This is a genomic window from Parashewanella sp. 2210YD4-3, assembly GCF_056591735.1.
Genome location: NZ_JBWQOG010000008.1, coordinates 115,344 through 173,014 on the forward strand (window position 1 = coordinate 115,344; position 57,671 = coordinate 173,014).

General features: G+C 38.9%; 51 protein-coding genes (2 of these 51 cut by a window edge). 24 read left to right on the plus strand and 27 right to left on the minus strand.

Annotation, left to right across the window (positions count from 1 at the left end):
* Together AC1EU0_RS13220 and AC1EU0_RS13225 are read left to right on the plus strand one after the other, a co-directional pair.
* Window positions 1-1,498, plus strand: partial view of an ankyrin repeat domain-containing protein gene (locus AC1EU0_RS13220; RefSeq protein WP_480302935.1) — the 3' portion only. The gene continues 185 nt to the left of window position 1, outside the view; 1,498 of the gene's 1,683 nt are visible here — the last part of the coding sequence; the start codon falls outside the window, past its left edge; the stop codon is at window positions 1,496-1,498.
* The gene (locus tag AC1EU0_RS13225) at window positions 1,491-2,117 is read left to right on the plus strand and encodes a hypothetical protein (protein WP_480302936.1); all 627 of its coding nucleotides are present in this window, start codon (window positions 1,491-1,493) and stop codon (window positions 2,115-2,117) included. The genes AC1EU0_RS13220 and AC1EU0_RS13225 overlap by 8 nt, the downstream gene beginning before the upstream one ends.
* 47 nt (window positions 2,118-2,164) lie before the next feature.
* On the opposite strand, the gene pyk is transcribed toward AC1EU0_RS13225, so the two are convergent.
* Window positions 2,165-3,604, minus strand: coding sequence for a pyruvate kinase (gene pyk, locus AC1EU0_RS13230; protein WP_480302937.1), 1,440 nt, complete (start codon window positions 3,602-3,604; stop codon window positions 2,165-2,167).
* Window positions 3,605-3,875: 271 nt separating this feature from the next.
* Window positions 3,876-4,730 (minus strand): MurR/RpiR family transcriptional regulator, encoded by an 855-nt coding sequence (locus tag AC1EU0_RS13235; RefSeq protein WP_480302938.1) that lies wholly within the window; start codon window positions 4,728-4,730, stop codon window positions 3,876-3,878.
* Window positions 4,731-5,079: 349 nt separating this feature from the next.
* Between AC1EU0_RS13235 and zwf the strand changes: the two genes are divergently transcribed.
* From zwf to AC1EU0_RS13255, 4 genes are all read left to right on the plus strand, one after another.
* Window positions 5,080-6,552: a glucose-6-phosphate dehydrogenase gene (gene zwf / locus AC1EU0_RS13240; RefSeq protein WP_480302999.1), complete on the plus strand. Its 1,473-nt coding sequence runs from the start codon at window positions 5,080-5,082 to the stop codon at window positions 6,550-6,552.
* Window positions 6,553-6,611: 59 nt separating this feature from the next.
* Window positions 6,612-7,313, plus strand: coding sequence for a 6-phosphogluconolactonase (pgl, locus tag AC1EU0_RS13245; protein WP_480302939.1), 702 nt, complete (start codon window positions 6,612-6,614; stop codon window positions 7,311-7,313).
* A gap of 127 nt (window positions 7,314-7,440) precedes the next feature.
* A complete protein-coding gene (edd, locus tag AC1EU0_RS13250; protein WP_480302940.1) occupies window positions 7,441-9,267 on the plus strand; it encodes a phosphogluconate dehydratase in 1,827 nt (608 codons plus the stop codon).
* Between the two features lie 15 nt (window positions 9,268-9,282).
* Window positions 9,283-9,927, plus strand: a complete 645-nt coding sequence (locus AC1EU0_RS13255; RefSeq protein ID WP_480302941.1) for a bifunctional 4-hydroxy-2-oxoglutarate aldolase/2-dehydro-3-deoxy-phosphogluconate aldolase — start codon at window positions 9,283-9,285, stop codon at window positions 9,925-9,927.
* Window positions 9,928-9,996: 69 nt separating this feature from the next.
* Here AC1EU0_RS13255 and AC1EU0_RS13260 read toward each other — a convergent pair whose 3' ends face one another.
* Together AC1EU0_RS13260 and AC1EU0_RS13265 are read right to left on the minus strand one after the other, a co-directional pair.
* A complete protein-coding gene (locus tag AC1EU0_RS13260) occupies window positions 9,997-11,676 on the minus strand; it encodes an acyl-CoA dehydrogenase family protein (RefSeq protein ID WP_480302942.1) in 1,680 nt (559 codons plus the stop codon).
* Between the two features lie 134 nt (window positions 11,677-11,810).
* On the minus strand, window positions 11,811-12,719 hold the full coding sequence (locus tag AC1EU0_RS13265) for a permease (RefSeq protein WP_480302943.1): 909 nt from the start codon (window positions 12,717-12,719) through the stop codon (window positions 11,811-11,813).
* A 107-nt stretch (window positions 12,720-12,826) separates the two neighbouring features.
* On the opposite strand from AC1EU0_RS13265, the gene AC1EU0_RS13270 reads away from it, so the two are divergent.
* Complete coding sequence (locus tag AC1EU0_RS13270) at window positions 12,827-13,117, plus strand: ArsR/SmtB family transcription factor (protein WP_480302944.1); 291 nt, start codon at window positions 12,827-12,829, stop codon at window positions 13,115-13,117.
* A gap of 5 nt (window positions 13,118-13,122) precedes the next feature.
* Here the strand turns inward: AC1EU0_RS13270 and pheA are convergent, their stop codons facing one another.
* Window positions 13,123-14,298 carry a prephenate dehydratase gene (gene pheA, locus AC1EU0_RS13275; protein ID WP_480302945.1) on the minus strand — a complete coding sequence of 392 codons (1,176 nt, stop codon included), beginning with the start codon at window positions 14,296-14,298 and terminating at the stop codon, window positions 13,123-13,125.
* 99 nt (window positions 14,299-14,397) lie between these two features.
* Here pheA and AC1EU0_RS13280 point away from each other — a divergent pair, with 99 nt between their 5' ends.
* The 3 genes from AC1EU0_RS13280 (at window position 14,398) to AC1EU0_RS13290 (ending at window position 16,966) form a co-directional block, all read left to right on the plus strand.
* On the plus strand, window positions 14,398-14,994 hold the full coding sequence (locus tag AC1EU0_RS13280; RefSeq protein ID WP_480302946.1) for a class I SAM-dependent methyltransferase: 597 nt from the start codon (window positions 14,398-14,400) through the stop codon (window positions 14,992-14,994).
* A gap of 234 nt (window positions 14,995-15,228) precedes the next feature.
* Entirely contained in the window at window positions 15,229-16,167 is a 939-nt protein-coding gene (locus AC1EU0_RS13285; protein ID WP_480302947.1) for a chemotaxis protein CheV, read from the plus strand.
* Window positions 16,168-16,279: 112 nt separating this feature from the next.
* Window positions 16,280-16,966, plus strand: coding sequence for a hypothetical protein (locus AC1EU0_RS13290; protein ID WP_480302948.1), 687 nt, complete (start codon window positions 16,280-16,282; stop codon window positions 16,964-16,966).
* Between the two features lie 52 nt (window positions 16,967-17,018).
* On the opposite strand, the gene AC1EU0_RS13295 is transcribed toward AC1EU0_RS13290, so the two are convergent.
* Window positions 17,019-17,525: a hypothetical protein gene (locus tag AC1EU0_RS13295; protein WP_480302949.1), complete on the minus strand. Its 507-nt coding sequence runs from the start codon at window positions 17,523-17,525 to the stop codon at window positions 17,019-17,021.
* A gap of 125 nt (window positions 17,526-17,650) precedes the next feature.
* Entirely contained in the window at window positions 17,651-18,016 is a 366-nt protein-coding gene (locus tag AC1EU0_RS13300) for a DUF2750 domain-containing protein (protein WP_480302950.1), read from the minus strand.
* Window positions 18,017-18,216: 200 nt separating this feature from the next.
* On the opposite strand from AC1EU0_RS13300, the gene AC1EU0_RS13305 reads away from it, so the two are divergent.
* Entirely contained in the window at window positions 18,217-19,419 is a 1,203-nt protein-coding gene (locus AC1EU0_RS13305; RefSeq protein WP_480302951.1) for a lytic murein transglycosylase, read from the plus strand.
* Window positions 19,420-19,467: 48 nt separating this feature from the next.
* Here the strand turns inward: AC1EU0_RS13305 and AC1EU0_RS13310 are convergent, their stop codons facing one another.
* The 3 genes from AC1EU0_RS13310 to AC1EU0_RS13320 form a co-directional block, all read right to left on the minus strand.
* Complete coding sequence (locus AC1EU0_RS13310; protein WP_480302952.1) at window positions 19,468-19,887, minus strand: secondary thiamine-phosphate synthase enzyme YjbQ; 420 nt, start codon at window positions 19,885-19,887, stop codon at window positions 19,468-19,470.
* Between the two features lie 12 nt (window positions 19,888-19,899).
* Window positions 19,900-21,684: a DUF3413 domain-containing protein gene (locus AC1EU0_RS13315; protein WP_480303000.1), complete on the minus strand. Its 1,785-nt coding sequence runs from the start codon at window positions 21,682-21,684 to the stop codon at window positions 19,900-19,902.
* Between the two features lie 103 nt (window positions 21,685-21,787).
* Window positions 21,788-22,000 carry a YejL family protein gene (locus AC1EU0_RS13320; protein WP_121838085.1) on the minus strand — a complete coding sequence of 71 codons (213 nt, stop codon included), beginning with the start codon at window positions 21,998-22,000 and terminating at the stop codon, window positions 21,788-21,790.
* A gap of 74 nt (window positions 22,001-22,074) precedes the next feature.
* Between AC1EU0_RS13320 and yejK the strand changes: the two genes are divergently transcribed.
* Window positions 22,075-23,106, plus strand: coding sequence for a nucleoid-associated protein YejK (yejK, locus tag AC1EU0_RS13325; RefSeq protein WP_480302953.1), 1,032 nt, complete (start codon window positions 22,075-22,077; stop codon window positions 23,104-23,106).
* A 46-nt stretch (window positions 23,107-23,152) separates the two neighbouring features.
* Here the strand turns inward: yejK and AC1EU0_RS13330 are convergent, their stop codons facing one another.
* Window positions 23,153-23,626 (minus strand): hypothetical protein, encoded by a 474-nt coding sequence (locus tag AC1EU0_RS13330; RefSeq protein WP_480302954.1) that lies wholly within the window; start codon window positions 23,624-23,626, stop codon window positions 23,153-23,155.
* A gap of 640 nt (window positions 23,627-24,266) precedes the next feature.
* Here AC1EU0_RS13330 and AC1EU0_RS13335 point away from each other — a divergent pair.
* The gene (locus AC1EU0_RS13335) at window positions 24,267-24,821 is read left to right on the plus strand and encodes a hypothetical protein (protein WP_480302955.1); all 555 of its coding nucleotides are present in this window, start codon (window positions 24,267-24,269) and stop codon (window positions 24,819-24,821) included.
* Window positions 24,822-24,904: 83 nt separating this feature from the next.
* On the opposite strand, the gene AC1EU0_RS13340 is transcribed toward AC1EU0_RS13335, so the two are convergent.
* Window positions 24,905-26,251 carry a dihydroorotase gene (locus AC1EU0_RS13340; RefSeq protein WP_480302956.1) on the minus strand — a complete coding sequence of 449 codons (1,347 nt, stop codon included), beginning with the start codon at window positions 26,249-26,251 and terminating at the stop codon, window positions 24,905-24,907.
* Window positions 26,252-26,479: 228 nt separating this feature from the next.
* Here AC1EU0_RS13340 and AC1EU0_RS13345 point away from each other — a divergent pair, with 228 nt between their 5' ends.
* Window positions 26,480-27,349 (plus strand): 6-carboxytetrahydropterin synthase, encoded by an 870-nt coding sequence (locus AC1EU0_RS13345; RefSeq protein ID WP_480302957.1) that lies wholly within the window; start codon window positions 26,480-26,482, stop codon window positions 27,347-27,349.
* Between the two features lie 66 nt (window positions 27,350-27,415).
* Complete coding sequence (locus AC1EU0_RS13350; RefSeq protein WP_480302958.1) at window positions 27,416-28,255, plus strand: M23 family metallopeptidase; 840 nt, start codon at window positions 27,416-27,418, stop codon at window positions 28,253-28,255.
* A gap of 2 nt (window positions 28,256-28,257) precedes the next feature.
* On the opposite strand, the gene AC1EU0_RS13355 is transcribed toward AC1EU0_RS13350, so the two are convergent.
* A complete protein-coding gene (locus tag AC1EU0_RS13355; RefSeq protein ID WP_480302959.1) occupies window positions 28,258-28,755 on the minus strand; it encodes a hypothetical protein in 498 nt (165 codons plus the stop codon).
* A 193-nt stretch (window positions 28,756-28,948) separates the two neighbouring features.
* Window positions 28,949-29,359 carry a YccF domain-containing protein gene (locus AC1EU0_RS13360; RefSeq protein ID WP_480302960.1) on the minus strand — a complete coding sequence of 137 codons (411 nt, stop codon included), beginning with the start codon at window positions 29,357-29,359 and terminating at the stop codon, window positions 28,949-28,951.
* A 143-nt stretch (window positions 29,360-29,502) separates the two neighbouring features.
* Between AC1EU0_RS13360 and AC1EU0_RS13365 the strand changes: the two genes are divergently transcribed.
* Window positions 29,503-30,417, plus strand: a complete 915-nt coding sequence (locus AC1EU0_RS13365; RefSeq protein ID WP_480302961.1) for a 1-aminocyclopropane-1-carboxylate deaminase/D-cysteine desulfhydrase — start codon at window positions 29,503-29,505, stop codon at window positions 30,415-30,417.
* 272 nt (window positions 30,418-30,689) lie between these two features.
* On the opposite strand, the gene AC1EU0_RS13370 is transcribed toward AC1EU0_RS13365, so the two are convergent.
* Complete coding sequence (locus tag AC1EU0_RS13370) at window positions 30,690-31,202, minus strand: hypothetical protein (RefSeq protein ID WP_480302962.1); 513 nt, start codon at window positions 31,200-31,202, stop codon at window positions 30,690-30,692.
* Window positions 31,195-33,900 carry an Ig-like domain-containing protein gene (locus tag AC1EU0_RS13375; RefSeq protein ID WP_480302963.1) on the minus strand — a complete coding sequence of 902 codons (2,706 nt, stop codon included), beginning with the start codon at window positions 33,898-33,900 and terminating at the stop codon, window positions 31,195-31,197. The genes AC1EU0_RS13370 and AC1EU0_RS13375 overlap by 8 nt, the downstream gene beginning before the upstream one ends.
* A gap of 216 nt (window positions 33,901-34,116) precedes the next feature.
* Here AC1EU0_RS13375 and AC1EU0_RS13380 point away from each other — a divergent pair, with 216 nt between their 5' ends.
* The 3 genes from AC1EU0_RS13380 to ushA (AC1EU0_RS13390) all read left to right on the plus strand — a co-directional run bounded on the left by AC1EU0_RS13380 (window position 34,117) and on the right by ushA (AC1EU0_RS13390) (window position 37,803).
* Window positions 34,117-34,989, plus strand: coding sequence for a prohibitin family protein (locus AC1EU0_RS13380; RefSeq protein ID WP_480302964.1), 873 nt, complete (start codon window positions 34,117-34,119; stop codon window positions 34,987-34,989).
* Between the two features lie 9 nt (window positions 34,990-34,998).
* On the plus strand, window positions 34,999-35,673 hold the full coding sequence (locus AC1EU0_RS13385) for an alpha/beta hydrolase (protein ID WP_480302965.1): 675 nt from the start codon (window positions 34,999-35,001) through the stop codon (window positions 35,671-35,673).
* 339 nt (window positions 35,674-36,012) lie between these two features.
* Window positions 36,013-37,803 (plus strand): bifunctional UDP-sugar hydrolase/5'-nucleotidase UshA, encoded by a 1,791-nt coding sequence (ushA, locus tag AC1EU0_RS13390; protein ID WP_480302966.1) that lies wholly within the window; start codon window positions 36,013-36,015, stop codon window positions 37,801-37,803.
* A 73-nt stretch (window positions 37,804-37,876) separates the two neighbouring features.
* Here ushA (AC1EU0_RS13390) and AC1EU0_RS13395 read toward each other — a convergent pair whose 3' ends face one another.
* Both AC1EU0_RS13395 and AC1EU0_RS13400 read right to left on the minus strand, forming a co-directional pair.
* Window positions 37,877-38,356 carry a type II secretion system protein gene (locus AC1EU0_RS13395; protein ID WP_480302967.1) on the minus strand — a complete coding sequence of 160 codons (480 nt, stop codon included), beginning with the start codon at window positions 38,354-38,356 and terminating at the stop codon, window positions 37,877-37,879.
* 153 nt (window positions 38,357-38,509) lie between these two features.
* Window positions 38,510-40,918: a TonB-dependent receptor gene (locus tag AC1EU0_RS13400; protein WP_480302968.1), complete on the minus strand. Its 2,409-nt coding sequence runs from the start codon at window positions 40,916-40,918 to the stop codon at window positions 38,510-38,512.
* Window positions 40,919-41,473: 555 nt separating this feature from the next.
* Between AC1EU0_RS13400 and AC1EU0_RS13405 the strand changes: the two genes are divergently transcribed.
* Window positions 41,474-42,721: an APC family permease gene (locus AC1EU0_RS13405; RefSeq protein ID WP_480302969.1), complete on the plus strand. Its 1,248-nt coding sequence runs from the start codon at window positions 41,474-41,476 to the stop codon at window positions 42,719-42,721.
* 318 nt (window positions 42,722-43,039) lie between these two features.
* Window positions 43,040-44,815: a bifunctional UDP-sugar hydrolase/5'-nucleotidase UshA gene (gene ushA / locus AC1EU0_RS13410; protein ID WP_480302970.1), complete on the plus strand. Its 1,776-nt coding sequence runs from the start codon at window positions 43,040-43,042 to the stop codon at window positions 44,813-44,815.
* A 34-nt stretch (window positions 44,816-44,849) separates the two neighbouring features.
* Here ushA (AC1EU0_RS13410) and AC1EU0_RS13415 read toward each other — a convergent pair whose 3' ends face one another.
* From AC1EU0_RS13415 to ppk1, 5 genes are all read right to left on the minus strand, one after another.
* Complete coding sequence (locus tag AC1EU0_RS13415; RefSeq protein ID WP_480302971.1) at window positions 44,850-46,052, minus strand: multidrug effflux MFS transporter; 1,203 nt, start codon at window positions 46,050-46,052, stop codon at window positions 44,850-44,852.
* Between the two features lie 63 nt (window positions 46,053-46,115).
* Complete coding sequence (locus tag AC1EU0_RS13420; RefSeq protein WP_480302972.1) at window positions 46,116-46,328, minus strand: hypothetical protein; 213 nt, start codon at window positions 46,326-46,328, stop codon at window positions 46,116-46,118.
* A gap of 10 nt (window positions 46,329-46,338) precedes the next feature.
* Window positions 46,339-46,995, minus strand: a complete 657-nt coding sequence (locus tag AC1EU0_RS13425) for a glutathione S-transferase (protein WP_480302973.1) — start codon at window positions 46,993-46,995, stop codon at window positions 46,339-46,341.
* Between the two features lie 20 nt (window positions 46,996-47,015).
* Window positions 47,016-48,497, minus strand: a complete 1,482-nt coding sequence (ppx, locus tag AC1EU0_RS13430) for an exopolyphosphatase (protein WP_480302974.1) — start codon at window positions 48,495-48,497, stop codon at window positions 47,016-47,018.
* 1 nt (window position 48,498) lies between these two features.
* Window positions 48,499-50,583 (minus strand): polyphosphate kinase 1, encoded by a 2,085-nt coding sequence (gene ppk1, locus AC1EU0_RS13435; protein ID WP_480303001.1) that lies wholly within the window; start codon window positions 50,581-50,583, stop codon window positions 48,499-48,501.
* Between the two features lie 611 nt (window positions 50,584-51,194).
* On the opposite strand from ppk1, the gene AC1EU0_RS13440 reads away from it, so the two are divergent.
* A complete protein-coding gene (locus AC1EU0_RS13440; protein WP_480302975.1) occupies window positions 51,195-51,950 on the plus strand; it encodes a hypothetical protein in 756 nt (251 codons plus the stop codon).
* Here the strand turns inward: AC1EU0_RS13440 and AC1EU0_RS13445 are convergent.
* Both AC1EU0_RS13445 and pdsR read right to left on the minus strand, forming a co-directional pair.
* On the minus strand, window positions 51,848-54,013 hold the full coding sequence (locus tag AC1EU0_RS13445; protein WP_480302976.1) for an ATP-binding protein: 2,166 nt from the start codon (window positions 54,011-54,013) through the stop codon (window positions 51,848-51,850). The genes AC1EU0_RS13440 and AC1EU0_RS13445 overlap by 103 nt on opposite strands.
* Window positions 54,013-54,693, minus strand: coding sequence for a proteobacterial dedicated sortase system response regulator (gene pdsR, locus AC1EU0_RS13450; protein ID WP_480302977.1), 681 nt, complete (start codon window positions 54,691-54,693; stop codon window positions 54,013-54,015). The genes AC1EU0_RS13445 and pdsR overlap by 1 nt, the downstream gene beginning before the upstream one ends.
* 197 nt (window positions 54,694-54,890) lie before the next feature.
* Between pdsR and pdsO the strand changes: the two genes are divergently transcribed.
* Together pdsO and AC1EU0_RS13460 are read left to right on the plus strand one after the other, a co-directional pair.
* The gene (pdsO, locus tag AC1EU0_RS13455) at window positions 54,891-55,622 is read left to right on the plus strand and encodes a sortase-associated OmpA-like protein PdsO (RefSeq protein ID WP_480302978.1); all 732 of its coding nucleotides are present in this window, start codon (window positions 54,891-54,893) and stop codon (window positions 55,620-55,622) included.
* Between the two features lie 129 nt (window positions 55,623-55,751).
* Window positions 55,752-56,216 carry a low molecular weight protein-tyrosine-phosphatase gene (locus AC1EU0_RS13460; RefSeq protein ID WP_480302979.1) on the plus strand — a complete coding sequence of 155 codons (465 nt, stop codon included), beginning with the start codon at window positions 55,752-55,754 and terminating at the stop codon, window positions 56,214-56,216.
* Here AC1EU0_RS13460 and AC1EU0_RS13465 read toward each other — a convergent pair.
* Entirely contained in the window at window positions 56,204-57,139 is a 936-nt protein-coding gene (locus tag AC1EU0_RS13465) for a hypothetical protein (RefSeq protein WP_480302980.1), read from the minus strand. The two genes, AC1EU0_RS13460 and AC1EU0_RS13465, sit on opposite strands and share 13 nt — an antisense overlap.
* A 232-nt stretch (window positions 57,140-57,371) precedes the next feature.
* A protein-coding gene (gene purN, locus AC1EU0_RS13470) for a phosphoribosylglycinamide formyltransferase (protein WP_480302981.1) crosses the window boundary here: on the minus strand, window positions 57,372-57,671 show its final stretch. 354 nt of this gene lie beyond the right edge of the window; only the last 300 of its 654 coding nucleotides appear in the window; its start codon lies beyond the right edge, outside the window; it ends in the stop codon at window positions 57,372-57,374.

A 57,671-nucleotide genomic window follows, 5' to 3' on the forward strand; every position in this document is an offset into this window, starting at 1 on the left:
CCAATTTCAAAACTTTGGCTTTTTTGAAACATATTTTACTAATAAGGATGGGGTTGCTTTACAGAAGCGTGCTTATGAAGATCGAATTAGATTGATTGGTGTGCATACCCCTCCTGAGCGCCCAACCTTATATGAAGCTCAAGAATGTTCATCAATGTCAGTCTTAACATTACCAGAGACGACATCCCCAGCATTATTTGCTGTTTTTTTTAATGACAAACAAGTTCCAAATTTTGATGAATTCTATCAATGCCTTGAGGCTGATGATATTCAGAAGGCACGCGCTTTATTGGAGCAGCCAATTAACGTTGATGCACGTGTGCGCAATGGTGATACGCTCTTAATGATTGCTGTGGCATATTTCCCTGTTGATTTTGTTGAGATTCTGCTTGATTCGAAAGCGGATCCGAATCTAAGAAATGCTCAAAGAAAAACATCGCTTCATCTAGCTGCTGAGTGTAATAAGCCAGAGGCTCTTGATAAATTATTAGCAGCAGGCGCAAATTGCTTAGTGCTGGATCATAAAGGCCGACTCCCTTTACATTTGGCGGTCAGAAATGGTCATTATGAATGTGTAAAAAAACTTCTAGATAAGAGCTTACTTTATATTAACCAAGCCGATCGTTTTCAATTAACGCCTTTAAGTTATGCATTAAAAGAAGGGCATCTTGCTATTATCCGTGAATTAAACGCTGTAATTTTAGAAAATAATTTAGAACAAGTAACAAATCTAGATGTTCTACTAGCACTGAGATCGGGAGAAATAGAAGCAGCGAAGTTAGTTTATACTTTTATTAACATTGAAGAGCAGGATGATGTAAGTGTCTCTAACTTATTAAGAAGTGAGGCTGAGAATAGGGATCAGATTTTAGCCTATCAAATGTTCAGAGCGGTTGAAGAGTCCAATAATGAAGACTTACGTCAGTGTGTATCCAAAGGTGTGACCGAAAAAGTCAAATTTACGCAATTTATTGATAGTTCGGATGGTTATTCTTTATTTCATAAAGCTGCGGCATATGGCAATTCAGCATGCATTCAAGTGCTAAATCCACATTTTTCTGATAAACAAAGCACTCTTCCTGATAATGGGCGTACGCCTATTCATATCGCTGCGCTCTATGGTAATTTAGATACATTAAAAACACTTTGCAATTTAAGACCAGACTTAATAAATCAGGCCAGTGTTGACGGACATACACCGGCTAGTATTGCAGCTAGAAAAGGAAGGCTGGAGTGTTTGCAGCATTTATCAAGAATTGGAGCAGTGCTTTCAAAGCCAACTCTAGAATCAAAAAGAACACCTTTACATTTCGCTGCTTTTTATGGCCATAAAGAGTGTGTCTCATGGCTGGTGAATCAAGGGGTTAACCTTGATGTTCTCGATACAAGCAAACGAAAACCTCTGAGTCTTGCTATGGATTGTGGGCATCATGAGATTGTTGATTTTATGAATACATACTTACGTAGTTTTATGGATACTTATTTACGTGATGAGTGAAGATAAAATAATAAGTGTCGATTATTCTTTCTTCTTCCCAGTAATGAAAGAAAAGAACCTTAGTAATAGTTCTTTGCTCAAACAAAAGTGTTTTAAAACTACTCAGGGTTTAACACACATATATCAGGTTTACTTTTCAAAAGAAGAAGGAAATATATTCTATTACACTAAAGGTGATTTCCATGGAATTATGTGTAGCCAAAATATGCCCTCTAGAGAGCGACTCTTATTTTTTTTTGGTGATATGCCTGAGTCTCAAGAATTTATTGATAGAAAAGCAAAAAATCCTATTGAGCAGAAAGAAACGCATCTATTTTTTCATTATAAGTTTTATGCAGAAACTCAAAAAGGAAAACTTAAAAATGCGAAAGTGTGTTTAGAAACAAAAGGTGTTACTTCGGAAGGTGGGAAAGTTTCACTCTCACTCTTTCGAGAGGAAGGGAACTCATTGGCAACGTTTTATTATCAAGGCACTAAATACTTTGGTATGTATAGAGTCGTCGACCCCGTACCTATTAGGTATATTGCTCGGTTTGTTGGTAAGTCAGCATTTGCAGAAAAATTTTTGAAATCCTATGAAGAAAGTTCTGTTGTACCACTTACTATGGACCCATTATAAAAAAGGAAGCCATTTGGCTTCCTCAATAACGTGTGATATCTATGCTTTTAGGCAACAATGACGACTTTACAAGTATTAGTGCCGCCAACAGTTTCCATTGCGTCACCTTTAGTCATAAGAACCATGTCACCTGATTGTAAGTCACCAGTTCCAACTAACTCATCTAATGCTGTTTTAGCTAAAGCTTCTGCACTGCATTTTGTCGAGTCGAAGTAAACTGGCTTTACACCGCGGTATAGCGCCATTTTTGCTAGCGTTTTTTCGTGACGAGAAAGTGCAAAAATAGGCAATGAAGAGCTGATACGAGACATCAACTGAGGTGTTGAGCCAGACTCAGTTAACGCAACAATAGCCTTAATACCATTTAAGTGGTTCGCAGCATACATGGTTGACATCGCAATGGTTTCTTCGATTGAATCAAAAGTTTGATCTAAGCGATGTTTAGAAACACGAATGCTTGGGTGAGCTTCAGCACCAACACACACATTACCCATAGCTGTTACGGTTTCTTCTGGGAAGTCACCAGCAGCAGTTTCAGCAGAAAGCATTACCGCATCAGTACCATCAAGTACAGCGTTTGCAACGTCCATTACTTCAGCACGTGTCGGCATTGGGCTGGTGATCATAGACTCCATCATTTGAGTTGCCGTAATTACAACTTTATTCAATTGACGTGATCGGCTGATTAACTGCTTTTGTACTGCAACTAGGGCTGCGTCACCGATTTCAACACCCAAGTCACCACGAGCGACCATTACAACGTCAGAAGCTTTGATCACATCATCCATCGCTTCTTGAGTTTCAACGGCTTCTGCACGCTCAACTTTAGCGACGATCATTGGAGCGTGACCTGCTTCGTTAACTAGACGACGAGCATAGTCTAAGTCAGCACCTGTACGTGGGAAAGAAACTGCTAGGTAATCAACTTTGATTTCAGCTGCTGTAATGATGTCAGCTTTATCTTTGTCAGTAAGTGCTGCAGCTGAAAGGCCACCACCTTGCTTGTTGATACCTTTGTTATTTGAAAGAGGACCGGCAACAGTAACAGTTGTGTGTACTTTACGACCTTCTACTTTTTCAACACGTAATTGAACGCGACCATCGTCAAGCATCAAGATGTCGCCAATGTTTACGTCATCAGGAAGTTCTTTATAGTCGATACCAACTTGGTGTTCATCACCTTCACCTTTTGCTAGTTCTGCATCAAGAACGAAAGGCTGACCAAGGTCTAGTTGTACTTTTTTGTTGTCTTTAAAGGTAGAAACACGAATTTTAGGGCCTTGTAAATCACCTAAAATAGCGACGTTAACACCAAGTTCTTTAGCAATGCTTCTAACATCATTAGCACGCTTTAAGTGATCTTCTGGTGAGCCGTGAGAGAAGTTTAGACGAACAACGTTTGCACCTTTTGCAATGATTTTACGTAAATTATCATCGCGGTCAGTAGCTGGGCCAAGAGTGGTAACGATCTTAGTTCTGCGGAACATGAGATACTCCGTTAATGAATCAAAATTATGGAAGAATTCTGTTTAAAAAAATTATTCAACATGCAACTAGTCAATACCTATCTCTTGAAATACTGAAAGTCTGCATCTTGAATAATTTTGAAATATCTTACCAAAGTTCTTACTGTAATGTAGGAAAGTTACACCAAAATGATGGGTTTTATAGAATTATTTGTGAGCAATGACAAAATTTTAGAGAAAGGGTGGCAGAAGTTCAGGTTCTACTTCTGCCATTTTAGGATAAGCCTAGTTATTATTCGGTCAGATCTTTATTGATTCTTGATTCCTTCAATACTTCTTTCACACGCTTTAAGTTATCTCTAAAGCGAGGGCCGCGACGAAGCATGAAGCCTGTTGATAATACGTCTACCACAACTAATTGAGCTAAACGTGAGGCCATTGGTAAGAATACATCAGTATCTTCGCCCACTTCCATAGTAACTGCTAAGGAACACTCAAGAGATAGCGGAGAGTTTCTTGCTGTAATGCCTATTACTGCTGCACCATTTTCACGGGCAAGCTTGGCAATTTCAATAAGAGATTTGGTACGCCCTGTGTGCGAAATCAACACCACGACATCACCATCATTACAGTTGATGCAGCTCATACGTTGCATCAACACATCATCAAAACAAATTACAGGAACATTGAAACGGAAAAACTTATTTTGAGCATCGTGAGCAACAGATGAAGATGCGCCTAGACCAAAAAATGAAATGGTCTTAGCTTGTGTAAGGATATCGACAGCGCGATTAATCGCATTCATATCAAGGCTTTGACGAGCTAAATCCAAAGAAGCCATCGATGATTCAAAGATTTTAGTGGTGTAAGAATCAGCAGAGTCATCTTCTTCTACATGTCGGCTGACATAAGGTGTACCATTGGCTAGGCTCTGGGCTAAGTGCAGTTTAAAATCAGGGAAACCTTTAGTATCCAAGCGGCGACAAAAGCGGTTAACCGTAGGTTCACTTACATCGGCCATTTTGGCTAGGGTTGCAATGCTTGAGTGAATAGCTGTTTGAGGTGATGCTAGGATAACTTCAGCAACTTTACGCTCTGATTTACTAAAGTGGATTAGGCTATTTTGAACTTTTTCTAGGGTGTTCATGCTATATGTGTCCGCTCTATATAAGTTGTCATAATTCTATAGCTAAATCGACATAAATTAGGGCTCTCAGAGCAGCCAATCTATATTGATTTAACTATACGTTCTTCCCTGAAATGAACATGCGCGTAACTTTTTGTATCAAATCTGAAAAGATTTTTATAACTACAGTAATTAATGAACAAAAAGAATACCAGATTTTGATCAGAACTGGCTACATAAGAAAACTTGTATTTTTTCAATTTACAGGTGCAATTGGTCGATTCTGTTGTTATATTACAACAAAATTGTGTGATGATTTGCCAATTTTCTCTGGCAAGTGTCACAGATATTGAAAGGAGTGAGGTTGGTGATGGGTAAAAAAAACTCAGACGCTAAAGCTTGTGATTTTGTATTGTTTGGTACTAAAGGTGATTTGGCAAAAAGGAAGCTTTTGCCATCTTTATATCAGCTAGATAAAGCGAATCTACTGGCTGAAGATACAAGAATTATTGGTGTTGCCAAAGACGATTTTAGTCAAGAGGAGTATCATCAACGAGTAACGGAAGCACTGGAAAAATTTGTAAAAGAAGACCTTTGTCCAGAGACATTATCAAGGTTTGTGAAACGTTGTTTTTATATTGGTGCTGAATTTACAAACGCTGAAAGTTACGAGAAATTTCATGACATAATTGATCTTAAAAAACGCGTTATGGTCAATTATTTTGCAACGCCTCCTTTTCTATTTGGTGACATATGTCGCTGTCTGAATGAACAACAATTGATCAATTCTGAAACTCGTGTGGTTCTAGAAAAACCAATTGGTAATGATCTTGAAAGTTCAAAAGTCATCAATGATCAAGTTTCCACCTATTTTAATGAATCTCAGATTTATCGTATTGACCATTACCTAGGTAAAGAGACGGTTCAAAACCTTATTGCACTTCGTTTTGCTAATTCGTTATTTGCGTCTAAATGGGACAACCGAACCATTGATCATGTACAAATCACCGTAGCCGAAGCCGTTGGTATTGAAGGGCGCTGGGGTTATTTTGACAAAGCGGGTCAAATGCGAGACATGATCCAGAATCACTTATTACAGATTTTATCTTTAGTGGCAATGGATCCACCTGTTGACCTTGACGCTGATAGTATCCGTGATGAAAAAGTGAAAGTGCTTAAATCCTTACGTCGAATTAACCAAGATAATGTCTATGAAAATACTGTTCGTGGACAATACAGCTCAGGTTTTCTAGAAGGCCGTGCCGTTCCGGGTTACCTAGAAGAAGAAGGTGCAAATATTGACTCTAACACTGAAACCTTTGTTGCATTAAGAGTTGATATTGATAATTGGCGCTGGGCAGGTGTTCCGTTTTATTTAAGAAGCGGTAAGCGCATGCCATTAAAAAGCTCTGAAATTGTGGTTTATTTTAAAAACCCTCCACACAACTTATATCGTGACAGTTATCGCAATCTCCCACCCAATAAGTTAACGATTCGGTTACAACCACATGAAGGTGTGGAAATTCAGATGATGAATAAAGTGCCTGGGTTGGAGCAAAAACAGCGTTTACAAACCACCAAATTAGATTTGAGTTTCTCTGACACTTTCAAAAACGATCGAATTGCTGATGCCTACGAACGTTTGCTTCATGAAGCAATGAAAGGCAATCAGGCTTTGTTTGTACGCCGTGATGAAGTTGAGCAAGCATGGCAATGGGTCGATGGCATTATGGAGGCGTGGGATCATGCAGGTGAAAAACCTAAAGCATACCCAGCAGGCTCATGGGGACCCGTAGCTTCGGTTGCTTTGATCAGTAAAGATGGTCGTTCTTGGGACGAATAAACTAATTAATTGCAAAGAAGCTTAGCTTCTTTGCAATGATAAAACTTGGATTGGATACAATGAAAGAAGCTGTATTTAAGTCTTTTGATAGTGCAACACAATTGGCGGAAAAGCTTGCTGATAAAATAGCGACCTTATTACAAGAAGGCGTTGATAATCGCGGTAGTGCCAGCCTAGTGGTTTCTGGTGGCTCAACCCCAATCGAGCTGTTTAAACTATTGAGTATCAAAAATATCGATTGGCAAAGTGTGTATATCACTTTGGCTGATGAGCGCTGGGTTGATGTTGATGATTCGGCTTCGAATGAAGCTTTGGTTCGTGAGCATTTACTGAAAAATAAAGCGTCGTTTGCCAAATTTACTGGTCTAAAAAATATGTTTGCAACTGCCAGTGAAGGTGCTGCATTAGCCAGTGAAAAATTGGAGCATTTCCCAGACAAGTTTGATGTTGTCATTTTAGGTATGGGAAATGATGGTCATACATGTTCATGGTTCCCATGTGCATCATCGTTGGAGTTAGAGAATGCGCTCACAAGTGAAAAGACTTGTGTAGCTGTCACTCCAGCAAGTGCTACACATGAGCGTATTACTCTGACTAAAACAAGGATCCTTTCTAGTCGCCAAGTATTTTTACATTTAGTGGGTGAGTCTAAGCTTGATGTATATCGTCAATCTCAGCAAAGCGATGATGTGAGCGAGATGCCGATTCGTGCAGTGCTTTCTCAGTCACAAACCCCAGTAGATGTTTATTGGAGTTGTTAATTTTCTCAAACTAATCCATCCCAGCTTATAGTCGGGAGCTCCAGCCTTTGCAGTTCATTAAGGCAATAGATGCTTGCTGATACAAGCATCTAATTGAGAAATATATAAAAGCCCGTAGGAGGCAAACATGCATTCAGTTATTCAATCCGTTACTGACAGGATTATTGAGCGCAGTAAAGATACTCGCGCTAACTATCTTGCAGCTTTGAAGGATGCACAAGCAAAAGGTGTTCATCGTAGTTCGTTAAGCTGCGGTAACCTTGCACATGGTTTTGCGGCTTGTAGCTCAGAAGATAAAACCTCGCTACAGCAATTTAATAAAGCCAATATTGGTATCGTTACTGCTTATAACGACATGCTTTCGGCTCATCAGCCCTATGCTGATTATCCTGAAATACTGAAAAAAGCTTGTAACGAAGTAGGCAGTGTTGCTCAGGTTGCTGGTGGTGTACCGGCAATGTGTGATGGTGTGACTCAAGGTCAACCGGGTATGGAGTTAAGTCTTCTAAGCCGAGAAATCATTGCGATGGCATCCGCCGTGGGTCTATCTCATAATATGTTTGATGGGGCTTTATTGCTCGGGATCTGCGACAAAATTGTTCCTGGTTTATTGATTGGTGCATTAAGTTTTGGTCACTTACCAATGTTATTTGTACCTGCTGGACCAATGAAGTCTGGTATTCCAAATAAAGAAAAAGCACGTATTCGTCAAAAGTTCGCTCAAGGCCTAGTGGGTCGTGATGAGCTTCTAGAAGCCGAGTCTAAGTCATATCACAGTGCTGGTACTTGTACTTTCTACGGTACTGCAAACTCTAACCAGTTAATGCTTGAAGTAATGGGACTGCAATTACCGGGCTCTTCGTTTGTCAATCCTGATGATCCTCTACGAGCTGCTCTGAATGCAACGGCCGCACATCAAGTATGCCGTATAACCGAACACAGTGGTCAATATTCTCCTATTGGCGAAATTGTTAATGAGAAGTCTTTAGTTAACGGAATTGTTGCTTTACTTGCGACTGGTGGCTCTACTAACTTAACTATGCACATGGTTGCTGCTGCTAGAGCGGCAGGCATCATCATTAACTGGGATGATTTCTCAGAGCTATCAGATGTTGTGCCTTTATTAGCTCGTGTTTATCCAAACGGACATGCTGATATTAACCACTTCCATGCAGCCGGTGGTATGGCTTACCTGATCCATGAGTTACTTGAAGCTGGTTTATTGCATGAAGACGTCAACACTGTCGCTGGCTATGGTTTGAAAAAATATACCCTAGAGCCAAAACTGATTGATGGCAAATTAACTTGGGTTGATGGGCCAACTGAAAGTTTAGATAAAGAAGTTCTGACAGGTGTTCAGTCTCCATTCCAGCCAAACGGTGGTTTGAAGTTAATGAAAGGCAACTTGGGTCGTGCAGTACTTAAAGTATCGGCCGTACAGCCTGAAAACCGCATTGTAGAAGCTCCAGCTGTTGTTATAGACGACCAAAATAAGCTTCAAGCTATTTTTGATGCTGGTGGTTTAGATAAAGATTGTGTTGTTGTTGTCAAAGGGCAGGGGCCAAAGGCCAATGGCATGCCAGAACTCCACAAGCTCACACCTTTGTTAGGCTCTCAACAAGATAAAGGCTTCCGTGTTGCATTGCTTACTGATGGTCGTATGTCTGGGGCTTCAGGTAAAGTGCCTGCCGCCATTCACTTAACACCTGAAGCCATTGATGGTGGCTTAATCTCCAAGATCGAAGACGGTGATGTGATCAGAATCGATGCTACAACGGGTGAGTTATCTTTGTTGGTTGATGATAATGAATTATCAAATCGTAAAGCAGAAGCAATCGATTTAAGAAAGTCTCACTATGGAATGGGACGAGAGCTGTTTAGTGCATTAAGAAACAATTTAAGTAGCCCTGAAACGGGTGCTCGTTGCACACAAGCAGTTGATGAACTGTATTAATACAAGGAACACAAAATGGTAAATAATAATTGGTCTTTACAACCAGCTGAAGTATTTAAGCGCAGTCCTGTTGTTCCTGTAATGGTGATTAAAAAGCTTGAGCACGCCGTTCCTTTGGCAAAAGCTTTGGTCGCCGGTGGTATTTCTGTATTAGAAATTACTTTACGAACTGAATGTGCATTAGAAGCAATTAAGCTGATTAAGCAAGAAGTACCTGAAGCGTTAGTGGGCGCTGGTACAGTATTGAATGAAGAGCAACTTCAACAAGCTATTGATGCTGGCTCTGAGTTCATTATTACACCTGGTGCATCTGTTGATTTATTAAAAGCAGGCACACAGTCTGGCGTTCCAATGTTCCCTGGTGTTGCTACGATCTCTGAAATCATGACCGCTTTGGAGCTTGGCTATAAGCACTTAAAGTTCTTTCCAGCTGAAGCTTCGGGTGGCGTTAAGACGTTGAAAGCCTTTGCAGGACCACTTCCGAAAGACATTCATTTTTGTCCTACTGGCGGAATTTCACCTAAAAACTATAAAGATTACCTTGAGTTAGACTTTATTGATTGTATCGGTGGAAGCTGGATTGCTCCTTCTGATGCTATTGAAGCAGGTGACTGGGATAGAGTTACTGAGTTATGTAAAGAAGCCTTAGCTGGCATATAAAACGATACTTCTTGTAAGTTTTATCATAAGAGCACTCTATATAGAGTGCTCTTTTTTTGCTGTTTTGAGCTATAAAGCCCTTTCTATTAAAAAGTCAAAATCAACATGCTCAGAAAGTGTGCCTATGTTTTGAGTGCATGTAGGTGTTAACTTTTCTTCACAATAGATTTCGGCAACTTTAGATTCACCATAGATAATAAATGTATTGGCGATAAGTAACTTGGCAATTTTATCCATAATACTTCTTAATTGGGTTTCTTTTTGTATTATCGTGTCTTTATTATCAATTATCTCTGATAGCAATAAATCGTAATTTTCGTACAAACCACAAGAGCCTTTTAATAACGTCAATATACAATCTAGGTCTTTAGGTTGTTTCAGTATGACTCTGATTATGTCTAAACATTGAATGTTTCCAGAACCTTCCCAAATCGCATTGACAGGTGCTTCTCGATAGAGTCTAGGTAAAAAATTATCTTCTACGTAACCTATTCCACCAATGCACTCCATTGCCTCGTATATGAAATGTGGTGCACGTTTACAAATCCAATACTTTCCTATGGCTGTGGCAAGTCGAATAAAAACTTTCTCAATAGGGTCATCTTTTTTATCAAGTGCATGTGCGACTCGAAATGAAAGGGCTGTAGCGGCTTCAGACTCGAGCGCCAAATCGGCTAATACATTTTTCATCAATGGAGTTTGACTCAATACTGAATTAAAAACGTGTCGTTGGGAGGTGAAGTTAAGGGCATGAGATAACGCTGAACGCATTAGAGCCGAAGAGCCAATCATACAGTCAAAGCGAGTGAGAGAAACCATATTAATAATACTTCTTACACCTGCGCCTTCTTCACCTATAAGCCATGCGAATGCACCTCTAAATTCGATTTCAGATGATGCGTTAGAGTGATTGCCTAACTTATTTTTAAGCCTCTGAATTTGAAAATGATTTTTCTCACCGTCTGGCGTCCACCTTGGCAATAAAAAGCAAGATAGACCTTTATCGGTTTGAGCAAGCACAAAGAAAGCGTCTGACATCGGGGCAGAACAGAACCATTTGTGTCCAACAAGCAAGTAAGGTTCGCCATTGCCTCTATTATTTATCGGTTCGGCAAAAGTGGTATTGCGTCTAACATCCGAGCCACCTTGCTTTTCTGTCATTGCCATTCCTATCGTTACGCCTTTTTTTTCATAATAGGGTCTGTCTGAGTCATCGTAGGCGTTAGAAGTCAGTAAAGGTAGCCATTGTTCGGCTAGGTTAGGGGAATGCTTTAAAATCGCTGCAGCAGCAAAAGACATGGTTAAAGGACACCCTGAACCCGCATCAGCTTGCATGTGTAGAAATTCCATTGCGGCTCGTACCACATGAGAACCTACTTGTTCCTCAATCCAAGGTAAGGCGTGCATTTGGTGATTTATGGCATATTGCATCAATTGATGATAACTGGAGTGATACTTTACGATGTCAATTCTATTACCATTGCGATCATGAGTTTGTAATGTGGGTGGAAACTGGTTCGCTTGTTCTCCAAGTTCGATTCCTTTCAATTGATAGAATTGTCCCATCAAATTGAGCTTTTTTGCTCCCCAATTTCCGTTAAATTTATCAACCCAAAACCGTAAAATATTGTCGCTTGAAAATAAGTTGTGATTTTTCCATTGTGGCTGATTTTCTACGTTATGGGTGTTAAAAGTGGAAAGAAAGTCTATGCAGTTTGGTTTGATTACTTGGAAATTGTTCTTTGACATTTTCTATCTAGGTTTGTGATTTTTGAATATTTTCGAGCCTAGAGGCTCAACAGGAGCTTAATGAGGGAGTAAAAATGCGCTCCAGCTCAAAGCTGGAGCGATGGTAAAGATGTTATTGATTAGGTAAAGCTTGTTTAAAACAATAAGTCGTATAAGTAACCTGATACGATAGCCATCGTGATTACTACACCTAAGAAAGCTAGGAGGATTTTAATTTTAAAAATAGATTTCAATAAAATCACTTCAGTCAAACTTGCTCCAGCACTACCAATGATCAACGCCATTACAGCACCTAAGCCCATTCCTTTCGCAGCTAATGCGGCGCTCAAAGGAATTACCGCTTCAGCTCTAATGTATAAAGGTATTCCTATTACTGCCGCAACAGGAATTGCAAACGGGTTGTCTTTGCTTGCATATTGCGCAACAAAATCGGTCGGCATAAATCCGTAAATCATTGAACCAATTGCAATACCACCGAACAGATAGGGCAGTACTTTTTTAAAGTCTTTCCAAGTAGCATTCCAAATTTTTCGCCATTTTTTTATTGGTTTACTTGAAGCGCCACAGCCAGCAGAGCAGCTTGGTTCTGGCGCTAGATAAGCTTCAGCTTTGATGTATTTCTCAAACCCAAGTTTTTCAAGCAGATAGCCTGCAATAACAGAGACTCCCATTGCCATCACAAAATAAAATAGTGCTACTTTCCAACCAAAAGTTACCGTAAATAATCCGATAATGATTGGATTAAGTAATGGTGATGCAAACAAAAACACCATCATGGTTCCAAATCCAGCTTTAGCTCTCAGTAGCCCTTTTAAAAAAGGAATGGTTGAACAAGAGCAAAATGGAGTAATGGCACCAAGGAATCCTGCAACAATATAACCCTTACCATTCTTGCTACTTAAAATACTTTGTATTTTTGACGGGGGAATGTATTCCTGAAGCACACCAACGATATAACTGATCAACAGGAACAAAGCACTTAGTTCGAAAGCCAAGAATGCAAACATGTGTAGTGTTTCTTGCAGCTGAGTTTGAGTAAACATAATTTAAATCTCTATATTTCTGGAATGTTCGAAATATAAAGATTTAAATTAGATTGATCAAGTTATTTCTAGTAATATGGAAATATAAATTCCTTATTAAATTGCATATGAAAATCGAAGAAATTGCTAAGTGTTTGAAAGAGCTTGGGCATCCAACTAGATTGGCTATATATAAAAAGGTGGTTCGTGCTGGTTATGATGGCGTTGCGGTTGGAGTGATTCAGCAGGCGTTAGAAATTCCAGGCTCCACGCTTTCTCATCATATATCGAGCTTGGTTTCTGCTGGATTGATTTCACAACGACGTGAGAGTCGAACCCTGTATTGTGTCGCTCAGTACCAAGCTTTAGATACGGTTATTGGCTTTTTAAAAGATGAATGTTGTATAGATGAACGGTGAGACTGTTAAAGTCTCACCTGAGTTGGTTTTACATTTTCACTAGGGTAACAGCCTAGCACTTTTATATGAGTAGTTAGCTTAGTTAACTCTGCTAAGGCTTGTTGCATATTCTCATGGTTAAGGTGAGCCTCTAAATCAACATAAAACATTTCTTCCCAAGGATTACCCATTATTGGTCGGGATTCGAGTTTGGTCATATTAATGTCGAATTTCTGTAATACAAGCAAAGTGGAAACAAGGGAACCCGCTTGTTGCGACGTAGACATGATTAAGGTGGTTTTTGCTGGAATTTGTGATGACACTTCAACAGGTTTACGAGCCACTACAATAAATCGAGTATGATTTTCTGTCTGGTTAGCAATATTGCCTTTGATAGGTTGCAATCCATATAGCTTAGCGGTTGTTGCGTTACCTATAGCCGCAGTATCTTTTTTGTCTAGCGCTTTAACTTTACTCATAGCATCAACGGTGCTGGAGCAAGAAACCAAATTAATATTAGGTAAGTGGCTTAAAAATTCACTACATTGCTGATATGGCTGAGGGTGCGAATATAAAGTTGTCACTTCTTCGAGCTTAGTTTCTGAAGTCGCGACTAAGCAATGTTCTATCGGCAAAGTTAGCTCACCAACGATATATAACGTGGTATGTTGAAGCTGATCATAAACTTCATTGATAGAGCCTGAACTGGTATTTTCAATTGGTAAAACACCATAATCGGCATGACCTGATTCAACAGTTTTGATAATTTCTCTAAAGTGCTGGCAATTAAGTTCGATGAGGTCGGTGTTTTTGCGGCTAAAATATTCTTGGCTTGCAAGGTGGGAATATGAGCCCTTATCACCAAGAAATGCCACTCTCGCTAATGGTTTACGACAGGTTTCTGGGTTGGCCAAATTCTGTAAGTAGGCTTGCTGAAGTAATACCGAGTCTTCAATAATGGTATGAAAGAGCTTGGTAATGTATTCAGCATCGAGCTGATATTTATCTTTTCCAGCATTGATCAGTTTTACTAAAAGTTGCTGTTCCCGAGCTGCATCGCGGACTGGTTTGGCTGTTTGAACTTTACTCTTCGCTACTTCAAGGCTTAACTTACGACGTTCAGAAAGTAAACTTAGCAGTTCATCGTCAAGTTTATTAAGGCGAAGTCGTATGTCATCTAAAGAGTAAGTTGCTTCAGTCATTCCATTTTCTCTAAAAATTGCGTATTTACCTTATATTACCCCTCTGATTTTCTGTGAGCCAGTTATACTGTGAAATACCAATAAAAAATACTTTAAATCATGAAATTAAACACGTTTGAAAAACTTATTGTGAACAGTTCGGTTAGGTTTTGGGTACAAAACCGTATTGAAATGCCTACATTGATGTCGATGTTTGCTCAACCACCTCAAGCACCCACTACTGTATTAGAAATCGGTTGTGGTTATGGCAATGGCATTGAAGTGATAAAACGACATTTAAACCCTGAGCATATAACCGCAGTTGATTTTGACGATGAAATGGTAACGGCTACTCGTCAACGTTTTTTGGGTTCAAATAATATCACTATTCAACAGGCCGATGCTGCTCAATTGCCATTTGAAAATGAGCAATTTGATATGGTATTTGAGTTTGCCGTTTTTCATCACGTTCCTGACTGGCAAAAGGCGGTACAAGAAGTATATAGAGTCCTTAAACCTAATGGATATTTTGTTGTTGAAGATTTATATCGCTTATCCATTTGTAACCCAATTTCTAAACGACTCTTTGAGCATCCGCAAACAAATCGATTCGATCACTCTGAACTAGTCGTTCAGTTAGTCGATTCAGGGTTTAAGATAATTGAAGATAAGCATTTACTTAACTTGCTCGGAGCGGTTGTTGTTCAGAAGATTTAGAAAAGTCATCAGCTTTTCGACAAATGTGTTCAAATGACATTTATCAGATACTTATGCTTTTTCTACACTGTCGATATTCGTATATCCAATCTAGTTTTTCTTTCAAAAAATTTTGAATATTCGAACACTCTATCTTCATCACATCAAATTTCTGTATATATCCTTTTCTACAGCTTAAGTTTTCTCTTTATAATCCGATAACAAAAATAATATAAGCGGAAAGCAGAGATATAGATGTCGAACGTATTAAATAGTGTCGATCAACGCACCAAATTAGTTGGTAAGAACCGCCTCGAACTCTTATTGTTTAAAATTAATGCGACGCAATTGTTTGCGATTAATGTGTTTAAAGTAAGAGAAGTAGTTAAGCTTCCGAAGCTAAATGCTTTGCCTGGAAGTCACCCTCATATTGAAGGGGTTGCGACAATACGTGGTGTATCCATTCCTGTCATTGATCTGCGAAAAGCGATTGGTTTTACTCATTTGCCAGAGCATCAACAACCCAACCTTATCATCACCGAATATAACAGGACAGTACAGGGTTTCTTAGTCGGTGATGTTGAACATATTATTAATATGACTTGGGAAGACATTCTGCCACCCCCTAAATCGGTCGGAAAAAACAGTTACCTGACAGCCATCACTCGAGTTGATCACCAAGGTAGTAATCGATTGGTGTCGATTATTGATGTTGAAAAAGTGTTGGCGGAAATCATTTCGTACGATGTTTCAATTTCTCAGGATGTATTGGACACTCAATTGCTCAATGAAATGCATGGACGTAAGATTTTCGTTGTGGATGATTCATCAACAGCGAGAAACTTGATTATTGAAACATTAACGCCATTAGGTATTGAAATTATTGAAGCCTCGGATGGGCTTCAGGCTCTCAATATGCTTAAGAGTTGGAAACAGCAAGGTAAAGATGTCGTTGATGAAATTTTAATGATGATCAGTGATGCTGAAATGCCTGAAATGGACGGTTACAAGTTAGTTCATGAAATTCGTGCTGACGATGCTCTAAAAGATTTGCATGTAGTACTTAATACTTCATTAAGTGGCAGTTTTAATAATGCGTTGGCTGAGAAAGTTGGCTTTAATCGTTTTATCTCTAAGTTTCAGCCTGATGTACTAGTTGAAGCAGTACAAGAGAGATTGAAAGAAATTTTATAAGAGCTTAGACCCTATAAGTATTAAGCTTTGTTCACGAATCAACAAAATTAGTTGCTGCCATTACCTTTCTCTTTAACATGGAGTATGTCTTTTATTCTGTGAGGAATGAGTGATGGCAAACAAACTACTTAAGTTGTCATTTCTTATAATGGCATGCCTATTCTCAAACGTTACATTAGCCCAACTACCTTGCTTAGGAGACCCCGGCACTCCAGCTAAGCTTGGAGACGGTACCAAATCAAACCCTTATAAGATGGTGTTGGGTTATGACTTTTGTGATATCACTTTGGTGAATAAAAAGGACGAAGATCCACAAGCTAAAAATAAATCCTATCCACAAGACAGTATTTACCTTCAATATGATTATAAAGATGTACCTTATGGTTCTCTTGGGGGGAATGGTTTATTAATCAGTATGGTGGTCAATGAAAAAAGCAGTGCTAATTTTACGGTTGTAGAAGAAAGCACAAAAGCAAAATGTGGACTTGCTAAAGATGATAAGGCTGGAAATAATTCTGGAAATCAATTTAATTTTTATGATGGTGGTTGTGTGTATAACAAGCCTGAGAATGGCGGAAATAACTTCTCTGGTAACATCGTACTTAAAGTGAGTATCAAACAAGAGCAGCAAATAAAACGCTTTATTGATTCAAATGGTAAGTTAGAAAGAGGGCCACACGGAGGTTTGTTAGGAGCAGGCGTGATTGAATTTAAATGGGTAACACCACCTCAATATTCAAACTTTTATCTTAAGTCGAAGACTCATAATTCTCCTATGTTGACCTCTCAAGTTGAGTAAAACTCGATTCCAGCAGACTGCCTGTATTAATGAGGTCGTCTGCTGAAATATACTAGTAATGAACACTTTCCCCTACATTTAATTGATAAGGGTTTGCTTCTTCATAATACACATATGCACTAAAATCAGCGTGGTTGAGCGCCCCTGATTTATTAGTGCTTATTGTCATGAGCCATTTGCCCGCAGCCATGGGGGAAATTGAGTAATACTCGTAATCAGAAATAGTCCCTTTGTGTTTTGATGCCTGAAAGTGATCCGGTGCGGAAGATATTAGTCCTTGTCTTTCAATCTGACCATTAATGATGCCCTGACCACCATTATCATCATAGAATAATTTAAAAACTCCCATTGCCGTAGCAGGATTCTGATATACAAAATAAGTGATTGAGTCTGCAGGTAGAGTGAGGTCGCAAAACTTTGTATTGTTTTTGATCACATAAGGTGAACTTTGCGAACCAGTACCTTGAATGTTTGAAATGCAAGGAAGGGAATAAGCCAAAACTGATGCGCTAGCCATGCTACCCACAAGCATGGTGCCTAATACCATTGATTGTTTCATAGCGTTGCTCTCTATAGAAATAGAACAACCAGTATATCGCTAGATGATTAAAAAGATATGTTGCTTAGATTAATTATATTTGGGTTTAATAAGAAAGCCGACGAAGAAGTCGGCTCAACAAAGAGTTAGTGCTCTTCTGCTTCAATTTCAACTAAATTTTTGGCAAGTTCGATAGGATCAATTTCATGGCAATCACCATCTAACACCCAGTTAATGCCCATCAACACACCGTCGTTGTTAAGATCATCAACCCAAATTTCAAGATATTCACGAATGCTGATAGCAGCAGGCTTATACCCAGACCATTCTTCGATACAATGTTTGTTTGCCTCTTCTTCAGAAGACCAAACCGGCATTACATCGGTTTCTTCATATTCAGATGAATCACATACGACCCAGCCTTCGCCAGTTTCATCAAGTAATGCCCAAAATAGCTGTGATTCTTCTATGTTATTAATAAAAGCCGTTAGGGTTGGTGCGATATCTGTCATAATGTGTTCTCAAAGGTAACTGAATTAAGGCATTATACCATTCGTACCAATTAATTATGCCTTAGATGAAGCCTTAGCTCTGAAACTACATCGTTGTAATTCCTTTGCTAACGTTCTTCTTTAACCACAGTTAATTGATGTGAATAGTATTATAAGGCCAAGTTCATCACTAAGAACAGGAAATTAAGGAGCAATTTTTTATGAATAAGACGAGCCTATTAGCATTTTGCCTCTTATTTAGCTCAACAGCAGTGAACGCTCAAGATACAGAGTTTTATCAATGTCTGTCTAATTTAAAGCTGAAAGCCAAGGCAGAGGGCATAAGCTCAGCAACTATTGCTGACTCTTTAAATCGAGTAAAGCCGAGACCGAAAGTCGTTAAGCTTGATAAAAATCAACCTGAATTTAGCGCTACCTTTGAAAATTATTTTAACCGTAGGGTGAATGCTTGGCGGATCAGTAAAGGTCAAAAATTGTGGCGTAAGCATCGTAAGTTACTAAATCAACTTACGGTTAAGTATGGTATTCCTGGGCAGTATATTCTCGCATTCTGGGGCTTAGAGACCAATTTCGGTGGTTACAAAGGTAAGATGCCGGTTATAGATTCATTAGTGACCCTTGCCTGTAAACCAAGACGTGGGAAGTATTTTACCCAAGAACTGATTCAGGCATTAAAAATCAAACAAAAGAATGGCTTCAGTTACGAGAAAATGAAAGGCTCATGGGCAGGGGCAATGGGGCACACTCAATTTATGCCAACGGCTTATGCTAAATATGCAGTAGATGGTGACGGAGACGGAAAAGCAGATTTATGGAGTAGTGAAGTTGATGCATTAACGTCGGCAGCTAACTTTTTGCAACACTTAGGTTGGACTCGAGGTGAGCGTTGGGGCAGAGAAGTGAAATTACCTCAGGACTTTGACTATAGCCCTATCGGCGAACAAAAAGGCTACCAGTTGAGGAAGTGGCAACAGCTTGGTGTAACCATGGCTGATGGACGACCTTTAGCCGTAGCGAGTATGAAAGCAAAACTTTACTTACCGTCAGGGCACACAGGGCCAGCTTTTTTAGCTTACAATAACTTTAGTATCATTATGCGTTGGAATAACAGTGCTTTTTATGCCATTTCAGTCGGCCATCTTGCTGATCGAATTGCTGGTGGCACCTCTCTAGTCGTTCAACCACCTAAATTACCTAGAATTCCAAGAGGTGATTTAAAAGCCATGCAGAAGTCATTAAATGCTTTGGGATATGACACAGGAAAACCGGATGGGATTGTTGGCTCACGCACGATTCTTGCTATACAAAAATTCCAGAAAAAGAAAGGGTTAGTTGCTGATGGTTACCCGAATGAGGAAGTGTTAAATTTATTAGTGAAAAAACGTGAGAATTTAAAAAGCTAATGGATACTGTTGGTGTGAGAGTATGACAATACTCTCACACAACTGAACTTACTCTCCGTGTAAGGTTGCAACTAGAGTTCTACTGCCACCGTGATCCCTGTGTTCCCCTAGGTATATTCCTTGCCACATTCCCATGTTCAAGCGTCCGTTTGAAATTGGAATCGTCACATTATTACCTAATAGGCTGGCTTTAAGGTGAGCAGGCATATCGTCACTGCCCTCATAAGTGTGGCGGTAATAAGGCTCATTTTCAGGAACATGATGGTTAAAGTAGCTCTCAAAGTCTTGCCTAACCGTCGGATCGGCATTTTCATTAATGGTTAACGAAGCCGAAGTATGTTGAATAAAGATATTCAGCAGCCCGACTTCAAAGTGTTTTAACTCCGGTAGTTGAGCAACTACTTCTTCAGTTATTAAATGAAAACCTCGTTTTTTTGGTGAGATTGAAAAGCGCTTTTGTATCCACATAAGTTTTACTCGTTAATTGTTGTAAAGGCGACGGCCTTCACGCATCACTTGTATTAATTCTGGTGCGCTCATTTTCTTTTTTAATCGATGTTTAAACTCAGGATCATAGATACGATACTTCCCATGACGATCAATAATGGTAGTTTCATCTTTTTGGTAGATGGCAAAAATACGCTGATCACCCACATATACCCAATTATGGTCGCTTGGACTAAGTAGAGTGCTGCCACTACTGTAATCTGACACAGGGTTGGTGCAACCGAACACTTGAGTTAGCACGGTTGGTACCAAACCATAGTGACTTGTGCGGTAATTGATAACCTTACTACCAGAGTTAGGGAGGTGCATGATAAGAGGCACATTGACGTTATCAGGTGACAACAAATCCTTATAATTATTATCGTTAATCTTTAATACGTTGCCATTAATACCAGCAATTACTACAAGGGTGTTTTCAGGCAGGCTTTCTACTAGCATTTCGATTTGTTTATCCACAAAGTGGGCAGACTGGCGGTACTGATTAAACAAGACTCGTTGTGCGGGTGAGTAATCTTTAGGGGTTTTGATGGTTTTGATACCTAAAAAACCTACAGGCGTATCGTACGTTGACGTCGAATCCAGTGTTATGACTGAAAACCAAGGGTTAGATTGATGATGTTGCCACTTCTGGAAAAATTCTATTTTCTCGAGATCAGAAACCGTACTGTTAGCGTGAGGGCGAGCAAAGGTTTTGTCAAAGTCAGCAAACATGGCTTTAGGTTGTATGTAATTCAGTTGGCTTTTAGTAGAAAACAACTCTAGATTGTAACCTTTTTTCTTTAACTCCCGAGTAAAAATGGGACTGGTGTAGTTAAAGGCTGCATTATCCATATAGCTGGTTTGTAGTGAATACAAAAGCGAAAACATGCTGCTATTGAACTGTGTTCCACCGGTAAGGTGGTTGTTAAAAGAGATATTCTTTTGAGCATAATGGCTCAAAAACGGCATAGTGTCGTTATTGACAACATCACTGCGCAAACTCTTCACAGTGATCATTAAAATATTGGGTGTGCTGTTGGCTTGACACTGAAGAGGTGACATTGGGTAACTTAATACCTTTTCACCCTGCGGACGTTTTACTTGTGTAGGGCGTTCAAAGCCGTGGCTTTCCATAAAGGTCTTAGCCGTTGCAGGATAAGATACAGGGTAGGCATCATCGTAACGGGTTATATCAATATAGTTCGTGGCATCAGCCCAAATATGAATTAAATGACTGCTGACGAAAGCGGCTCCAACAACAAAGAGTACTTTGGGGCCATAATTTTTCCGTTGGATTTTTACAATACGTTTCCAAAGAAAATTAGAAAGAGTTAATTGGAAAATTAATATTGCTATCGGGATGGCAAGATACGAGGTACTTTGAACTAAGGAGCTAATATCTCCCCACGCTAACTCAAAAGCAAATGGACTTAAGTGTAAGCCATAGTCTTCAAATACTATGGTGTCGTATATTAACGTGCACAGACCCAGTGTTGCGATAACAGCTGCAAACCCTCTTAATATTCGAGAGTAGGGTAGAAAGATCGTAATCGGGAAAATAAATACCAGATAAACGATAAAAGCTAAAAAGGTAAATTGGCCTAAAGTATATAGTGAAAGATAGGCCACGCTGATAAAGGTTTCAGGCTCTCCAATGCTAGCGATGTAGCGCCAGCCAACCATCATTGCTAACAGGCCGTTTATAAATGCAAACCAGTGCCCCCAGTTGATGAGGTTTGACACCTTGTCACGTCCAAGTTGTTTTTTTCGTTCAAAAATATCTGCTTGCATTCAAGTATGGCCTGTTAAATGTTGCCCAAGTTGTTATAGCATAAACTCATAGATTATACCCGAGGTTCATATTACCACGAGTATAAAAGCTCTATTTTGTTGACTGAGTTAAGGCTTTAGCAAATTGCTCAGTAATTGATGCTCTTGCTGCTTCTGGAATTTTAGTTTGTAATAAGTGAGAAACGCAGTTTCCTAATACCATTAAGCTTAAATCGGTAGAAGATTCATGCTTTTCAAGTACTGCTAATACCTCAGCAATAAGGGATTCTACTTGCTGATTATCGTATTTTGATTTAATAGCCATAAAAATGTTTCACAAAGAAAAGAATTAGCAGCATATAATACCCAAAATTTACCTGACTATCACTACAAAGCCTTATGACAATTACCATTGACCAAGCGATTATTCACGAAATTACTCAAAACAATGAAGGTAAGCTCTCTTGCCGATTACGTCCACAGCCGCTTCTAAATGGTCAAGCGGTAGAAGTGATGCTAGAAGAGTTGCATCAGACCTATACCAGCAAAGCTGGGAAAGGCTTCGGACACTTTGGTGTGCCAGAAGGTAGTGATGCCGAGGCAAATGATGCTTTTTCTAATGCATTAGATGAATATCGTTCAGGTGATCTTGGTTTTGTTGAGTTTTCTGGTAAAGCTGGAAAGTTATTGCAAGATGAACTTGCTAAATATGACTTCAGCCAAGGTGGTTTTTTGTTAATGGCCTGTTATACCAGCTTAGCCAGTGAATTTTTATTTGTGGCTTTGCTTAATGCTAAATCTTCTATGACAGTATTAGATGACATGGAGCTGACTCAAAATAATCACCTCGATTTAAGCAATCTTCAGTTAGCGGCACGAATTGATTTAACTGAACTTCAAGCCGATCCTGAATCGAAAAAATACATATCGTTTATTCGTGGTAGAGCTGGCCGTAAGGTGGCTGACTTCTTCTTAGACTTTATGGGTTGCGTTGAAGGCGTAAACACTAAAGTCCAAAACAAGAATTTGATGAATGCCGTTGAGGACTTCGTTGCGGGCAATGAGCTAACAAAAGAAGAGCGCCAAGAAGTACGTGAAAAGGTATTCGATTTTTGTAAAGAGCGTAGCGATGAAGGTCTAGACATTGATTTAAAATCTTTGGCAGATGAAATCACCGAAGATGGCATGGATTCATTTTATGATTTCGCTAACACAGGTGATTACGATCTGGATGATGAGTTTCCCGCTGATAAAGCAACGCTTCGACAACTCAAAAAGTTCTCAGGCACAGGTGGTGGTGTGAGCTTAAGTTTTGATGGTAATCACTTAGGTGAGCGTGTGATTTACGACCCAGTGTCTAACACTGTTTTGATTAAAGGCGTACCAGCGAATTTGAAAGATCAGTTAGATAGACGCTTGAAGGGTGAATGATTTCTGTGGCTCTGGATTTTCCAGAGCCATTCTGTGATTGAAGTTATTACTTTAAATTGAAGTTATTTTGAATACCTAAAATGTATTTTAAAGCGTCTTCTGCACCTTTTTTACTATAAATAGTCGTTGTATCCGCGTTGTCAGAAAAACTGATAGAAAAATCCTTTTGGGAGTGATACAAAATCGGATCCATATCGTCCCACACAAAAGGATCTTTTACCCATTGCCCATCTTTGCACTGACTCTTTAAGTTTTCTGCGACATTGCCGGCTAATGCTGATAAATGCAAAAATCGGAAGTTTTGGGAGTTGCACGGCTTGGCTTCAGTATAAGTGAAGACACAATTTTGATGATTAATATCACAACGAAAAACCAAAGTCCGATTAGATGAATTGACTGGCACAGAAGTCGCTTTGAGGTGCTTTCCGTCGAACAAAACCTTCCAGTCACCAAAATGCTTAATAGGTATACTAGCTATAGCTGGAGCACTTAATACTGCGATAAGTAATATTAATTTCATTCTTCCTCCCTTTGCTGCGGTTTTTGCTTTTTACTGACCCTAAGGGAAATAGTATCGCCAAAATACTTAATCCAAGCTGAAGTTAAGGCGGGGTAACAAGATTTTTAGGTGGTATTGCATATTTAGTGGAGGTAAGTTCAGCTAGGCTGCAATGGGTCGATAAATTAATCTCTATCAAATACTAATCTTTCATCAAGCTGCTTGTTAAGAATACACTCACTATCAGAGATATGGTTTTTTTACTCAAGTGGCAATCAATGTTGGCTTACAAGTACAGCTATAACTGGCACACAGTTATAGTCGCTGTGAACTCTAGTCAGTATGAACAAATGATCATTTTTAAAGGAGATTAAATTAATAGTGACTTACTAAGCCCCGTTTTCAGTTTAACTCAAGAAATATTAGAGCAAGAAGAGTACTCAATTCGCCCTACACCGATTTTAGGAACGACTTCAGCTGATGATTTAGCAGAACTAAGGGCTAAGAGGATGCACCCTGTAGTGTTAACAAATGATGCGATTACTAATAATTTTAATGTTGTTCATGGTCGATTTATGTCACGTTTGTTCCCATCAATACACGATATCCAGCATTTAATATTCTTAAGTCGGATACCTGAAATTGGAAAGAGTTTTTACTATTGCTGGATTCTATAAACCAACAAGTAATAAAGACAAGAGAAAACACTGAGTGTGATAATTTAAGGCCTAAGTTAATTAAATTTCTTTCTCATATTCAACAGGTTATAGATGGCATAAATATAGAAGGGCTTGATGCTGAAAATTTAAAGGAAGTATTGCTTTCACAATTAAACTCAAAAGAATTTGGTCAATTCATTCAATCTTACCAGATAGAACGTTGTTTTCTTGATCAAGACTTGATTATAAATGATCCACAGTCAGTATCTGCCATGGCAGCAAATGATTTTGAAGATTATTTTTTTCAAGAAGAAGCCGAGATAGAACTTAACAAGCTTTTACTAGTTTGTATTTGTTTGTCATTTATTTATAAGGAAGATGAAGGAAGTTTAGAAAAATTTAAGCAGCCATTTGAATTGCATTTAAAACTAAAAAAGCACCATATTAAGCAGCAAATGAAAAGATACTTTGCTGTTGATAAACATTTAAAACAATCTGCTGAGGTTACTGAGTTTGAATTGAAACTCATGTCATATTTATTAGAAGATATTAAATGATAAGTTGTGACCAATTAAAAGTGCTGACCCTGTTTTTGCAATAAAAAGGCTGGAAGACCAGCCTTTTTATCTTGATGATACTTTTATCGATCAAACACCAATCTTTCACCGAATTGCTTATTGATGATACGTTCGCCATCAAACATATGATTACCGTTAACCCAAGTGCCAATCACGCTTGATTGGAAAGTGTAACCATTAAATGGTGACCAACCGCAGTGATAGCGAATGTTTTCTTTAGTCACTGTATGAGGCTTATTAAGGTCAAGCAGCGCCAAGTCAGCAATGTAACCTTCGCGTAAATAACCACGGTCTTTTAATTGATAACGCTCAGCCACGGCATGGCTGGTTTTTTGAACGATCTTCTCTAGGCTAAAGTTACCGTTGTGGTAATGCTCAAGTACAGAAACTAATGCATGTTGTACTAATGGAAGACCAGATGGCGCTTTAAAGTAGCTTTCGTTTTGCTTTTCATCCCATGTATGTGGTGCATGGTCGGTTGCAATAATATCAATAACATCGTCTTGAACAGCTTTAATTAGTGCAAGTTGGTCGCTGGCTCTCTTAACCGCAGGGTTACATTTAATTAAGCTGCCAAGCGTGTCGTAATCTTTGTCATTAAAGAATAAATGGTGAACACATACTTCGGCTGTGATGTTGGCGCCTTTTAGGTCGGCAAGCTGTTTATTCTTTTGGAATAAGTAAAGTTCATCAGCCGTAGTTAAGTGAAGAACATGCAAACGAGACTTATGCTTAATCGCTAATTCAGTCGCTAATTTCGATGATGCTAAACAAGCTTCGCGTGAGCGGATTTCACCGTGCAGATTCATCGGAATATTATCGCCATATTTAGCTCTATATTCTTCTTCTAACGCTGAAATCATTGGCGTATTTTCACAGTGAGTCGCGATGACGGTTGGTGCGTTGGCAAAGATAGCATTTAGGGTATCTTCGTTATCTACCAACATATTTCCTGTAGATGCACCCATAAAGATTTTGATACCACAAGCTTGGTTAGGGTCGAGACTTTTAATGACTTCTAAGTTGTCATTTGTGGCACCAAGATAGAAGCTGTAGTTAGCTAATGAACCTTTTGAGGCACGAACGTACTTATCTTCTAACGCTTCTAATGTCGTGGTTTGAGGGTTTACATTTGGCATTTCCATAAAGCTGGTGATACCGCCTGCAACCGCCGCTCTAGACTCACTCGCAATAGTACCTTTGTTTGGAAACCCTGGCTCCCTAAAGTGAACCTGATCGTCGATCATTCCTGGAATTAAGTGATTGCCGTTAGCATCAACGGTTTTTGCATCAGCAGGAGCGGTGATCTGGCGATCTATACGACTAATGCGACCATTTTCAATTAAAACATCCTGAGTGGATATTTTACCTTCATTGACCAGTTGAGCATTACAGATAAGCGTTTTCATAGGGCACCTTATTGCTTAGGTTATATGGTCGATATAATACAACATTTCAGTGAATTGTGTGCGGCAAATCACAGTATTTGATGTTTAAAATTCTTAACTCGCCACAATGGTAAAACTTGAGTAAAATACTCGGTTCTTTAATGTAGTACAGCTTATTGGCTTTCGCTGATGGAGCTAGACCCATAATAATGGGATAGAGGTGGACTGTTTATCTGCCGAGGAGTTTTGATGTTATTGTTTGTGAATGATTTAACCGTCATTGATTTTTCTTATTTGTGCGCTGAACGCGGCATGGTGGGCGAAAGCTGGATTGTTGATGTAGTGCTTGAAGGCGGGCTTGATGATCAAAATATGGTCTTAGATTTTGCCAAAGTAAAGAAAACCATTAAGCGAACCATTGATGATGTATTAGACCACCGTCTTGCTGTACCTACTTTGTCTCAAGCGACATCTTATCAAGTTCAAGGCGATGGTATTACCTTTGTCGATTTCAGCTCACAAAAAGGCAGTATTCATTTACGTTGTCCTGAACAAGCGTTTACGTTTATCGATTCTGAAATCATCGATCACGCAGCAACCATTCAATTTTTAAATAATGAATTGAAAAAGGTGTTGCCAGATAATGTACTCAATATCGAATTAGTATTGCGTGCCGAAGAATTAAACCGTCCTTACTATCACTACAGTCATGGCCTTAAGAAGCATGATGGAAATTGTCAGCGTATTGCCCATGGCCATCGTAGCCCAATTTCTGTATTTATTGATGGCGCAGAATCACTGCTATGGAATGAATATTGGGCAAACCGTTGGCAAGATATATATTTAGGTACCCAAGAAGACCTAGTCGAGCTTTCTGATTTAGCAATTAATGCTAATACGATTTCGGGCGACACTCACTATGGCTTTAAATACCAAGCTCCACAAGGTGAGTTTCAGTTAGCGATTTCAAAAGCCGTTTGTGACATTATTCCTCATGATACTACTGTAGAATTATTAGCTGATTTTGTTGCAAACCATGTCGCTAATGAATTACCCGATGCTAATGTATTAGTCAAAGCCTATGAAGGTGTTGGCAAGGGTGCTATCGCAAAACGCTGATTTTTCTTGCTTCTTAAAAAAGAGTCTGACTTAATATTGTTATTCGTTAACAATGTGGCTAATTCCATGAAAAAGCAGACTCTTTCTTATTTCCTATTTTTCCCTTTTCTATTTTTATCATCTCTGGCAATAGCCAACGACACCATCAAACTGTTTGGAAAATTTGAGCAGGGTACTTTAGTGAAAGGTCTAGCTCCAGTTGGTGCTCAACTATTTCTTAATGGCGAGCCTGTACGAGTATCTAATTCAGGTAAATTTGTAGTTGGATTTGGGCGTGAAGCTCAGTTAAAAAATACCCTTACAGCTATTTTGAGTGATGGCTCAAAGATGAGCAGAGAAGTGGTTTTATCGAAAAAGAAATATCGTATTCAGCGAGTAGATGGCATCGCTAAGCAAATAATGAAACCTGACCCAAAAGCCGTGGCTCGGGCAAAAAAAGACAGTAAGCAAGTTCGAGAAGCAAGAAATACCGACTCTGATTTAGATGGTATTTTCACTCGATTTATTTGGCCTGCGAAAGGACGTATTTCTGGCGTGTATGGTAGTCAGCGGGTTTATAACGGGATTCCCGGCCGACCGCACTATGGTGTAGATGTAGCTAAGCCAACAGGAACTCCAGTTGTTGCTCCGGCCAATGGCGTAATCACTTTAGCTGTTCCTGATATGTTCTACTCCGGTGGAACCATCATTATTGACCATGGCTATGGGGTTAGCTCTAGCATGCTTCATTTAAGCAAATTAGATGTAGTGAAAGGGCAAACAGTAAAGCAAGGGCAAAAAATTGGAGAAATTGGGTCTACAGGTCGCTCTACTGGGCCACATTTAGACTGGCGCATTAACTGGTATCAAATGCGCCTTGATCCGACTACCATAGTGCCTTCTATGAAAGAGACATTAAAGCAATAAACTTATCCTGCTGATAGATAAAAGGTTGTACCTTGTTCACTGATGTTGCAAACAGCGCCATTTATTTCGAAAACTCTTGTAATTGGGTTACCAGGACTATGAGCAGCAACATAAAACAGGCAAGTTGGTGTTGGGTGTTTATGCTCTTCACCATTTTTTGGGTGATACACCATGGAGAACAATAGCCCAGTATCAAAGTCCTCATTTTCACCGAGAAGTTGTCCAGTGTTTAACCCTTTTTCTGGAGTAATGACAGTTCCTGTTACTTCTTGCTTATCTTGACTTACATCGGTACCAGGTGCGGTTTGATCTAAAGGTGAGCATTGATCGTCTAGGTTTACAATATCCGCAATCTGATTTACATGTTCGGCTCGCACCTCCCAGTTGCCATGTTTACTGCTAAATTTCATTTGAGTATGAGCACCACATGGCAAACCATGCGCCAAAGTACTAAAAGAAAGTAAGGCTAAAGGGAATGCAAGCCAAGCTAAAGGTTTCATTGTTTTTTCCTCAGAATTATTCCTAAATATTCCTTTCTATAATCTTTATTCTGTACTGAATAAGACCTGTATGAACTGGTCGTTTTAGCACTCTAATTCTGCTAGTTAAATTTAAATATTTTTTACTGGATGATTTAATATAGAAAAACCTAGCGGTGAGGGCTAGGTTTTCATTTTGAGATTATTATTGATATTAATCCTGTTTGGTTACAACTGTTTGACCAATCGGAGCGAGTGTCAGTAAGGCCAATTTTAAGTGAGCAATACCAAATGGGATACCAATAATGGTAATAAAACAGGCTAGGGCATGAGTTAAGTGACCGATTGCTAGCCAAATACCAAAACATAAGAACCAAATAACATTACCTATAGTGCCAAATACTCCTGTGCCGATATCCTCAAAACCTTTCACATTACGACGATTGGTTTGCTCATTGCCAAATGGCCAAAATGCCATTTCACCAATGACAAAGCATGCTCTTCCAAAGGGAATACCAATAATACTAATAAAACAAATAAGCCCAGCTAACCACCAAGCTAAGCCCATTAAAAAACCACCCATAATGAACCAAGCAATGTTAAAGATAAATCGTAATACAGACATAGGAGTTTTTTCCTTTCTAAATTTAATCTAATGCTTCTGAAGCAGTTTATATGCCAAGGTGCTAATTGCTTAATTTTACGCTTTATATCGGCAATGAGGTAGAATAGCGGCTATGTTGAGTTAGTCATAATTACCACAAATTGATGAAATTAACCCAAAGCCCTGTTACTACCATTAATTTACTTGAACACGAATTACACATTAAGCGTGATGACTTATTGCACCCTGAATTCAGTGGTAATAAGGCTCGAAAATTTCATTATTTTTTAGAGAATGAATTTCCAGAAATAGACACGCTGGTGGGATATGGCTCTTGCCAAGCGAATTCTTTATGGTCACTGGCGTGTTTGGCTGAACTCAAAAGCTGGCAACTTAAATTTTATGTAGATCGCATTCCCACTCATTTGAAAGAAAACCCAGTTGGCAATTTTGCAGGCGCGATAGCAAAAGGGGCTGAGGTTATTGTATTTCCTCAAGAGTTGAATCTTACCGCAGATGAAAAGCAAATCTGGTTAGAGCAAAAATATCATCATCAAACGTCAAAGCTATTGGTCCCAGAAGGTGGGCGTTGTGAATATGCTCGTTTTGGAGTGCATAAATTAGCACAAGAGCTAGAAGCTTGGTGTACAGAAAAAGAAGTGAAATCAGCTAAGGTTTTCTTACCATCAGGCACGGGCACTACAGCATTTTATTTACATGAGTACTTAGCCAACAATGCTCCATATATTGAGGTAGTAACCTGTCCAGTAGTTGGAGATGCAGGTTATTTACAGAAACAGTTTAAAATGTTGGCAAATCAAGGTCGTTCATTCCCTTCAATCATTAGCCCTGCTAAAAAATATCATTTTGGAAAGTTATATCCAGAATGTTTTGAGATTTGGCAACAAGCCCATGCTTCAGGCATCGAATTTGAATTACTCTATGACCCTGTAGGGCTTATCGCACTTAAGGAATATCTCAATACATTGGGAAATGAAGCGATAATTTATCTTCATCAAGGCGGGCTAAAAGGTAATGAAACCATGCTTAAGCGGTATCAAAGAAAAAGCTGGTCATAATTACACTCTAGGGCGTGTTGATTTTTCGTGATTATTTTTGCAGCGATAAATTGGTTATCTTATGCAAGGCAGAGTTTGTGAAGTGTGGTTACTCCACATAAACAAACGATAACGCAGCAGAAGGGACCAATTTACGCTGTCTTCGATGCTTTTGAGCACTTCCTGTTCGGTGTTGTGACCAGCTTACTTAGATGGCTAAGCTTCACTGCTCACGCCTTGAACAGAAAAGTGCTCAAATAGCACAAAATTTAATCCTGAAAGATCAACACGCCCTAGTCCGATTTGACTATCAAATAATGAATTTGAGTTATTTCCTTTTGTTGCGGATGGTCAGAAGACTGTGAAAATGAATCAATCCAAATAGAATATTTTTTGCCATTTACGGTAAATCGTAAAACTTCTTTTAATGGCAACTCAAGCTCTTGGTTGCTTACTGCAAGTAGTAAATGTTGTGTATCTTTTTGATTTGAAAACCTGAATATCTGAGTTTCATTTTGATCGGTAACGGAAAAAAAGTTAGCTCCGGTAATGCCTTTTTGAGCAATTAACCCCAAATCGTCTTTTAACGTAAAACTGCTTTCTATTCCTTGAGGGGTATAGAATTGGTGCGATTTGACTTTACACGTTGAGCATGAAGTTGGTAGGTTTTCATCCCATGTAAATTGCTGCTTGTTTTGGAATAGTTGCCCATTGTTGATCGACCAAAGATTTTTGACTTCTTGGCTGGACGCTGAGCATCCGCCAAGAAGTGTGAAAACCATGATGAGGAATGCTGCTTTAATCATTACTGAATGCTCTTATTTGTTGTAATAATTCCTGTGGTGGTTCATTTTCTTGAATTAAAGGCTGATTATCATTATTCATGACATGCTCAGGCTTTATTGTTTTTGAATTAAAACCAAGACCACTTGCATTCCCACTCCAATAACGATTAAATCTTAGGTTGATTAAGCTCCACTCATTAACATCTCTAAGATTACCGATAATGCTGTCATTATTAACGCTTCGTGAATAAGGTAGATTATCGATATTGTCATTACAGTTAAAATCAATAGCTACTGAATTATCATAGCCAAAGCCTTGTATCTCTGTAATGGCTGCTTCATCAATATCTCTCGACGTACCAGATGAGTAGCCCATTTTAAAATCAGTAGGCGATGCTGCTGGCCCGAAATTTAATTGGTTATCTTCTAAATTACAATTTAGGTTATCCTTAAAAAATCGACGGTAATATCTGTCACCTTCACGGTTTCCTATAGTCGGCAGGCCATCAAGTTGATATAAGTAATTCATCACGCTTAAGAAGTTCGGCTTGTAATTAGTATTTTCATTACCACCGTGTAATAAGCCTAAATTGTGACCTAATTCATGCATGATGGTAGAAGCCTGCATGTTAAAAGCAATGTTTTCAGAGCGTTGATTGTTTAAGTTTAACCCCCATCCACCCATGCTAATAAAGAAGTCATTTCCATTAATTTCAGCAATTCCTGATGACCCTGCACTACCATCTTCTTTCTGGCTATTTGCCATTAGCATATAGTGAAAAATGGGACGGCGTCTTATGTCGAAATTTTGGGTTTTATGCTCAATAATACTCGGGGCGGTATCTGTAGGGACCCAGACAGTTTGCTTATAAAATGGAATTTCATTACCACCGCCCAAGTCCATACTTTCGAGTGAAATGCCATTGCCATTGTGATACAAATCTCCAACATCGAAGTGGACGCTATAACCTTTTTCTTTAAAGGTATCGACGACTTTTGTTAATGCTGTTTGGTGTGGAATAACGCCAGCATCAGTGCTTTTCATATAATCGACTTCGATGAAAATATCTTTTTGGTTCTGTCTCGCCCCCCATTGATAAAGAGGTAAGCCCGCAAACGTACTATTTTCAACTTCTGCGCAATCAGGTATACCATCAGAATCGGCATCAACATTACAAGATGTAACGTCATTCTCTCCGCCTGGAGTCATGAAACGAGATATTTTCCAGTCTTCGGCAACGTTATTGTCTTCGTCATTTAAACTTCGAACGATGCTAAAGCCTAATGTCTCCTCTACAGATGAAACGCCTACACCTGACCAGTTTTTGGGAGTGACGGGGTTTTGTGAATTATTGCCGAAGCGAACAAAATCGATAGTTTGCGTTTTTTGAGAATTGAGCAGTTCAATAAAGCCATTAGCAAACCAAGCGGGTCTGATATTGTCAGTACGATTACCGATGAGAACAAGTTGCTCTGATCCAATGTTGCTGTTTTGCCAAAGGGAATTATCAAAACGACTTTGAATGATGATGCGTTGACCTGTTTTTATAATTTGGTCTGGCAATTCGAAATAATCGCTATCTGTAATCTGATTGGAGTCTAAATTAATGCTTTGCGTATGAATAAGATAATTAGCTAGATTTATATCTTTACTAGAGCCGTTGTAAACTTCAATCCAGCGATTGTCATCGGTAAATTGGCTGGTTGAAAACTCTGTGATAAGGAGGTCGGCTTGATGAGTTATGAAATGAGAGACTATTCTGGGTTCAGCGGCTACACCTGAAAAGTTTTTGATCTTATCTCCATTAACTCTTAATCGATAGCTTGTAGCCAATTTTAATTCTACAGTAGGGGTTAATGTAAAGTTCCTCTTATTGCTGAAGTCGACATTGAGTGGAACACAAGTATTGAAATCATCACTCGATAATTGAAAGGCACTATCGCAGCTTGCTGATGGTGCTGAATTTACAAATTGAATGATGTCATCAAAAACGAGTGATATAGGTGTTGAGATACTAATTTGTTTGGCGCCAGCTTTGAGTGAAATACTAGTAACTTCAGGAGCCGTTGTATCTACTAGGTTTAAACTATAAGTTGCAGTTGAAGTGAGATCGCCATCACTGGTTTTGAATATAATACTATCAGTAAGAGTGTTATCAGCATTGTGAGTGTATTTGTAGCTGTTTGCGTTTGAATCAATGAGCTCAAGGGCACCATGTTCTGGTTGTTTTTCTATTGAAAGGCTAAGCGTATCATCGTCAGGATCAGTCGCTTCTACAGTGAAAACCTTGCTTTGATTAAATTCCACCTCAATAGAAGCATCAGTAAGTATTGGTTGGCGATTAACGTTTACAATTTTTGTTGAAATACTTTGTGAACTGCTGGCTCCGGCATCATCTGTCACTCTGATCGTGAAGGCTAAAGTCTTGTCATCTTTGACTTCAGGTGTGGTAAAGGTAACGCTAGCAGCATTATTCGCAGATAAGGTTAATTGAGGGCCTACGGTTTGTGTCCATAAGTAAGAAGCAATGCTTCCATCAGAGTCTGTGGCATTAATGGATAAGGTTACTTGAGAACGTTCTTCAATACTTGGCGGCGTCGAATGAGAAAGCTGCGGTGCTTGATTTATCTTTTGTTCGTCACTGCCTCCACCTCCACAGCCCCAAAGGGATAATAAAGAAATTGCGAGCAGAGAAAGTTTTAAAGTAGAAATGCGCAAAACGGAATTCCATTTCATGTAAAAGTTTCATTATTATCAAAGTAAGATAAAAAAACCAGATGTTATGGTTATGTTCTATTACTTTTGCAGCTATGTGTTAGGGGCTGTTTATCTTTCGTGATGTTTTTTCAGCGATAAATTGTTCCTTATCTTGTTGTAAATTTGTTGTTTATTGGTAAAGTGCTCCGTTCTTAAAAGAAGAAAGGAGTAATAATAATGAATAAATTATCGGCAGGAAGCGCTATTAAAATTGCAGTGGGAGCCGTTGCGATTATGGCTGTGGCTAGCTCATTTTATACTGTAGATGAAGGTCATATGGGAGTAGTCAAACGTTTTGGTGAAGCAAAACACCAAGAAACTCCAGGCTTACATTTCAAAATCCCTTTCATTGAGACAGTTGAAACCATCGAAGTTCGAACACGTAAAAATTCCGAAAAAATGGCATCAAGTACTAAAGAGCAAATGCCTGTTACCGTTGAAGTAAGTGTTAACTGGACAGTAAATAAAGAAGCGGCGTTAGATCTATATAAAAAATACGGTGGGTTAACTCAGTTCGAGCAGCGTATCCTTGACCCTCGTTTTCGTAGTGCCACCAAGGATACCATTCCTCAATTTGAAGCAGAACAATTGATCCAAGATCGAGCTTCAGCCATTCAGGGGATCGAACGTCGTTTATCTGAAGAAATGTCTGCTTTCCCTGTGATAGTCGATAACATTCAAATCGAAAACATTGTGCTACCGCAAAAATACATTAATTCGATTGAAATTAAACAAACAGAAAAGAACTTAGCTGCTGCAGAAGAACACAAATTAGAAAGGCAGCGACTAGAGGCCTTGCGTGCAGTGAATACAGCAGATGCAAAAGCAAAAGGCATAATCAAAGTGGCAGAAGCTGAAGCTCAGGCTATTGAATTTAAAGGTCGAGCAGAAGCTAAAGCGATTAAAGCCAAAGCTGAAGCGTTAAAAAATAACCCATTGATTGTAAAATTAACCGAAGCTCAGGCTTGGGATGGTAAACTTCCTGCAACTATATTGGGAAATGGTGCGATGCCAATAATGGATATGCGCTCATTAGAGAATAAAAAATAAGGTTATACGATGTCATTTGATCCTAAACAAGCCATTGTTATTGAGCCAAAGGAACCTGCTACGGCAACAGTAATTTGGCTGCATGGTCTTGGAGATTCTGGTGCTGGTTTTGCACCTGTAGTTCCTATGCTAGGGCTACCAGAAAATCATTCAATTCGCTTTATCTTTCCACATGCACCAGAGCAAGCCGTCACTATTAATGGTGGTTTCGTTATGCGTTCGTGGTATGACATAAAAAGCATGGATTTATTAGATCGTGCAGACATTGATGGTGTGAAAGAGTCCGAGCAGCGAGTGCATCAATTTATTCAATCTCAATTAAATGAGGGGATTGACTCTAATAAAATTATTCTTGCTGGTTTTAGTCAGGGTGGGGTAATGAGCTTGTTTACTGGATTACGTTACCCTAAGCCTTTGGCAGGAATTATGGCATTATCATGTTATTTACCGAATGGTGATACGTTACCTGAAGGTGTGAATGAAGCGAACAAATCAACGCCTTTTTTACAGCAGCATGGTGATCAAGATCCTGTTGTTCCTGTTAGTGCAGGGGAAATGGCATATAAAGCCTTAACAGAGGCTGGTTATCAATCTAAATGGCAAACATTCACAATGCCTCATAGTGTATTACCTGAGCAGCTTGTGATTATCGGAGATTGGATTAAGCAATGTCTTGATGACTAAGGCTGTTTTTTATTCGTTCTTTTGTTAAGACAGTCATCGTCTCTTGAGTTTTTTTTAAATTATCCAAATAATGAAGCACTTAGGGTGACATGCTACCTTAAGTGCTTTTTATTATTTTCAGCTTGATAATTAAATTGTTATATATTATTTATTTTGTGAAAAAATGGTGTCAAAAAAACAAATAAAAAATAATGGCTTAGCTCACATATTTGAACTTTTGTTATCACTTAGTTGTTTTCCTGTTTGTTAATATCCCGTCCTAACGAATTACGTTAATTAAGCGTAAATTCATATAAAAATTTGGCAAAAAGCCAATAAATAAAAATGGGGTTGATAAACATGAAAACTAGATTAATTAAAGGATTGGTTGCTACAGCTGTTCTTGCTGCACTAGCTGGTTGTAATGATTCTGATTCAAAACACGAACCACAAACCTGTGCTGAAGCAGGCGATCAGTGTGTGAAGCTAACCGTTTTACATACAAACGATAATCACGGTAGATTTTGGAGAAATAAACACAATGAACTAGGAATGGCAGCACGTGCCACTGTTGTTGACGAAATCCGTAACGAAGTAGAAAGAAGTGGCGGCCAGATTTTGATGTTGTCCGGTGGTGATATTAACACTGGTGTGCCAGAGTCCGACTTGCAAAAAGCGGTGCCTGACTTCGTCGGTATGAACCTACTACAGTATGACGCAATGGCAGTTGGTAATCATGAATTTGACAACCCTCGTGATGTTTTGGAGATGCAGCGTGAGTTAGCTAACTTTCCTATGCTAGCTGCAAACATTTATCAAAGTAAAAAACAAAAAGATGGAACTACTAAGCTTTCTCGATATTTTAAACCATATAAAATATTCAATGTTGGTAGTTTAAAAGTTGCGGTCATCGGTTTTACGACTACAGATACTTCTCATCTTGGTAACCCTAAGTATTTAAAAGATCTAGTTTTTACTGACCCAGCAGTTGAAGCAAAAAAAGTTATCAAAGAAATTAAAGATGGCAACAAAGCTGATGTAATTATGGCTGTAACACACATGGGACATTTTGCTGATGGAAAATCAGGAAGTAATGCACCAGGTGATGTAACGCTAGCACGATCATTAGATGAAGGTGAGCTGAATGCAATTATAGGTGGTCACTCTCAAAATCCAGTTTGTATGGAAAAAGGTACTAATAAGTATTCTGATTTCAAACCAGGCGAGGCCTGTGAACCAGATATGCAAAATGGCACCTACATTATGCAAGCCCAAGAGTGGGGTAAGTATGTAGGGCGTGCAGATTTTGAGTATTTTAATGGTAAGTTAAGTTTAGCTAGTTATAAATTAATTCCAATCAATTTAGTTGAGAAGGACAAGTATGGTAATCCGATTCTAAAAGACGGCAAGCCGACTTATTTTACTAAAAAAATTGAACCTAACTTAACAGTTCAAGGAATTTTGAGTACCTATCAAGCAAAAGGTCAGGCTGAAACCAGTGAAACAATTGCGACCACTGATGGTAAACTTGAAGGTGAAAGAACAGTTGTTAGGGCTCAACAAACTAATTTAGGTCACCTAATTGCTCAGGCACAAAGGCAAGCTCCTATTCAAGATGCTGACTTTGCGATTATGAATTCTGGTGGAATCCGAGCATCTATTTCTGCAGGTGATGTTACTTATAGGGATGTTCTAACTGTTCAACCTTTTGGAAACGAAGTTTATCAAGTTACCATGAAAGGTTCTGATGTTGAGAAATACTTAGGTAGTGTCGCAACCAAGCAAGTTAATTCTGGTGCTTATGCACAGTTAGTTGGCCTTGAAATGACTGTTGATTGTGGTGAAAGCACTGTTGACATTAGTAATATCAATGAAAAAAAATTCGCTAAGGATGATTTATACAAATTTACCGTCTTAAGCTTTGCTGCTAATGGTGGTGATGGTTACCCTAAACTAGTTGGTGATGATAACGCATTCCCAGAAGCGAAAGTTGTAACTACAGCTGGACTGGTTGATGAAAAAGTTCTTTATAGCTTTTTTAAGGATAAAAAATCAGTGAACGTTGCAGAGTTTGCACCTGTCATTGGTAAGGTTCAATACACCAATCCAATTTCTGAGCATGGCTGCCCAGCTATAAAGAAACCAAAGTAACAATTTTAAGTAAGTAGTGAAAAAGCAGCCTTCGGGCTGCTTTTTGGTTAGAAAATTTATTCGGCTAAGCTTTTTATTCTACAATCTCTAAAATTCTTCCATCAGGGCGATAATTAAAACCCAAATTGGGATTATCTTTTAAGCGAAACCAACAAGTCCATTCGTTACTTCCATCTCCAAAAGCAGTATATTTTTCCATTGGCTCTGACATTATTGCTCCCCAGAGTTGTTCGCATTCGGAACCTCCAATTCTGCCATCGTTATTAGTATTGCAATAGCCACCGAGAACACACTCAGGCAACCTATTAAAGAAAACAATTGATTGCCCATTAATTGTCAGAGCTCCTTTCTTGCCTAAGCCTGCAATTGTGGCTTTAGACTCATAAAGCTTTACCGCACCAGAAAAAGCAGTAAAAAATCCTTTGTTTTTGGCTTTATAAGCATCATCACTAAAGTTAATAAATTTAGGGGCGGCGGTAACGGCTAGAACACCTAGAATGACAATGACTGTGACTAATTCAATAAGGGTAAAACCTGCATTTCGCTTATGCATATAACAACCTTTAAAACCTATTCCATGAAGTCGGGCATATACTGAGCAGATATTCTATCGTGAAAATAACAGAGATTACAGAGGCTAATTAGTCATTGTTAGAGGATAAAAAAACGGCCTCAAATATGAGACCGATCAATTTAAAGCTAACTATTAAAGCTTGTAGCTAACCGTTAACTTAACGTTGCGTTCTTCGCCCGGTAAACCACCTTGGAATAAGGCTTTTTTGTAATAGTATTTATTGAACAAGTTGTTTAAGTTCAACTTAAAGGTCCAATTTTGTACTTGGTAGCTCGCTGCTGTGTCAACCACTGTATATGCAGGGATATAACCATTAGGTACACCGAACCATACGGAACCAGTAGTACGCTTATCCATATACTTTACACCAGCACTTAATGATAATGGCTCAGGTAAACCAAGTAGGGTGTTGGTATAAGTCACCCAAGTAGAAGCCGTTACACGAGGTACGCCTTTCTTCCTACCTGCCTCTTTGCCTTTTACTGCAGCTTCATAGGCATCTTGATATAGTGCATTCACATTGAATTTCCATTGATCATTCAATAATGCATTTACATCTAGCTCAACACCTTTGGTTTTTTCTTCTTTGTCGTAGAAGAACTGAGGTACATCAGGAGTTGTGTTTTCATCTTCATAGTCTTTGTTGCCGTACTGAATGTTGGTACGGGCAGTTTTAAAGAATACTAAAGATGCTAAAAGCTGATCATCAAAACCTTTGAAGCGGAAACCTAAGTCGTTACTGATTGACTCTGAGTCTTCACGTTTTTGATCGTCAGCATTAATGCCACCTAGAATGCTGTATGCTGTTCTACCTTTCGCATGGTTAGCAAAAATAGACATGTTTTCAAACGGCATATAAGTGATACCTAAATTATAGGTAACGCCATTATCTTTATTATCCGCCTCCGGTTTAGGGGCAGCACTTCTCATTCTTGCATCAACACCGCGATGTTTATAAGTTTGCTCAATTTCATTAAAAGCAACTCCAACACGAGTGGTAATTTGATCAGTCCAATATCCTACATGTTGAACACCTACTCCCCATGCGTTTACAGACTTTAAGTAGTTTGCTGTAAGTAATGGATCGTAATCGTTGAACGACTTTGTTGGCCAGTTAGGATTACGAATATCTAAGATGTAAGGAAGCTTCCCTGTGTAATCTTTATTTTTGTAATCTTGATCCCAGATAGAGTGGCGAGTTAGGTCAACCTTTCTATCTTCGTAGTTAGCATTAACTAAGATTTCGTTATTCATTTCACCAATTTCGAAATCATAGCGAAGGTCTGCAAAGTACTGCCAAGACTTCTCATCAGCGTTTACGCGACGGTATTCTTGACGACGTGCAGCAAATGGATGAAGTTTTCCATCAATGACTAATGGTGCACGCTCACTTTCATGAATGATTCCTTTACGTTTCATATAAACGTAGTTATATGCACCAGTTTGGCGGGTAAAACCAGTTTTGTAATCACGGTACTGTAATTGCTGATTCAAAAATAGATTATCAGTGAAGTGATAGTTATGTGTCAGCTTAAAACGAAGCTCTTCACCTTTGTTAGCTTTTGATAGCGGTGAAATTAAGCCTGTACCACCAAGTCTAAATGGCGTTTCACCATCATTTGGGCGAAGTGATGCAGCCAGTTGTTTGCGCTGCTCTTCTGTTAGCTGTGTTCCTTTTCCGCTTGGGTCATTAACAAGATCTTCCCAAGTCACTTCACTGGCTTTTTTTCCGTTAAGATCATTTGAGTTGAAGCTACGAATTGGATCACCAATTGAGTCTACCGCAAGTGCATCATTAATGTATGCTGCAGAAAGCATGATATCTTGAGTTGGGCTTGGAACAAATTTTACAGAACCATAAACTTCATCACGGTCATTTTGTAGACCTCTGAAGCCATCACTACGAGCCGTTTTACCGACGAAACGGTATGCAACTGTATCAGTGATGCCGCCAGTGCTGTCTAAATAAAGACTTTTGGTATTCCATTGACCGATCTCTAGCTTCATTTCTTTGTGATCAACAAATTGAGGCTTTTTCTCAATAAGGTTGATCACACCACCGGCGCTGCCTATACCGTATAGACCGGTTGCAGGGCCCTTTAACACTTCAATAGCATCAACATTAGTTAGTGAGCGAGTAGGGTTAAAGCTGTTACCTAAGCCTGCACCGCCATACATGCCGTCATAAGTGTAATTTGCACCTAAACCGCGAACCACAATATTGTCACCGATACCATAGTTGTTACCTGATTGGATAACACCACTAATGTTGCGCAATGCACCTTGAAGATCATCTAAGCCCTGAGAATCAAGAAGCTGTTTATCAACGACGACAACAGCCGCAGGTGTTTCCATCAAAGACATATTTGATTTAGTCGCTAGACCAGAGTCCATTACAACTTTGTTCTGGCGACCATAAACGGTAACACGCTCAATATCGTTATCAGCTTTTTCTGAATCGTTTGTCTCAGCTTGAACAGTTGGGAAGAATAAAGTGCTACTACATGCAACAGCTAGAAGTGATAGGCGAAACGGCAACATCTATACAATACCTTAACGTTAAAAATTGGTGAAAATGATATTGATTTGCATTTATATTGCAAGAAGAAAGTTCAGCTTTTGAATAAAAAAATACAAAAATATGATCTTGCACATCTATAGATGAATAATTGCTCTGATTCAGGAGTTACCAGTATCAACTGAGATAATGAGCTGCGAATAAATTTTGATTAATGTAGTAAGTGCTTTAATCAAAACAAGCTATAACTTGATTAGGCCATGTTGAGCCTTCAGGTTTAAATTTTGTGCTATTTGAGCACTCTTCTCTTCAAGGCGTGAGCAGTGAAGCTTAGTCATCTAAGTAAACTGGTCACAACACGGAACAGAAAGTGCTCAAAAGCATCGAAGACAACGCAAATTGGTCACTTCTGCTGCGTTATCGTTTGCTTATGTAGAGTAACTACACCTCACAAACTCCGCCTTGCATAAGATAACCAATTTGTCGCTGCAAAAATAAACCCGAAAGTTCAACATGCCCTATAGTAGTCGTCATTTTAGGAGTCAGTTTTGAAACGAGTCTTAGAGTTACCATCATTAGTGCTTTTTGGGTTAGCGTTTATGTCTCCGTTAGCTGTATTTGTAACTTACGGAGCAGTGCAGCAGGTGACTCATACTCACATCTCTTCTGCCTATATCATCACTTTAATCGCTATAATTTTTACCGCTATCAGTTATGGCAGGATGTCACGGGTTGCACCTAATTCAGGTTCAGCGTATGCCTATGCGACAAAATCGTTTGGAACGAAGCTTGGTTTTTTGGTGGGATGGGCATTGTTGTTAGATTATTTACTTGCTCCCATGCTTTGTTATTTAGTTTTAAGTATTTATATGCATGATTATTTCCCTGAAATAGCAAAGAATTATTGGGTAATCGCAGCTGCAGTTGTCGTGTTTGTGTTAAATGTATTAGGTATAAAACTAGTCAGTAAAATAAATTTGGCATTAGTGGCATGTCAGTTGCTGTTTGTTGCAGCCTTTTTAGCGTTAAGCATTATAGTGTTGATGCATACCAAGACCGAAATTGATTTTTTACAACCTTTTTATGACCCTAAAGTTAAGCTTTCTATGCTTATCAGTGGTTCAGCTATTTTATGTTTGTCATTCCTTGGTTTTGAATCCATATCGACATTATCCGAAGAGGCGGAAAAGCCTGAGTCAACGATCCCTAAAGCAATAATTTTATGCGTGTTATTAAGCGGAACATTATATTCTTTGACGGCGTATATAGGGCAGTTAGTGGTGCCACATTGGCCTCAAAATACCAATCCAGATACCATGGGACTTAAGTTGATCAGCTTTGTTGGGGGAGAGAGCTTTAAAGCCAGTTTTGTAGGCATGAGTTTGATTGGATGCCTAGCGACAGCAATGGCGGCCATTGCGAGTGTGAGCCGTGTTCTTTACTCAATGGGTGGAAATGGAGCTATTCCAACTGTATTTAGCCGTTTACATAAAAAATTTGAAACCCCCGTTGTTGCAATAGCTGTAGTGTCGATTATCTCACTTTTATCAATGTTTATGAGTTTAACTTTGGCATCTAATATGATTAGCTTTGGTGCCCTCGTTGCCTTTACTTTTGTGAATTTAGCTGTATTTAAGTATTTTTTCATTGATCAAATGAGTCGTAATCTGGTTAGTAATTTGCTGCTGCCGCTCATTGGCTTTGGACTTACTATCTGGTTATGGACATCCTTATCTTCTACGGCAATTATTGTCGGGGTATCTTGGCTAGCAGTAGGTTTGGTTTATTTGATGCTAAAACCACAACAGCTAAAGATGGAAATTTAATACTTCATCAAACACAGAGATTTATAATTGCAAAGAGAAGGTAACTGTTTTGCTCAAATGTCGCTGATTTTGTTGTGTACGTGCAAATAAAGGTGGTGGTGATTCAATTCATAATGTGATCTAAACGGCATTTTTCTAGGGTTATGTTGCCTCTAAAGACTATTCGGTCTAAAACTAATCATCCATTCACACTGTTCAATTTTACCTTCCTATGATCTAGTTTCCGGATGGGGTTGGATCCTAAATTAAAAATCACTGTCAGGGCTGACTTTCAAATAACATTTTTAGCAATTTGCTATGAGTTATGAGGTAGTTCCTATGAAAAATTATTTATTAAAGGGGGCGGCAGTCGTTTTAGCATGCGCTGCATTATTTGGTTGTGGTGGTCATAATCATAAGCCTGGTTCAAAATCTTGTAGAGATGCTGGTGATCAATGTGTGCGGTTTACAGTTCTCCATACCAACGATAATCATGGGCGTTTCTGGGTTGATGAAGATGGGCAAGGAGGAATGGCCGCAAGAAAAACAGTTGTCGATAGGGTCAAGAAAGAAGTCACCGGTGAGGGTGGTTCTGTATTGGTATTGTCTGGTGGTGACATAAATACAGGAGTTCCTGAATCAGACTTGCAAAATGCAATTCCTGATTTTGTGGGCATGAATTTGGTTGGTTATGATGCAATGGCATTGGGGAATCATGAGTTTGATAATCCTAGGTCGGTGCTTGATGAACAAGCTCGCACTGCTAACTTCCCATTTTTATCGGCTAATATTTATCGACAAGATCCAGATGATAATACAAAGTTAGAACGCGTATTTACACCTTATAAAATTTTCACTTTTGGTAGTCTTAAAGTTGCAGTTATAGGGTTAACAACTACCGATACTAAGACAATAGGCAATCCTCAATTTGTTAGTGATTATACTTTTAAAGATCCTGTCGGTGAAACCAAAAAGGTAATTGACGAAATTGGTGATAAAGCAGATGTGTTCATGGCCGTCACACACATGGGATACTATAAAGATGCTGCACATGGTAGCAATGCCGCAGGTGATGTTAGTTTAGCTAGAGGGTTAACTGATAAATATGCCAATAAACTTGCAGCAATTATTGGTGGGCATTCACAAAACTTAACTTGTACTAACGATTATACTCCAGGTGGAGCTTGCACCCCGGATAGACAAAATAATACATATATTTTCCAAGCAGGTGACTGGGGTAGATATGTTGGGCGCGCAGATTTTGAATACTACAACAATGCTTTGCATATGGTGAGTTATAAGCTTATACCTGTTAACCTTAAAGTTGATGATAAAGTTGTTGGCGAGCAAATTCCAGTAGATGTTTCTACACAAGACATCCTCAAGCCTTATCAAGAAAGAGGTGAAGGAGAACTTAATCAGCCTATTGCAAAAACAACTGAGAAATTAGTTGGTAAGGTTGGTGAGGAAAATGTCGTTAGAACCAAGCAAACCAATCTGGGTAAATTCATTGCCGCAGCTCAAGTTGAGACACAAAATAATAAAGCCAACTTCGGGATAATGAATTCTGGTGGCGTGAGAGATTCAATTGCTGCTGGAGATGTAACGACAAGAGATGTTCGAACTGTACAGCCGTTTGAAAATCAAATATATAAAGTTACGATGACAGGCGCTGACATAAAAAAATACTTAGGTACAGTTGCAACTATTCAAATTGGTTCGGGTGGTTATCCCCAGTTTTATGGGATCAAAATGACCATTAATTGCACAGGTAAAAGTGTAGATAATGTACAGATTAAAGATGCTGCTGATGATGATTATACCAATATTGCAGATACAACTAAATATATCTTTACCATTCCCAGTTTTAGTGCATCAGGTGGTGATAAATATCCTAAGCTAACAGGAGCTGATTCAGCTTACCCCAAAGCTGTGGTTGATGTTTCACAAGGTATTATAGATTGGGTGGCATTGTCAGATTTCTTCAAATCTGAAGCTGCAAAAAATAATGGTACGGTTAATCTAGAGCCTTACGCACCTGTCGCTAGTGATTTAGTGTATGAAGGTTCAGAGTCAGATCTTGGCTGTAAGCTTGCAACTCCGCCTACCAACTAAGTGAATTACAAAATTGAAAGACCAAAAGACCTTCCTAAACAAGAAGGTCTTTTTTCTTTGTTTCTTGCCTTGCCCTAAATTGCAAAATATAAATCAAAATAACAGTAGTCAGCACTAACAAAGCAAACGGCATAGCGGTTCCTGTATAAAAGAAAGCTAATATCGGGCCAGCAAGTGCGCCAAATGCAAAACGGAGTGTGCCGACAACTGCAGAAGCACTACCTGTTTCTTTGTGGAATTTCATTAGAACTAGCGCATCACAACTGACGGAAATGATCCCTAAACTTGCTAAAAAAGGCATAATAAAAGCCATCATTCCGATATAATTTGTGCCTATTAAATTAACGACTAGCATACCAAAACCCGAAGCAATACCTAAAAGCGCGGCGGCATTAAGCATTCTTTTTGGGCCAAATCGAGACGATATTCTTGAGTTCAAAATATTAGCTGCCATTAACGAGCCAACATTTAAGCTAAAGAGCAAGGCAAACATTTCTGGTGTAACACCATAAACTTCTATCAAAATGAATGCTGATGCGGTTAGGTAGCTAAAAAAAGCCAAAGAGCTTAAAACGCTGCATGCAATGTAAGGTAGCGCTTCTTTATGCCTTAAAACAGTGGAGTATGCGCCAAATAAGGTTTTATCTGTCCGAACAGACTTATCACTATCGCTAGGCAATTTTAACTTCCAAAAAACAATAACAAACATCAAAGCACTGTATATGGCTAATATGATAAAGATCATGTGCCAGTGATAGCTCTTTAAAATAAAAGTTCCTATAGCGGGAGCAACAAGCGGAGCTCCCATCATGATTAACCTGACATAAGATAAGCCTTTGGCAGTATCATCACCATAAAGCTCTTTAATGTAACCCGGGATCACTACTGTTGCCGCTGAACCAGCAAAAGCTTGTAAAAACCGCAGTAAGAAAAACATATCATGCTCGGTAGTTTTGCTAAGCCAAAAACTGATTATTGAAAAAAAGGCTAAACCAAATATTACTAAGGGTCGCCTCCCCAGCCTATCAGCCAAATAACCAAAACATAATAAGCCGACGGCATAACCCGCCAAATAGGTGCTTAGAGATTGCTGCATTTCACTTGTGTCAGTATTTAATGATATTGCAATCGCTTTAAGCGCAGGCAAATACATATCAATAGCCAGAGGAGTGATGGCAGTAACTGCAGCCAATAACGGGATCAAAAACGCTTTTGATATGGGAAATGAATTATTCATAGTGTGCTCAAAGAAACAAAAGAAGCGATGAAGAAAGCGCTTACAAAAGTATCACAATTTGGTTTATTTCTGCTCTGATTCAACAATCAGCTCATAAGGAATTGTGACTCTGTAAGCATAATAGCCCAATGGTCCAAAGGTGAGGCTGATTAATGACCAAAGAATTTTGTATAGCGTAGTTAATCGAACGCTGGACACCGCTGCACCAATGGCAAAAGCGGCATGAGTAAAAAGAATACCGAGCATCAATAGCGTATATAAAGAATATGTTGTCACCAATGTTTCCTTACTGAATCAATAGGTATTCTTGTTCTTGCTCTAACCATGGTTGATACTTTGCCATGATTTTTTCAAACCAAGGATGTTGCAGCCAAATTGTTAACCATTGCTGTAATTTGGGGTAGGGCAAGCAATCAAAATGTGCTTTATCCACAAAGGCAAATTGCCTAATAAATGGAAAGATGGCTAGATCAGCTAAACTTGGCTGCGAACTCAAAAGATATTCTTGCTGCTTAAGCATTTTTTCTAAATCACTTAAAAAGCCACAAGCTTGATTAAAATAGTAATCTTGCGAATGTTCAGGGTAGCGGTCTGCATATTTGTATCTATCTAGCCAATATTTAAATTCTTGGTCATTGCGCTCAATTAACTCCAATGCTGTTTGATTCTGTTTTTCATCTTTTGCAAGGACGCTGTTAGGGTCTTGTTTAGATAACGCCCATAACATGATATCCAAACTTTCATCAATCACTCGCTGGCTTTGTACCTCAGTAACGATAAGAACAGGTACAGTGCCTTTGGGTGATGCTTCCAGCATAGGGGTAGGCTTGCTTTTGAGCTCAATCTCTCTGATTATTACCTGAGTTTTTGATGCGAGAATACCTAAGCGAGCGCGCATGGCATATGGGCAACGTCGAAAAGAATACAGCAATGGAGTTGTCATAGTACGACTTTATTCACTTTTTAACGTAATTCTAACTCAATTCCTAATAAGGCCAAACGCTTTTGTTCTCGACGAAGATCTTTGATAAAAAGCTGGTTTTGCTTAGTTGCATGTGGCAACGAAATAGTGAGAGTGTTTTCGCTAGCATGAGCCTTGTTAAAATCAAATTTACACCCAATTCTTCCCAAGTTAGAAAGTACTGCAATACGTAAAATGCAGGTAAGGTAGATCAGATTTTGTTTATGCTGAGGGGCGAGTGTTTGAAAGTGGGTAATCGATGGCGTTTTACGGTGATTAGCGATAAGTGTGGCTAAGTCGCTTTGCAATTGCTCACTAAAACCAGGCAAGTCACTGTTACTAATAATGTAACTGCCATGCTTTTGATGTTGACGAGAATTAATGTGAATGCCAATTTCGTGAAGACTAGCAGCAAAGCCAAGCAGCCTAGCTTGATCTCGAATTCCCCATTCGTCAGCGACATGCTCAAATAAATCCATGGCCATATTGTTGACCTTATGAGCATGGTTAAAATCAACATGGTAAAGTTTTGCAATACTTTGAACGGTTCTTAGTTGCACATCTTGGTATTGACCGATTTTAGCTAATTCGTATAACACGCCTTCCCGTAAAGCACTGGATGCAAAGCTAAGACTATTGATTGAAAGTCTTTTAAAACAACTGATTAAAATAGCGAGGGCTGCGGGGATTAAAACTGTTCTACGATCTTCTACATTTTCGAAGAAAACCTGTTCAATGTTTTTACATTCAATTAAGTGCTGCTTTAACGCTTTTAGATTTTTTAAGGTAAGTTCTGTTTCACCAACAACTTCTTTCACCGCTTCGACAATAGCTTTCACTGAGCCTGAACTGCCTAATACTGTCGTCCATTCAGTATTAAAATAGGTTTTTGATAACGTTGCTAATTGTTTATCTGCGGCAGTCATGGCGGCTTTAAAGTGTTCCTTTGTTAGTTCACCATGATGGAAAAAGCGTTCATGGAAGCTAACGCACCCACAGCGTAAACTCGATAAGTGGGTAGGCTTGGTTTTCTTTCCTATCACCACTTCTGTGGAGCCGCCACCAATATCTATTACTAAGTTTCGCTGAGTCAGCACTTGGTTTTGCGCTATTCCACTGTATATGAGTCGTGCTTCCTCATGTCCTGAAATAATTTCAATAGGATAAGGAAGTACTTTTCTGGCTGCTTGCAGAAATTCATTAACATTGGCTGCGACTCTAAGTGTATGCGTGGCTACGGGTCTAACTTGGGTTTGCTCGAGTTCAGAAAAGCGTTGAGCGAAGTCTTTTAGGCAATTTACGCCTCGCTCAATGGCTTCTTGTGACAGTTGATTTTTATGGTTCAGCCCTTGGGCGAGTTTTACTTGTTGCTTCTCTTTATGAAGTATTTGCAAGCTGCCATCTTGTTCTCTAGCGATGACTAAATGGAAACTGTTGGAACCCATATCAATTGCAACGAAATGCTTTTGTAAAACTCGATTCATATTATTCATCAACCTTGTTTAGCCACTGTGCATTATTGGCTTCATAATCTTGGAGGTATTCATAAATGGCTTGTTGAGAGCGAACTTTTTTCTTGTTTCCACGTCTTTGATATGGATTCGACTGCTCTGCATTTAATATTCTTGCTTTAGTATTATCGCTAAAATGAATATTTAAAATATCTGATAGCATTTTTTTGAGCTTCGGCTCGTATATTGGTGTGCTTACCTCAATACGATTATCGATATTTCTGGTCATCCAGTCAGCTGATGACAGAAACATTTTTTGCTCACCTTCAGCATGAAATACCATGATACGTGAGTGTTCCAAAAAGCGATCAACAATACTGACAACCTCAATATTTTTGCTTTGTTCTGGTACTTTAGCAATAAGGGAACACATGCCTCGTACCAGTAATTTTATTTTAACACCTGCATTAGAAGCGCTATACAGTTTGTTGATCAGTTGTTTGTCTACTAGGTTGTTGACTTTCAAAATGATGCTGGCTTTTTTGTTACTTTTTGCAGCTGTAATTTCGTCTTCGATTAATCGATAAATGCTTCTTCGAGAATTGTAAGGTGAAACAATTAAGTGGTTAAATTTATCTTGGCGATAAGGGTGTTGTATCAAATGAAATACTTGCTGCACTTCTTCAGCGATTTCTTGGTTGGCAGTGAATAATGAAAAGTCGGTATATACTTTTGCGGTTTTTTCGTTGAAGTTACCAGAGCCAATATGACTATAGAGGCGAGTTTGGTTGGCTTCATTACGGCCAATGACACAAATTTTAGAGTGTACTTTTAAGCTAGGTATCCCATGGTGAACCTGAACACCAGCTTCAACGAGTTTTCGCGTCCATTCGATATTCGCTTGTTCATCAAACCTTGCTCTCAGTTCCAAAATAACCATGACTTTTTTACCGTTACTTACCGCATCAATTAATGACTGGATAATGCGTGAGTTTTTGGCAACACGATACAAGGAGATATTGATGAATTTAACTGCAGGATCATAAGCAGCCTGACGAATAAATTCAGTAACGTAGGAGTATTTATGGTAAGGATAATTCAATAAAATATCATTTTGGGCAATGGCTTGAAATACATTGTGATAATGGTCAAACAAGCTACTGGGAATAGCCGTTATTTTTTCGTATTCCAGTGACTTACGGCTAGGGTTTGGAAATGCCATAAAATCTTTAAAGTTATGATAACGACCGCCCGCCACTAAAAACTCAGTAGAGCTGATTTGTAATCGTGTTTTGAGCATTTGCAGCATGTGTTCTGGCATTTCACGGTCATATACTAATCTTACAGGCTCTGCTGTTAAGCGCTTTTTTAAGCCTTTAGACATTCGCTCAAGCTGGGTATTATCCAATTCATCAGTGATATCAAATTCGGCATCTCTTGTGAGCTTCATGGCATACACATCGATATCATCGTATTCAAAAAATGGTCTAAACAACTCATCGGCACAAAAGCGGATAATATTATCTAGCAAAATTAAGTGCTTTTTCGATTTGGTGCTTTCTACAGGTAGCTTTACAAACCTAGGGACACTTTTTGTCGGTACTTCAATCAGACTATATTGACGGCGTTTATCCGTATATAAACAAATACAAAGATAGGTAACGCCATCAGATATTTGTTGGGTTAGATCTCGGTTTTTACTGACAATAATAGGAGAAATATGTCGTTTTAAATGATCTTTAAAATAAGTCTTCAACCACGATTGATGAAAACCAGACAGCTGAAACTCATTAATGAGAAAAATGTTTTTTCTTGCCAGCTCTAGCATCAGCTCATTGTAATTTTTGTCAAATTGCTCTTGTAGCTCAAGCACTTTATCCTGAATAAGGTTCATTAGGGTTTGGTTATGCTGCATTTTATCTTGATTGAAATTATCAATTAGAATGGCACGCCTGATTTCTGCAACACGAACCCTGAAAAACTCATCAAGATTACTAGAAAAAATACCTAAAAATCTTACACGCTCAACAAGAGGGACATTTTCATCACATGCTTCTTGTAATACACGCTCATTGAACGAAAGCCACGACAATTCTTTAGACATAGTAGGTTTGATCATTTTCGACACGAATGTAATTCCTTTAACAACGTGGGCTACTGAGTTCTTTGTTCGAGATCCCTAAATGGAAAAATTGGAGACTCTAAGAAAAACTTGGAGTAACAGTAATTTACCATGTAACTAGTATGAACATTATTTCAGTTTTGTGACAGTCTGTTTTTGGAACTTGATGCTACATGTACCAAAAGTAAAAACTACTGAGGTCTATGCACAATCTATGTCTTAGGTTTATTTTTTAGAGAAAAGTACCACATCACAGCGGGTTTAATGAGAAACAAAAATAAGAAAAATAAAAGGCCAATGAGCATTCCTATCCAAGGGTTCTCTTTTGTAGCCCAAAGTATAAATTCCATCTTAAAACTCCTTCTAATTTTTAAAATATTAATATATTAGAAAAACCTAATTTTACCTGTGAGTTAGATCAATTTTTATTGAACATTGCTTGTTGTTTTTGTTTAAATCTAAAGTAAATATAAGGTTAAATTAGGTTTACAAACATTGCTCTGGGCGTTGCTCACGACCATAATATATATCTGTTTTTAGTGGTTTTTATAGCCATTGATATTTTGGTGTATGTACTTTTACATCCTCCCTTATTATTAGGAGTTTTTATGACTCTTGTTGTTCCTCAAAGTTATTCTAAGCTTCATGACTTTGCCCATTTCAACTGGGATCAACCCAGTGCTGAATGTTTTACTGAAAGTGGTAAAAAATATCAAATTCGCCATTACGCTCGAAGCGACGAACTCTATGTGGAAAGACTTAGTCCCTACAGTAGCGGTTTGAAAGGACTTTTTGAGTGCTTTTGCAGCTTTTTTCTAGCCAAATTCAATAGGCGTAATCGAGATTACTTAGGAGACACTCTCAAAGGTGAAGGGATAAGAGCAGCTGGTACGCCATCAAGGAGTATTTTTGGACGGTTTCAAGTGAGTACTAAATACCGTACAAACTTGCATCAATTCTCAATGGAAAACCCGAAGGTATTCAAGCAGGCAAAACAGCAAGTGGATATGTTAAGTCAAGTTCCAAAGGCTGAATCAAGATTGGATATCAATAGCTCAGATAGCCCGATCCAACATCGCTGTCCAATATCAGGCTATATACTGGATCATAGAAATGCGGTTGTACTTGAACTTAATGGTAAATCGCTTGTGGTTTCTCGACAAGGTATTCGCTACCAATTGCTGAATGATGATCCAAAATTCAGTAAAATCACTCGTCAAATGATACTTGATTCTCAAATCAAAGCATTGACTTCCGAAAATTACAACCTGTTAAGTTTTGGAGAGTGGTTGGTTGATTCTTTCTCTTCTTGTGCTCCATTGGATGTGTGCAAAGGAAAGTTAGCTGATATTGTCGTTGTTTGATTTTTAGAGCAACTTTTTGCCTGAACGCTGCCGTGATGAAAGCGAGATATCATTGCTGAAATATAAAGCCCCAAGCCTAAATGGGGCTTTTGTTTATTCTCGTGTTCCCTAATTGATACCATTGAATTAAAAATCTCACTTTCCATTCCCTCTGGTAGCATTGGTCCTGTATTGGTTATTGATAATTCAGCTTGTTTGTTTTCCTTGATAAGTTGAATGATGATTGGATCACAGGATTGCGAAAACTCCACTGCATTGGCAATCACTTTATCAAACAATTGAGCTAAGTAGTCTTCTACACCTAAGATACGAATATTAGCTTGAATTTCAGCTTGGAATTGATGCTCAGGGTAAATTTGCTGATAGATATCAACGCAGTTACTTACAAGTTGTGACAAGTCCACAGGACTTCGCGGTTCAGAATCTATAGTTTGCTCTAATCTAGTGGCCTCAGACATGCTATTTAAAATACCATTAAGCCTTTGCAATCCTTCTTGAGCTCTAAGCAAGTACTTGTTGTCATTGCTTTTACCTTGTTGAAGTTCTAGGTGATCTAATGATGATCGTACAATGGTAATTGGTGTTCTAAGCTCGTGAGATAAACGAGAACTCATGTTTTCGAGATAATGGTTGTAGTGCTCAACTCGTGTCAGCATACTTGAAAAACTTCGGGTTAAGTCGCCAATTTCATCAGCATTCTGGCTATCAATATCAACCGCTTGAATTTTTCCATCTGAATCGATAACTGATTCGGCCTGATCTCGTAATTGCGTTATTCTACGTGAAATGGAAGTGGCAAAAATTAGCATGCTAACACTGGCTAAAAAGGTCACAATCAAGGCGGTATTGAGTAATGACGTCATGGCATGGCTGCGTAATTCTTGAATGCCTTGGGTGGTTTGTTGAGTTAATACAGCACCTACAACCACTCCTTGATGCCAAATAGGTATGATGCTGGACAACAGTTCCGTGTCTGAGTCAGCGAGTGCTGTTTCTGATTGCCCTTTAAAACCATTCAACGCTTTGTGAGTCATAGGATCATCAAATTGGATTTGTTGTTTGTTCGGGTCAACAAAATTTAGATTTTCTGTTCCAATAAACCAATGGTAGATAGGCTTTAAAATATCAGGGACTGAAGAAGTGGTGCTGATACCTGAACTCCAACTTTGACCACTAGCATGAATATCGCCTCCTTGTGCCAGCACTTGACCTGCATGGTTCAGTACCCAAATTCGAGAATCAGAGTTATCTAATGAATCAATTATTTGCTCAATATCGCTACTAGGTTCAATTAAACGCCCTAATGTGAGTGGTGAATTAACTGGACTTGAAGTAATGCTTGTTGTGCCATGAATGGTATGAAAAAAACTTTCAAACGCCATGGCTTTTCCTAACAAATTTTTAGGTAATGTGAGTTGAAGCAGAATACCGTCATTAGTGAGTGTCCACATTCCCTCAATGTCTGATTCTGGAGTGAGGGGGGTCATCATGGCGGGGTCGTCAGGTAACGAAAAGCCTTTTAGTTGCCCATTAGCTGAAACTGTCAGTAAAAAGCGATTAAAGCGGTGACCTTTTACCGTTGAAATTTGTAAGTATTGGCTAGCATATGGGGAATGTGAGCCGTGGTTTAAATCAAGATTAGGTACTGTGATATGAAAACTCATGAAGACTTGGTTTTCGTATTGCCCAACATGAACAATAGCTTGGTTGCTTGAGTTGTGAGAGGTGAAAATCTGGGCTGGACTTTGTTTTAATGACCAATCTTTTGTGCTGCCCGTGAAATACACTGGATTACTTAACTGATATAAATAAAAGTCTTTGGGCTGAATTTTATCGCGAGAAAAATTTAATCGTTCAAAAAGCTTGGGACGTTGCTGTAATGCTGTTGCGACGGCTTGTGAGGTATTAGACAAGTTATTCAGTTGAGTTTGCTTTAAGTAAACGTCAAGTTCATTAAAGTAGCGGTATCCAAACCAAGGCAAAGCTGACAAGAAAAGCACAATAACCAAAAATTTGGTTCTAAGGCTAAACTTTGGGAGCTTAAAAGAGGGTAATCGCCGCATTATTGATTCCAGCGATAGCCCATGCCATAGACGGTACTGATATGATCAAAATCAGAGTCAACCGCCATAAACTTTTTTCGGATCCGTTTTATATGAGAAGTGATGGTGCTGTCATCAACATAGATTTTTGCATCTGACATTAGATCTTGTCTGGATCGAACATGACCAGGTCGCTTAACCAATGCATGTAGCATCCAGAACTCGGTCACGGTCATTTCCAATGTTTTCCCTTGCCATTGTACAGTCATTTTATCTAAGTCCAGTTGTAGCTGGTTAACCTCGATGATTTCATGTTTCGTCTGTGTGGCTAAATCACTTCGACGAAACAGTGCGGCGATTCGTGCCATAAGGTGCGGAAAGCTAGTGTTTTTAGTAAGGTAATCATCTGCGCCAAGTCGTAAACCGCTTACTACATCAAAATCGCTATCTCTCGCCGTGAGAAAGATAATGGGTAAAGTAGGGGACATGGCTCTAAGAGACTGACAAAGCATAAATCCACCGTCAGGCTCATCTTCCAATCCAATATCAATAATCGCTAGGTCGGGTAAACGAACCTCAAACGCTTGCATAGCCGTTGAGCGATTAGCGTAGCCTTGAACTTGATAACCATGGTTTTCCAAAAGTTCTTTATAGTTTTCACGGATGATGGTTTCGTCTTCTACTATGGCTATGCGTTTCATCTTTACTTGGTTTTAAGTGCTTTACAGCAATATACCGAAAAAATAATAAGAAATCAGCGAACAAGAGGAATTGCCATATTTTTGCCACATTTGATCCCCAATACATCATTTTAGCTCCCCAATATTGCCAAGTTGATTTGTTTTAATAATCCCCATCGAAACACATTCGTTATCAATTTAAAAACATGGAGCAAACTATGAAAAAGGCAATCATCTCAACATTAATCATTGGTTCAATTGTTACAAGTAATATGGCGATGGCTAACACTGAAGAGCAACATGGGCAACAGGAGCAGTTAGTTGGATTTGGTTCAGGTTTATTATTAGGTGCGGCTGTTGGTGGCCCTGTAGGTGCAGTAATTGGTGCCATTACAGGTGGGGTTATCGGTAAAAGTGTGGCCGATGACGAAAAGCTTACAGCTCAAGATACTAAATTGCAGCAACAGCAAGTGAAGTTAGCCAAATTGAACGAGCAGCAACAAGATTATCAACATCTGTCACATCAATATCGTTTAGCACAAAATAAGCTACAACAGTTAGGTGAAATGAAAACCTTAAAACAATTAGATTTGGGGTTGAATGTGCAATTTAGAACGGGCTCAGCTCAAATCGAGCCTTTGTATCAGAAACAACTTGAAGAGGTAGCAAAGCTGATGAATGCTCAGCCTGAACTCAAGTTAGACTTAAGCGGTTTTGCTGATAGGCAAGGCCAAACTGATTTAAATCAGAAACTGTCTGAAAAGCGTATTTCTTCGGTTAAATCATTATTGACCGGTCTTGGAGTGGATGAAACGAGGCTGACAGCTAAAGCTTATGGCGATACAGCTCCAGTACATCAAGAGCAAAATTTAGAAAATAATGTATTTGACCGCAGGGTGACGTTGCAGCTTAGTCCTGAAATGGAGTCGAGTTTAACGGCTAAGCAGTAGACGCTGTAGCCTCCGAACCTTTCCCTTTGATCTTCCATAGTTTTTAGTTAGTGGTCTATGGAAGATCCCTTTATTGAATCCCAATCAATTTACAGTTAAGGTTTTGCAAAAGAAAAACTTATTACGATTATGAAAATTAAGTCAATTTTATTTGTATGTATGGGCAACATTTGCCGCTCACCTACCGCAGAAGCCGTATTTAGGCAGAAATTTCACCAAGCTGGCATTGAGGTTAAACTAGATAGTGCTGGAACCATTGGTTTTCATCAAGGAAAGTTGCCAGATCCTCGCTCTCGTTTTGCGGGTGAGCAACGAGGCTATGACTTTTCTGGTATAACCTCTAGGCAAGTAACGACACAAGATTTTGCAAACTTTGACCTTATTCTGGCTGCAGATAGTGCCAATTTAAAAGACTTACAAGTGATTTGCCCTATAAAGTATCGGCATAAGTTGAGATTATTACTGTCATTTACTGAGAGTGATTATCTAGAAGTTCCTGATCCATATTATGGTGTTGAAGATGGTTTTGAATTGGTTCTAGATTTAATTGAAGCCAGTGCAGATGAGTTAATAGAAAAGTACTATTGTCCTTGAACTAAGATATGAGTCATCTGAGCAGGCGTTAAATGACTTCCAAAGTAAACGGTAGCTTCTAGAACTGTTATTTTTTCGCCGACAAATTGGAGTGTCAGCTTGGTGTGTATTGATTTTCTTTGACGTATGTCTTCAGGCAAATCTAAAATATCTTTTCTTTTGTGGTGTTCCACAAAGCAGAAGTCTTTATAAGCTTCAACATTAACAACAAGCGCTGTCGTAGCGTTATCGATTTTTGAACGTGAGTACTCATAAGTTAAATGACAGCCTGCGGAACATGAGAATAAAGAGTCAGGGCATCCTTGATTTACTTTTAAATTGGTATAAACCGTACCGAGCAAGTTCAGGTTGAGTATAGCTTCAACGGCCTCACGCTCTTGAGCTAAATAAAGCTGAACTTCATCAATACTCTTGGAAACCGTATTATCTAATATATGTTTGGTATAGAAGTCACGTCTCATATCCGAATAAAATGGAGATGGCCTTTTATGCTGAGAGGAAGCGTTTCGTTGCTTTGCTGCGGTGATATCGTTTTGTAAGGTCGTTCCAAGTAAAGTAGTGTCAACTGAAACTTTGAGTAATGAGAATTGTAATAAGCCAATTCTATAGGTGGTACTTTCACCTAAGTGTTCTCTATTAACCTTCTCTTTAAATTCCTTTCGGTGAACTTGGGAGGCGAGAGCCTTTAGTTCATTAAAAATAAAAGGCTTGTTACGATCTTCGGTATCAATAGATGCTAACTGACCAAAAAGCTCCAGAGCATAATCTACATTAGTAGAGTCAAAAAAAGATTCGATTTTATGCCAAGAATCTAGCAATCCAGAGGTTAATGGGGTAGATGTTTGTCTTGGCATATTTGTGTGATCAAGCGCTAGAAATACGTAATCGTCGTCAATAGTGTTATCCGATGTTGTCGAGTTCACATGCTCAGACCTACTGGTATAACCAGCACTCGCCTCAGGGGATGTACAGTACATATTCAACATAAAGGATATCTAACAGATGATTCTTACAAGTAAAAAATAGCCTATTTTTAGGCGATTATCCGTTAAATTAAGTTAATTAAAAGAACATCATAAGCATTAAAAAAAGAGGCCAAAGCCTCTTATTTTAATGATGCGAGATTTAACCCTGAAAGCTCAGCAGCCTTCATGCCTAGTCTGGTGCGTATCCTTGAGTACCAAGCAATTCACCATCTAGGTAGCACTGACCGCTTTCCATAACTAAACGGCCTTGGCAGAACCATTTCACAACCATTGGGTAAATGGCGTGTTCTTGCTGGTGGACACGCTGTGCAAGGTCTTCAGCTGTATCGTCTTGATATACTGGAACTTTAGCTTGAAGTGCAATCGGGCCTGCATCGAGTTCTGGAATAACAAAATGTACGCTTGCGCCATGCTCACTATCACCAGCATTGATTGCACGCTGGTGGGTATCTAACCCCTGATATTTAGG

Bases quoted from the DNA above. Each gene is read 5' to 3' on its own strand.
- AC1EU0_RS13225 (WP_480302936.1), top strand. From the start codon at position 1,491: ATGAGTGAAGATAAAATAATAAGTGTCGATTATTCTTTCTTCTTCCCA.
- pyk (WP_480302937.1), bottom strand. From the start codon at position 3,604: ATGTTCCGCAGAACTAAGATCGTTACCACTCTTGGCCCAGCTACTGAC.
- AC1EU0_RS13235 (WP_480302938.1), bottom strand. From the start codon at position 4,730: ATGAACACCCTAGAAAAAGTTCAAAATAGCCTAATCCACTTTAGTAAA.
- zwf (WP_480302999.1), top strand. From the start codon at position 5,080: ATGGGTAAAAAAAACTCAGACGCTAAAGCTTGTGATTTTGTATTGTTT.
- pgl (WP_480302939.1), top strand. From the start codon at position 6,612: ATGAAAGAAGCTGTATTTAAGTCTTTTGATAGTGCAACACAATTGGCG.
- edd (WP_480302940.1), top strand. From the start codon at position 7,441: ATGCATTCAGTTATTCAATCCGTTACTGACAGGATTATTGAGCGCAGT.
- AC1EU0_RS13255 (WP_480302941.1), top strand. From the start codon at position 9,283: ATGGTAAATAATAATTGGTCTTTACAACCAGCTGAAGTATTTAAGCGC.
- AC1EU0_RS13260 (WP_480302942.1), bottom strand. From the start codon at position 11,676: ATGTCAAAGAACAATTTCCAAGTAATCAAACCAAACTGCATAGACTTT.
- AC1EU0_RS13265 (WP_480302943.1), bottom strand. From the start codon at position 12,719: ATGTTTACTCAAACTCAGCTGCAAGAAACACTACACATGTTTGCATTC.
- AC1EU0_RS13270 (WP_480302944.1), top strand. From the start codon at position 12,827: ATGAAAATCGAAGAAATTGCTAAGTGTTTGAAAGAGCTTGGGCATCCA.
- pheA (WP_480302945.1), bottom strand. From the start codon at position 14,298: ATGACTGAAGCAACTTACTCTTTAGATGACATACGACTTCGCCTTAAT.
- AC1EU0_RS13280 (WP_480302946.1), top strand. From the start codon at position 14,398: ATGAAATTAAACACGTTTGAAAAACTTATTGTGAACAGTTCGGTTAGG.
- AC1EU0_RS13285 (WP_480302947.1), top strand. From the start codon at position 15,229: ATGTCGAACGTATTAAATAGTGTCGATCAACGCACCAAATTAGTTGGT.
- AC1EU0_RS13290 (WP_480302948.1), top strand. From the start codon at position 16,280: ATGGCAAACAAACTACTTAAGTTGTCATTTCTTATAATGGCATGCCTA.
- AC1EU0_RS13295 (WP_480302949.1), bottom strand. From the start codon at position 17,525: ATGAAACAATCAATGGTATTAGGCACCATGCTTGTGGGTAGCATGGCT.
- AC1EU0_RS13300 (WP_480302950.1), bottom strand. From the start codon at position 18,016: ATGACAGATATCGCACCAACCCTAACGGCTTTTATTAATAACATAGAA.
- AC1EU0_RS13305 (WP_480302951.1), top strand. From the start codon at position 18,217: ATGAATAAGACGAGCCTATTAGCATTTTGCCTCTTATTTAGCTCAACA.
- AC1EU0_RS13310 (WP_480302952.1), bottom strand. From the start codon at position 19,887: ATGTGGATACAAAAGCGCTTTTCAATCTCACCAAAAAAACGAGGTTTT.
- AC1EU0_RS13320 (WP_121838085.1), bottom strand. From the start codon at position 22,000: ATGGCTATTAAATCAAAATACGATAATCAGCAAGTAGAATCCCTTATT.
- yejK (WP_480302953.1), top strand. From the start codon at position 22,075: ATGACAATTACCATTGACCAAGCGATTATTCACGAAATTACTCAAAAC.
- AC1EU0_RS13330 (WP_480302954.1), bottom strand. From the start codon at position 23,626: ATGAAATTAATATTACTTATCGCAGTATTAAGTGCTCCAGCTATAGCT.
- AC1EU0_RS13340 (WP_480302956.1), bottom strand. From the start codon at position 26,251: ATGAAAACGCTTATCTGTAATGCTCAACTGGTCAATGAAGGTAAAATA.
- AC1EU0_RS13345 (WP_480302957.1), top strand. From the start codon at position 26,480: ATGTTATTGTTTGTGAATGATTTAACCGTCATTGATTTTTCTTATTTG.
- AC1EU0_RS13350 (WP_480302958.1), top strand. From the start codon at position 27,416: ATGAAAAAGCAGACTCTTTCTTATTTCCTATTTTTCCCTTTTCTATTT.
- AC1EU0_RS13355 (WP_480302959.1), bottom strand. From the start codon at position 28,755: ATGAAACCTTTAGCTTGGCTTGCATTCCCTTTAGCCTTACTTTCTTTT.
- AC1EU0_RS13360 (WP_480302960.1), bottom strand. From the start codon at position 29,359: ATGTCTGTATTACGATTTATCTTTAACATTGCTTGGTTCATTATGGGT.
- AC1EU0_RS13365 (WP_480302961.1), top strand. From the start codon at position 29,503: ATGAAATTAACCCAAAGCCCTGTTACTACCATTAATTTACTTGAACAC.
- AC1EU0_RS13370 (WP_480302962.1), bottom strand. From the start codon at position 31,202: ATGATTAAAGCAGCATTCCTCATCATGGTTTTCACACTTCTTGGCGGA.
- AC1EU0_RS13380 (WP_480302964.1), top strand. From the start codon at position 34,117: ATGAATAAATTATCGGCAGGAAGCGCTATTAAAATTGCAGTGGGAGCC.
- AC1EU0_RS13385 (WP_480302965.1), top strand. From the start codon at position 34,999: ATGTCATTTGATCCTAAACAAGCCATTGTTATTGAGCCAAAGGAACCT.
- ushA (WP_480302966.1), top strand. From the start codon at position 36,013: ATGAAAACTAGATTAATTAAAGGATTGGTTGCTACAGCTGTTCTTGCT.
- AC1EU0_RS13395 (WP_480302967.1), bottom strand. From the start codon at position 38,356: ATGCATAAGCGAAATGCAGGTTTTACCCTTATTGAATTAGTCACAGTC.
- AC1EU0_RS13400 (WP_480302968.1), bottom strand. From the start codon at position 40,918: ATGTTGCCGTTTCGCCTATCACTTCTAGCTGTTGCATGTAGTAGCACT.
- ushA (WP_480302970.1), top strand. From the start codon at position 43,040: ATGAAAAATTATTTATTAAAGGGGGCGGCAGTCGTTTTAGCATGCGCT.
- AC1EU0_RS13415 (WP_480302971.1), bottom strand. From the start codon at position 46,052: ATGAATAATTCATTTCCCATATCAAAAGCGTTTTTGATCCCGTTATTG.
- AC1EU0_RS13425 (WP_480302973.1), bottom strand. From the start codon at position 46,995: ATGACAACTCCATTGCTGTATTCTTTTCGACGTTGCCCATATGCCATG.
- ppx (WP_480302974.1), bottom strand. From the start codon at position 48,497: ATGAATCGAGTTTTACAAAAGCATTTCGTTGCAATTGATATGGGTTCC.
- ppk1 (WP_480303001.1), bottom strand. From the start codon at position 50,583: ATGATCAAACCTACTATGTCTAAAGAATTGTCGTGGCTTTCGTTCAAT.
- AC1EU0_RS13440 (WP_480302975.1), top strand. From the start codon at position 51,195: ATGACTCTTGTTGTTCCTCAAAGTTATTCTAAGCTTCATGACTTTGCC.
- AC1EU0_RS13445 (WP_480302976.1), bottom strand. From the start codon at position 54,013: ATGCGGCGATTACCCTCTTTTAAGCTCCCAAAGTTTAGCCTTAGAACC.
- pdsR (WP_480302977.1), bottom strand. From the start codon at position 54,693: ATGAAACGCATAGCCATAGTAGAAGACGAAACCATCATCCGTGAAAAC.
- pdsO (WP_480302978.1), top strand. From the start codon at position 54,891: ATGAAAAAGGCAATCATCTCAACATTAATCATTGGTTCAATTGTTACA.
- AC1EU0_RS13460 (WP_480302979.1), top strand. From the start codon at position 55,752: ATGAAAATTAAGTCAATTTTATTTGTATGTATGGGCAACATTTGCCGC.